The sequence below is a fragment of the uncultured Streptococcus sp. genome, assembly GCF_963456385.1.
Taxonomy (GTDB): Bacteria; Bacillota; Bacilli; order Lactobacillales; family Streptococcaceae; genus Streptococcus.
Genome location: NZ_CAUOLF010000008.1, coordinates 1 through 57,671, shown reverse-complemented (window position 1 = coordinate 57,671; position 57,671 = coordinate 1). Strand labels below are relative to the sequence as shown.

57 protein-coding genes and 1 pseudogene (1 of these 58 running past the window's edge) are annotated in these 57,671 nt (G+C 42.3%); 4 read left to right on the top strand and 54 right to left on the bottom strand.

The features are described 5' to 3' along the window. From RP262_RS04605 to RP262_RS04405, 41 genes and pseudogenes are all read right to left on the bottom strand, one after another. Window positions 1–406 carry the start of a cell wall metabolism sensor histidine kinase WalK gene (locus tag RP262_RS04605; RefSeq protein WP_227970346.1) on the bottom strand. It extends 986 nt beyond the left edge of the window, so only the first 406 of its 1,392 coding nucleotides appear in the window; the start codon lies at window positions 404–406; the stop codon falls past the left edge of the window. Next, window positions 396–1,070 (bottom strand): response regulator transcription factor, encoded by a 675-nt coding sequence (locus RP262_RS04600; RefSeq protein ID WP_002897753.1) that lies wholly within the window; start codon window positions 1,068–1,070, stop codon window positions 396–398. The genes RP262_RS04605 and RP262_RS04600 overlap by 11 nt, the downstream gene beginning before the upstream one ends. Before the next feature lie 104 nt (window positions 1,071–1,174). Further along, a complete protein-coding gene (locus tag RP262_RS04595) occupies window positions 1,175–1,624 on the bottom strand; it encodes a hypothetical protein (RefSeq protein WP_223310279.1) in 450 nt (149 codons plus the stop codon). A gap of 181 nt (window positions 1,625–1,805) precedes the next feature. Then, window positions 1,806–2,621 carry an SDR family oxidoreductase gene (locus tag RP262_RS04590; RefSeq protein WP_125341320.1) on the bottom strand — a complete coding sequence of 272 codons (816 nt, stop codon included), beginning with the start codon at window positions 2,619–2,621 and terminating at the stop codon, window positions 1,806–1,808. A 3-nt stretch (window positions 2,622–2,624) separates the two neighbouring features. After that, window positions 2,625–2,951 (bottom strand): multidrug efflux SMR transporter, encoded by a 327-nt coding sequence (locus tag RP262_RS04585; RefSeq protein ID WP_002900559.1) that lies wholly within the window; start codon window positions 2,949–2,951, stop codon window positions 2,625–2,627. A gap of 55 nt (window positions 2,952–3,006) precedes the next feature. Further along, complete coding sequence (locus tag RP262_RS04580) at window positions 3,007–3,291, bottom strand: helix-turn-helix domain-containing protein (protein WP_002900560.1); 285 nt, start codon at window positions 3,289–3,291, stop codon at window positions 3,007–3,009. Window positions 3,292–3,558: 267 nt separating this feature from the next. Continuing rightward, window positions 3,559–7,761: a GbpC/Spa domain-containing protein gene (locus RP262_RS04575; RefSeq protein WP_311154443.1), complete on the bottom strand. Its 4,203-nt coding sequence runs from the start codon at window positions 7,759–7,761 to the stop codon at window positions 3,559–3,561. Between the two features lie 148 nt (window positions 7,762–7,909). After that, window positions 7,910–10,453, bottom strand: a complete 2,544-nt coding sequence (locus RP262_RS04570) for a M1 family metallopeptidase (protein WP_311154442.1) — start codon at window positions 10,451–10,453, stop codon at window positions 7,910–7,912. A gap of 165 nt (window positions 10,454–10,618) precedes the next feature. Continuing rightward, the gene (locus RP262_RS04565) at window positions 10,619–10,945 is read right to left on the bottom strand and encodes a hypothetical protein (protein WP_002919194.1); all 327 of its coding nucleotides are present in this window, start codon (window positions 10,943–10,945) and stop codon (window positions 10,619–10,621) included. Between the two features lie 8 nt (window positions 10,946–10,953). After that, entirely contained in the window at window positions 10,954–11,250 is a 297-nt protein-coding gene (locus tag RP262_RS04560; protein WP_125377865.1) for a hypothetical protein, read from the bottom strand. Between the two features lie 10 nt (window positions 11,251–11,260). Next, window positions 11,261–12,604 carry a hypothetical protein gene (locus tag RP262_RS04555; RefSeq protein ID WP_311154441.1) on the bottom strand — a complete coding sequence of 448 codons (1,344 nt, stop codon included), beginning with the start codon at window positions 12,602–12,604 and terminating at the stop codon, window positions 11,261–11,263. After that, entirely contained in the window at window positions 12,595–13,224 is a 630-nt protein-coding gene (locus RP262_RS04550; protein WP_125410325.1) for a hypothetical protein, read from the bottom strand. The genes RP262_RS04555 and RP262_RS04550 overlap by 10 nt, the downstream gene beginning before the upstream one ends. 257 nt (window positions 13,225–13,481) lie before the next feature. After that, window positions 13,482–13,790, bottom strand: a pseudogene (locus RP262_RS04545) (hypothetical protein); the annotation flags it as partial. A 46-nt stretch (window positions 13,791–13,836) separates the two neighbouring features. After that, the gene (locus tag RP262_RS04540) at window positions 13,837–14,445 is read right to left on the bottom strand and encodes a hypothetical protein (RefSeq protein ID WP_124764861.1); all 609 of its coding nucleotides are present in this window, start codon (window positions 14,443–14,445) and stop codon (window positions 13,837–13,839) included. Between the two features lie 171 nt (window positions 14,446–14,616). Next, window positions 14,617–15,207, bottom strand: a complete 591-nt coding sequence (locus tag RP262_RS04535) for a hypothetical protein (protein WP_311154440.1) — start codon at window positions 15,205–15,207, stop codon at window positions 14,617–14,619. Between the two features lie 152 nt (window positions 15,208–15,359). Further along, window positions 15,360–15,989 carry a hypothetical protein gene (locus RP262_RS04530; protein ID WP_311154439.1) on the bottom strand — a complete coding sequence of 210 codons (630 nt, stop codon included), beginning with the start codon at window positions 15,987–15,989 and terminating at the stop codon, window positions 15,360–15,362. A gap of 157 nt (window positions 15,990–16,146) precedes the next feature. Next, window positions 16,147–16,800, bottom strand: a complete 654-nt coding sequence (gene phoU, locus RP262_RS04525) for a phosphate signaling complex protein PhoU (protein WP_002895767.1) — start codon at window positions 16,798–16,800, stop codon at window positions 16,147–16,149. A 14-nt stretch (window positions 16,801–16,814) separates the two neighbouring features. After that, on the bottom strand, window positions 16,815–17,573 hold the full coding sequence (gene pstB / locus RP262_RS04520) for a phosphate ABC transporter ATP-binding protein PstB (RefSeq protein ID WP_009660526.1): 759 nt from the start codon (window positions 17,571–17,573) through the stop codon (window positions 16,815–16,817). Between the two features lie 75 nt (window positions 17,574–17,648). Beyond that, entirely contained in the window at window positions 17,649–18,452 is an 804-nt protein-coding gene (gene pstB, locus RP262_RS04515) for a phosphate ABC transporter ATP-binding protein PstB (RefSeq protein ID WP_002895769.1), read from the bottom strand. Between the two features lie 10 nt (window positions 18,453–18,462). Further along, complete coding sequence (pstA, locus tag RP262_RS04510; RefSeq protein ID WP_002913666.1) at window positions 18,463–19,347, bottom strand: phosphate ABC transporter permease PstA; 885 nt, start codon at window positions 19,345–19,347, stop codon at window positions 18,463–18,465. Next, window positions 19,337–20,254: a phosphate ABC transporter permease subunit PstC gene (gene pstC / locus RP262_RS04505; RefSeq protein ID WP_002895771.1), complete on the bottom strand. Its 918-nt coding sequence runs from the start codon at window positions 20,252–20,254 to the stop codon at window positions 19,337–19,339. Before pstC ends, pstA begins: the two co-directional genes overlap by 11 nt. After that, window positions 20,251–21,132 carry a phosphate ABC transporter substrate-binding protein PstS family protein gene (locus RP262_RS04500; protein ID WP_002897767.1) on the bottom strand — a complete coding sequence of 294 codons (882 nt, stop codon included), beginning with the start codon at window positions 21,130–21,132 and terminating at the stop codon, window positions 20,251–20,253. Before RP262_RS04500 ends, pstC begins: the two co-directional genes overlap by 4 nt. A 131-nt stretch (window positions 21,133–21,263) precedes the next feature. After that, on the bottom strand, window positions 21,264–22,568 hold the full coding sequence (locus RP262_RS04495; protein WP_002913667.1) for an RsmF rRNA methyltransferase first C-terminal domain-containing protein: 1,305 nt from the start codon (window positions 22,566–22,568) through the stop codon (window positions 21,264–21,266). Next, entirely contained in the window at window positions 22,569–23,339 is a 771-nt protein-coding gene (locus RP262_RS04490; protein WP_311154438.1) for an inositol monophosphatase family protein, read from the bottom strand. Then, window positions 23,329–23,607 carry a UPF0223 family protein gene (locus tag RP262_RS04485; protein ID WP_002897770.1) on the bottom strand — a complete coding sequence of 93 codons (279 nt, stop codon included), beginning with the start codon at window positions 23,605–23,607 and terminating at the stop codon, window positions 23,329–23,331. Before RP262_RS04485 ends, RP262_RS04490 begins: the two co-directional genes overlap by 11 nt. A gap of 2 nt (window positions 23,608–23,609) precedes the next feature. After that, a complete protein-coding gene (locus RP262_RS04480) occupies window positions 23,610–24,011 on the bottom strand; it encodes a Spx/MgsR family RNA polymerase-binding regulatory protein (RefSeq protein ID WP_002906786.1) in 402 nt (133 codons plus the stop codon). Between the two features lie 111 nt (window positions 24,012–24,122). Further along, window positions 24,123–25,052: a bifunctional riboflavin kinase/FAD synthetase gene (locus tag RP262_RS04475; RefSeq protein WP_023916106.1), complete on the bottom strand. Its 930-nt coding sequence runs from the start codon at window positions 25,050–25,052 to the stop codon at window positions 24,123–24,125. 248 nt (window positions 25,053–25,300) lie between these two features. Then, on the bottom strand, window positions 25,301–26,179 hold the full coding sequence (gene truB, locus RP262_RS04470; RefSeq protein ID WP_002900581.1) for a tRNA pseudouridine(55) synthase TruB: 879 nt from the start codon (window positions 26,177–26,179) through the stop codon (window positions 25,301–25,303). A gap of 3 nt (window positions 26,180–26,182) precedes the next feature. Beyond that, complete coding sequence (locus tag RP262_RS04465; RefSeq protein WP_002900582.1) at window positions 26,183–26,989, bottom strand: alpha/beta fold hydrolase; 807 nt, start codon at window positions 26,987–26,989, stop codon at window positions 26,183–26,185. A gap of 391 nt (window positions 26,990–27,380) precedes the next feature. Next, window positions 27,381–28,178: a hypothetical protein gene (locus RP262_RS04460; protein WP_002900583.1), complete on the bottom strand. Its 798-nt coding sequence runs from the start codon at window positions 28,176–28,178 to the stop codon at window positions 27,381–27,383. Beyond that, window positions 28,159–28,620 carry a GNAT family N-acetyltransferase gene (locus RP262_RS04455; RefSeq protein WP_002900584.1) on the bottom strand — a complete coding sequence of 154 codons (462 nt, stop codon included), beginning with the start codon at window positions 28,618–28,620 and terminating at the stop codon, window positions 28,159–28,161. The genes RP262_RS04460 and RP262_RS04455 overlap by 20 nt, the downstream gene beginning before the upstream one ends. After that, window positions 28,617–29,003: a hypothetical protein gene (locus tag RP262_RS04450; RefSeq protein WP_002900585.1), complete on the bottom strand. Its 387-nt coding sequence runs from the start codon at window positions 29,001–29,003 to the stop codon at window positions 28,617–28,619. The genes RP262_RS04455 and RP262_RS04450 overlap by 4 nt, the downstream gene beginning before the upstream one ends. Before the next feature lie 5 nt (window positions 29,004–29,008). After that, window positions 29,009–30,277: a DUF2130 domain-containing protein gene (locus RP262_RS04445; RefSeq protein WP_002900586.1), complete on the bottom strand. Its 1,269-nt coding sequence runs from the start codon at window positions 30,275–30,277 to the stop codon at window positions 29,009–29,011. 30 nt (window positions 30,278–30,307) lie between these two features. Beyond that, the gene (locus tag RP262_RS04440) at window positions 30,308–30,730 is read right to left on the bottom strand and encodes a hypothetical protein (protein WP_002900587.1); all 423 of its coding nucleotides are present in this window, start codon (window positions 30,728–30,730) and stop codon (window positions 30,308–30,310) included. 95 nt (window positions 30,731–30,825) lie between these two features. Next, the gene (locus tag RP262_RS04435) at window positions 30,826–32,571 is read right to left on the bottom strand and encodes an ABC transporter ATP-binding protein (protein WP_311154437.1); all 1,746 of its coding nucleotides are present in this window, start codon (window positions 32,569–32,571) and stop codon (window positions 30,826–30,828) included. Further along, entirely contained in the window at window positions 32,564–34,330 is a 1,767-nt protein-coding gene (locus tag RP262_RS04430) for an ABC transporter ATP-binding protein (protein WP_311154436.1), read from the bottom strand. The genes RP262_RS04435 and RP262_RS04430 overlap by 8 nt, the downstream gene beginning before the upstream one ends. Window positions 34,331–34,348: 18 nt before the next feature. Then, the gene (locus RP262_RS04425) at window positions 34,349–34,960 is read right to left on the bottom strand and encodes a TetR/AcrR family transcriptional regulator (RefSeq protein WP_311154435.1); all 612 of its coding nucleotides are present in this window, start codon (window positions 34,958–34,960) and stop codon (window positions 34,349–34,351) included. Window positions 34,961–35,133: 173 nt separating this feature from the next. Next, window positions 35,134–35,550, bottom strand: a complete 417-nt coding sequence (locus RP262_RS04420) for a GNAT family N-acetyltransferase (protein ID WP_311154434.1) — start codon at window positions 35,548–35,550, stop codon at window positions 35,134–35,136. A 31-nt stretch (window positions 35,551–35,581) separates the two neighbouring features. Continuing rightward, on the bottom strand, window positions 35,582–36,247 hold the full coding sequence (locus tag RP262_RS04415) for an ABC transporter ATP-binding protein (protein ID WP_002909993.1): 666 nt from the start codon (window positions 36,245–36,247) through the stop codon (window positions 35,582–35,584). Beyond that, entirely contained in the window at window positions 36,248–37,309 is a 1,062-nt protein-coding gene (locus tag RP262_RS04410) for an ABC transporter permease (protein ID WP_311154433.1), read from the bottom strand. Window positions 37,310–37,376: 67 nt separating this feature from the next. Beyond that, complete coding sequence (locus RP262_RS04405) at window positions 37,377–37,985, bottom strand: TetR/AcrR family transcriptional regulator (RefSeq protein WP_311154432.1); 609 nt, start codon at window positions 37,983–37,985, stop codon at window positions 37,377–37,379. Window positions 37,986–38,093: 108 nt separating this feature from the next. Here RP262_RS04405 and RP262_RS04400 point away from each other — a divergent pair, with 108 nt between their 5' ends. Continuing rightward, complete coding sequence (locus RP262_RS04400) at window positions 38,094–38,819, top strand: hypothetical protein (protein WP_311154431.1); 726 nt, start codon at window positions 38,094–38,096, stop codon at window positions 38,817–38,819. A gap of 71 nt (window positions 38,820–38,890) precedes the next feature. On the opposite strand, the gene RP262_RS04395 is transcribed toward RP262_RS04400, so the two are convergent. Beyond that, the gene (locus RP262_RS04395) at window positions 38,891–39,928 is read right to left on the bottom strand and encodes a zinc-binding dehydrogenase (RefSeq protein WP_311154430.1); all 1,038 of its coding nucleotides are present in this window, start codon (window positions 39,926–39,928) and stop codon (window positions 38,891–38,893) included. 180 nt (window positions 39,929–40,108) lie between these two features. Further along, on the bottom strand, window positions 40,109–40,579 hold the full coding sequence (locus RP262_RS04390; RefSeq protein ID WP_101771242.1) for an SP_0198 family lipoprotein: 471 nt from the start codon (window positions 40,577–40,579) through the stop codon (window positions 40,109–40,111). A gap of 234 nt (window positions 40,580–40,813) precedes the next feature. Here RP262_RS04390 and RP262_RS04385 point away from each other — a divergent pair, with 234 nt between their 5' ends. Beyond that, a complete protein-coding gene (locus tag RP262_RS04385; RefSeq protein ID WP_311154429.1) occupies window positions 40,814–41,281 on the top strand; it encodes a GNAT family N-acetyltransferase in 468 nt (155 codons plus the stop codon). A 132-nt stretch (window positions 41,282–41,413) separates the two neighbouring features. Continuing rightward, window positions 41,414–42,559: a cobalamin-independent methionine synthase II family protein gene (locus RP262_RS04380; protein WP_311154428.1), complete on the top strand. Its 1,146-nt coding sequence runs from the start codon at window positions 41,414–41,416 to the stop codon at window positions 42,557–42,559. Window positions 42,560–42,682: 123 nt separating this feature from the next. On the opposite strand, the gene RP262_RS04375 is transcribed toward RP262_RS04380, so the two are convergent. The 10 genes from RP262_RS04375 to RP262_RS04330 all read right to left on the bottom strand — a co-directional run bounded on the left by RP262_RS04375 (window position 42,683) and on the right by RP262_RS04330 (window position 53,499). Continuing rightward, a complete protein-coding gene (locus tag RP262_RS04375; RefSeq protein ID WP_311154427.1) occupies window positions 42,683–43,510 on the bottom strand; it encodes an alpha/beta hydrolase in 828 nt (275 codons plus the stop codon). A gap of 144 nt (window positions 43,511–43,654) precedes the next feature. After that, window positions 43,655–44,047 (bottom strand): YbgA family protein, encoded by a 393-nt coding sequence (locus RP262_RS04370; protein WP_311154426.1) that lies wholly within the window; start codon window positions 44,045–44,047, stop codon window positions 43,655–43,657. Window positions 44,048–44,218: 171 nt separating this feature from the next. Beyond that, window positions 44,219–46,624 carry a phenylalanine--tRNA ligase subunit beta gene (pheT, locus tag RP262_RS04365; protein WP_311154425.1) on the bottom strand — a complete coding sequence of 802 codons (2,406 nt, stop codon included), beginning with the start codon at window positions 46,622–46,624 and terminating at the stop codon, window positions 44,219–44,221. Between the two features lie 188 nt (window positions 46,625–46,812). Further along, the gene (locus RP262_RS04360; protein ID WP_311154424.1) at window positions 46,813–47,322 is read right to left on the bottom strand and encodes a GNAT family N-acetyltransferase; all 510 of its coding nucleotides are present in this window, start codon (window positions 47,320–47,322) and stop codon (window positions 46,813–46,815) included. 45 nt (window positions 47,323–47,367) lie between these two features. After that, on the bottom strand, window positions 47,368–48,417 hold the full coding sequence (gene pheS / locus RP262_RS04355) for a phenylalanine--tRNA ligase subunit alpha (protein WP_002904274.1): 1,050 nt from the start codon (window positions 48,415–48,417) through the stop codon (window positions 47,368–47,370). Between the two features lie 322 nt (window positions 48,418–48,739). Further along, window positions 48,740–49,747 (bottom strand): tryptophan ABC transporter substrate-binding protein, encoded by a 1,008-nt coding sequence (gene trpX, locus RP262_RS04350; RefSeq protein WP_311154423.1) that lies wholly within the window; start codon window positions 49,745–49,747, stop codon window positions 48,740–48,742. A 425-nt stretch (window positions 49,748–50,172) separates the two neighbouring features. Then, entirely contained in the window at window positions 50,173–51,357 is a 1,185-nt protein-coding gene (locus tag RP262_RS04345; RefSeq protein ID WP_311154422.1) for an ABC transporter permease subunit, read from the bottom strand. Next, window positions 51,341–52,225 carry an ABC transporter ATP-binding protein gene (locus RP262_RS04340; RefSeq protein WP_125348493.1) on the bottom strand — a complete coding sequence of 295 codons (885 nt, stop codon included), beginning with the start codon at window positions 52,223–52,225 and terminating at the stop codon, window positions 51,341–51,343. Before RP262_RS04340 ends, RP262_RS04345 begins: the two co-directional genes overlap by 17 nt. Further along, the gene (locus RP262_RS04335; protein ID WP_125348494.1) at window positions 52,209–52,958 is read right to left on the bottom strand and encodes a beta-carotene 15,15'-monooxygenase; all 750 of its coding nucleotides are present in this window, start codon (window positions 52,956–52,958) and stop codon (window positions 52,209–52,211) included. Before RP262_RS04335 ends, RP262_RS04340 begins: the two co-directional genes overlap by 17 nt. Then, window positions 52,939–53,499 (bottom strand): RNA polymerase sigma factor, encoded by a 561-nt coding sequence (locus RP262_RS04330; RefSeq protein ID WP_002904268.1) that lies wholly within the window; start codon window positions 53,497–53,499, stop codon window positions 52,939–52,941. The genes RP262_RS04335 and RP262_RS04330 overlap by 20 nt, the downstream gene beginning before the upstream one ends. A gap of 158 nt (window positions 53,500–53,657) precedes the next feature. Here RP262_RS04330 and fbpA point away from each other — a divergent pair, with 158 nt between their 5' ends. Next, window positions 53,658–55,307, top strand: coding sequence for an Rqc2 family fibronectin-binding protein FbpA (gene fbpA / locus RP262_RS04325; protein ID WP_125348495.1), 1,650 nt, complete (start codon window positions 53,658–53,660; stop codon window positions 55,305–55,307). Between the two features lie 187 nt (window positions 55,308–55,494). Here fbpA and RP262_RS04320 read toward each other — a convergent pair. After that, window positions 55,495–57,671, bottom strand: a 2,177-nt coding sequence (locus RP262_RS04320) for an Ig-like domain-containing protein (RefSeq protein ID WP_399553054.1), incomplete at its 5' end; no start/stop codon positions are given.

Below are 57,671 nucleotides of genomic sequence, written 5' to 3'. Positions count from 1 at the left end.
TAAAGTCCAGAAAACCATCGCTCTTGCTGGTGGAAATATTTTTATAATCATCATCCAAAAGCAGGGCAAAAGTATTAGAGCTGACATTTGGCGTAGTTAGATTGTTAGGCTTAGGCTCTTCATCTGAATCACCATCTGGCTCTTTACTGCTTTTAGGACTTTTAGTATTGACCTTATTGCTTGGATCAGACTGCTGACCTGTCGTCCGATAGGCCAAATCTGCTACCGAACTAGGATCATTACTCAGGTTTTTCAGATTTTCATCAACAGACGTATAAAGGCTGGAGCGCATCACCTGAATAATAATCAAGGTCATGGCTGAGAAGATTAATGTAAACAACCCAAAATAGCGAATGAAATAAGAGAAATCATCCGCATAAAAGGTCTTCTTGATTTTATTCAGCATCTTTTAAAATGTAGCCGACACTACGAAGAGTATGTAGGTTTTTCGCAAATGCCGTTCCTTTCAGTTTTTTACGAATCTTGGAAACGTACACTTCAACAACGGAAACAGTGGTATCACTGTCAAAGCCCCACAGACGGTCAAAAATTTGAGTCTTAGGCAAGATTACATTTTGATTTTGCAGGAAATAAACCAAGAGGTCGAACTCTTTACCAAGCAACTCTACATCTTTACCCGCCTTCGTGGTTGAATTTGTAGATAGGTTGACAGTCACATCACCATAAGAAAGAGTATTCTCGTTGAATTTACCAGCGCGTTTCAAGAGCGCTTGGATCCGCATTTTCAGTTCTTCCAAATAGAAAGGTTTTGTCAGATAGTCGTCAGCGCCGAGCTCAAAGCCATGTCCTTTGTCATCCAAGCTTTCCTTAGCTGTCATGATGAGAACGGGGGTTGTGACTCCTTTTGCTCGGAGATCTTTCAGCACTTGGAAACCGTCCTTTTCAGGCAGCATGAGATCCAGTAAGATGAGGTCATAAACACCGCTTTCTGCTTCATATAGACCTTCTTCGCCATCAAAAACCTGCATTACATCTGCAAAATCATCTAAAAAATCAAAAACTGAGTTTGACAGTCCAAGGTCATCTTCTACCAATAGAATTTTAATCATTTTTCTTTCCTCCAATAAAACTTTCCAAGATTATGTCTTTTGGTTTTTGTTTTATTTGCTATTCTTATTATATCATGACTTGGGTCAAAATCAGTAAGTTTTTTCTACGACTGCGACGTTTTATTTTCTTTTGTTGACTTATTATTGTTCTTGTCCGATTGTTCGTTTGTGTTCGTTGAAGACTTTTTCTTGTTTTTCTTCCCGTTGTCATTGTCAGACTGCTGGCCGTCTTGAGGCGGCATTCCTTGGTCTTGACCGTTCTGTCCTGGACCACCATCCTGCGGCTGCATGCCATTACCTGGTCCACCATTTTGACCATTCTGACCAACTTGTGGCGGCATTCCATTTCCTGCATCCTGGCCATTCTGACCCTGCTCCGGTGCTCCAGGCATAGCAGCTGGCTGTTGAATAGCTGATTGCTGATTGTTTGTACCGTGAATAGCTGTCGCAAGGCCATAGCCACCCATAAGTCCGACTGCTAGAGCACCACCCGTCGCAACTGTCAGCCACCATTTGGTGCTTTTTTCTACAACAATCATTTTTTCCATATCCATTTAATACGATTCCTTCTTTCTTTTGTAAATTTTTCAATCTGTTTCTATCAAACAAGAAGCTAATGCAGCTTACAAGTCATCCCATACACATCCTTTCACTTGAATAGCATTATCATATAGATTTTTACTTAAACAGGACTGAATTTTTTCTTAAAAAAGGCTGAAAGATAGGGAAAATGGATTATGCAAAGTGCTTTTTCAATATACGGCTATATTTATCTAATAAAAGAAAATCAGCTAATCTTGAAGACAGAAGATTGAGTTTAGCAAACAAAGATGCCCCTCGCCCCATTAGGATGACTCTTCGATGAGACTTAATACCTTTTAGCAAAGCTAGGCAAACTTCGTCTGTAGTTGAAATCTTAATTCCCATTTCTTTCCAAACAGGATGGTAAGGCTTTTCTGAGGGTGTGTCCGCAGCATTGGGACAAAAATAGGTTAAATACACCTTTTTCTGCTCCTGCTTTAATTCGCGATTCATTGATTCAATAAAAGAAAAAATCCCTGCGCGACTAGCCACATCTACGCTATAGTAAGGGAAAGCGAGCCGCCCATCTGCAAAACCGCCAGAATGCACAATTGTAGCACCTTTTTCATTTGCTAATAAGGGCAGAAAAATCTTGCTAATCAGAATGGCGCCAGATAAATTGATCAATAGTGTCTGCTCTATGTCCTCAAGGGAATGCGCTGACAAAGACTTTCTTACATCAAAACCAGTTGCATTGATAACAATATCTATACATTCCGACCACTCTTGTATCTCTGATACTACATTTTTTAGAGACTCTTCACTTGTAATATCCACTGAGCTTATTGGAATAAAAGACGAAAATTCTTGCACAAACATCTTTAACTTCTCTATATCTCTTCCTAATAGATATAACCTAGCACCTGCTTGATGAAAAGCCCGCGTATAGACTCTTCCCAAACTACCACTTGCACCAATAATTACAACCTTTTTATTTTTAAAATAATTATCAAACATATAATTCTCCATTCTCTAGTGAGTCTTTTGTGATAAGTTCAATAAAACAAGTCCGACAATAACTAGACTTATCCCTAAAAGGCTTACAGCTGTCACTTTTTCGTGCCAAAGCAGAATAGATAATATCGTTGTCCCTACTAGACCTATTGCAGACCAAATAGCGTAAGCTAGATTTAACTGAATGCCCTTTAAAGATAGAGATAAAAAGAAAAAGCACAAGCCATAAAACATCAAAGCAAGGCAACCGAAAAATAGTTTCGAAAAACCTTGAGATAGTTTTAAAAGACTTGTGGCGGCAATTTCAAATAGAATTGCGAGAGATAAATAAAAATAGTAAAACATTGTTTTCCTCCTAATATTCTAAATAACTAAAAAGTTAGCAGGAAAATCAATAGAGCTATCCGAGAGATGAAACAAAGCAAGTCCAAAGTGTACAGGCATTTGTCAAAATCATTGATTTTATGCTCGAATCTTTGGAGATAGATAAAGCTTTTCGACCACATAGCTCATCTAATGAAATCTGGTAAAAATCGGCTAGACGAATAAGACTTGCACTATCTAGAATCGTCTTATCATTTTCCCAGTTCGAGATGGTCTGCCGAGTCGTTCCTAATGATTCTGCAATCTGAGCTTGGCTATAGCCTCTTTGCTCCCGTATAAACTTCAATTGTTTTCCTAACATTATCTTTTCCTCCTCATCATACTTATTTTTTAGTTGTTTGGCTAGATGAAATTCTTTAACATTAGTGATTATTGTAGGTAAAAATTCTTTGACATGGCTATTATAACACGATTTACGTTCATCTTAAAATACTTGCCTATCTAAAACACTTGATACATCTATCAAACATTTGCCCCAAAAATCCGCAGCAAAAAAGACTGGGACAAAATTGTCTCAGTCTAAATTTATCATGTTCAAAAGCTATGGATGCAGGAGCTGCTTATCTTTTTACGACTCTTTCTTAGATGAGCGGAAACCTGCTGCAGCTAGCAAGGCCGCAAAGCCAAAATAAGTGAGAAGAGAGCTCGAACTGCTTCCAGTTTTAGGCAATTGACCTTGACTGGTTTGGTAGCTGACGGATAGCTGCATGTTGCTTGGTTGCTTACTTGCAGATCTCTGATGCTGCCAATCCTGATTTGAAAGAGGCTCAAATTTTTGCGCTGTTTGAACAGTAATCTCTGCAGGAGGTGTCGAAACACTAACCTTATTGGATTCTATCCGGTATTGATTATTAATCAGCAAGCTGAAATGATTGGTATAGGTTCTGCCTGGATACAAGAGTCGACCAACGGCTGCCGGAGCTAGAGGCTCGGTCGCAATATTCAAATCAGCATTGTAGCGTTCAAGCAAACCTGGTGCAGCAACAAAAGTCAAAACTCTGCTGCTCGGATCATAAGAAACCTCGTAACCAGGACTTTTCGCTCTAGTAGCTTCTAGATCTAATTCAAAACCTTCTGGCAGGCGATCTTCCAATACGAAAGAGTGAATTGGCAAGCGATAAGCAGGCAAAGCATCCGTTACCAGATTAAGGACTGCAAAACTTCCCTGGCTAACCTCTTGTTGATGAATATTCTTCTTGGACTCATCCTCCAACTCTTCTCTGACTTTTAACTGGATAAAGAGCTGGTTATAGTGATAAGTTTGAGTTGGTGCTTGCGGACGGCTTGGTAAAGCTTGATAGCTAGGTTCAGCCGGCTGTTGGGGAAGCTCCTTATAGTTTGGTTTGTCAGGCTCCTCTATCAGAGGCAGGTCACTTTCTCTGACAGGTGCCTGGGGTTCAGGCTGAAGAACTGGTTCTTGAGGAAGCTGTGGTTCCTGCAGATAGCTTGGCTCCTGAGGCAGCTCCTCTAAAGCAATTTCTTCTTCATAAACAGGCGGTTTCGGAGCCTCACCCGTGCTTACTTCAGGATCTTTTTGAGGTTTCTCTGGTTCCTTCAAATAAGATGGGAGCTGTGGTTCCTGTGGCAGCGCTTCTTCAACCGGAGCTTGGGGAAGACTCAGCAAGGGCTGCTCCTTCTCATAGGTTGGCTCTTCAACTGCAGTCGGCTCTGTCAATAGAGAAGGGGAGCTAGGTTCTTCTGGCACTTCCTGATAAACTGGCTTTTGAGGTTGAAGCGGCTCAGGCAGATAAGTTGGCTCTTGCGGAAGAATTGCCAGATCTCTTTCTGGTAGGACTGCTGGCTCCTCAGGCCGATTTGGAAGAGGAAGAGGCTGAGTTTCTGTCGGCTGGCTAGGAAGTTCTTGATAGGCCGGCTGAGCTGGCTCTTCTGGCAAAGGTTGATAGACTGGCTGACTTGGAAGAGGCTGCAAGGCCTTGACTTCCTCATAAGCCGGTTCCTGAGGTTGAGCAACTTCTGTCGGAGCAACAGGCTTCATTGGAACACCTTTGGCTTTAATATCAGAGTTAAATACAAACCAAGCAGAACCTCGGTTTCGTGAACCAATATCAAAGGAAATGACATCGCCCTGTGCCTTACCTACGATAGCGCCATACCAGTTATAGGGACTGTTCGGCGAGTCCCATTTGTTATACTCAAAGCGAGAGCCTTCCCGCTCAAAGTTAATTGAAATATCAGCGTGAACACTAGTATCTGGGTGAACATTAATGGCAGAGCCTGTAATAGGAATATATTCACCATTAAAATTCTTGATATATTCAATCGCAACTTTGTTCGTATTTAAAGACGAGAAGCTGACAAGCGAGCCTGTCATATCAAGCCTTTCTCCTGCCTCATCGAAAAACTCAGCTTGAACATTGACCCGAGAATGGCCATGAAAATCCAAGGTCCAGACAGTCAAGGTCGGATCCTTAACTAAGAAAACTGGCAGCTTATCCTGACTCTTCGTTGATTCTTTCAGAGTATAAGTGTAGACAACTTTAGCGATTTTCTTGCCCTGAATACTGGAATTTTTGATATTAGTATAAGTAGCTACCAGAGGCACATCTTTTTGTAAAATGACTTTAGTCTGATGTTCTTTCCCTTTTAAAACACTGGTCAAAGCAGTTATTCCTTGTTGATCCATTCCCCAAGAACGAACCTCATCAGTCAGCTCATCATTGGTATAGGTTCTAATAGAGGGATCAAGCGTCAAGACAGCCTGGGGCTCAGATTTGAAAACAAAAGGCTGGCTTTCAACCTTACTGAGATAACCTTCTTCATTTTTCTTAGCTTCAGCTTCTTGCAACTCTCTCTCAAAAGTTACAAGAGCTGCATCATACTTAGTTTTGGCTGTATCATAGGCAGCTTTTGCCTTCTTATATTCTTCCAAGAGCTTATCAAAGTCAGCTTTCAAGCGGGCATTTTTTCCCTTAATGCTTGCATTTTCCTGCTCAATCACAGCGTTCTGCGCTGAAATAGCCGCAAGGTTTGCCTCATAGTCTTCTTTTAGTCTTTGATTTTCTGCTTCAATCTTTGCAAGATTTGCTTGGTATGTCGCTAAGTCTGCCTGATAAGCAGCTAGTTTATTCTTGTTTTCTGTCTCAATCCGAGCAGTCGCCTCCTGGTAGGTAAGCAAGGCTTTCTCATATGCTTCTCGACTTTTCTGATTGCTTTCGGTGATTCGAGCCACATCCTGCTCATATTGAGATAATTGATTTTTATAAAGCTCTTGTTTTTCCTGATTTTGATGACGAATCTGGGCGTTTTCAGCTTCAATGGCAGCATTACGGGCTGTTACTTCTGCTTTTTCAGTCTCAAAGGCAGTTTGCCGCTTCTTATTTTCAGCTTGAATACGTTCAAGTTCAGCTTGATAAGCAGTCAAAGCCACTTGATAATCTCTTTCTTTGGCCTCATTGGCCGCCTCGATTTGAGAGCGATTCTTTTGATAATCTGCTAATTTGCTCTCATAGTCTTCCTCTGCCGCTTGATTTTTTTGGCGAATCTCAGCCAATCGCTCTTGATAAGCAGCTAAATCAGCCTGATACTGCTCCTTTAAGGCTGCATTTTTCTTCTGAACAGCTAGATTTTGCGCTTCAATCTCTTTGTTCTGCTCTTGGATTTTAGCCAAGGCTGTCTCATAAGATTGTTGAGCTGCTTGATTGTCTCTTTGAATACGTTCTACTTCCTGTTGGTAAGCCGTCAATTCTGACTGATACTGCTGCTCTAGCTCAGCATTTTCTTTCTGAACCCGAGCCAATTCTTTCTCATAGTCAGCCAAGGCAGCTTGATAAACAGCTTCTTTTTCTGCCTTAACCTGAGTCAGTCTGGATACTTCAGCTTCATACTGCTTGACTGCTTCCTGATAGGCCTTTTCAGCTGCTTGATTTCGTTCTGCAATGGCTGCATTTTCAGCTTGGGCAGCTTTGTTGTGAGCTGAGACCTGAGCGAGCTTTTCTTCATAGCGACGCTTTGCTTCTGCATTCTTCTCCTGGGTAACTTTCAACTCTATAACATAGCTCTCCATAGCAGTTTGGTAGTCTGCTTTTTCTTGAGCATTTTCTTGTAAAATCCGTGAACGCACCTCTTGATAGGCTGCTAAAGCTGCTTGATAGGAGGCTTCTTTCTCTTGATTGGTTTTTACTATACGGCTCAATTCTGCTTGATAAGCAGCCTGTTTCTGTTCATATTCCGCCTGAAGCTGAGCATTTTCAGCTTGAATACGGCTGGACTCTTGTTCATAGGAAGCCAGCGCCTTGTCATATTGGTCTTTCAAGGCTTGATTGGCAGACTCTTTCTGACTGAGTTCTTTCTCATAAGTCTTCAGTTGCTCCTGATAAGCTGCTGTGGTTTCACGTATTTCCTTGACTTGGGTCGCATAATCTGCTAGCGCTGTCTCCCGTTTACTCGCAGCTTCTTCTGGATTTCTAGCTATTCCTAAATCAACAGGCGGCTCTTGCTTTAGCTGGATACCCGCTTTCTCAGCCTCTGCCAAAGCTTGGTCCAGGTCCGCATGGGAAACCCCCAAGGGAAGCTTGTCTTGACTTACTGGCTCCAACTGAGCAGGGGCAGCAGTTGGCTGGGACGCTTCGGTTGGCGAAAGTGCAGCTTCAGAAAGGGCAGACTCATCGGCTGCTGAAGGTACCTTTTCCTCTGCTTGAACTGATCCGGCAGCTACCATCAAAACCGCACCCAAAACAGCTCCGCACAAGCCCTTAGAAAGGCGGCTCTTGCGGAAGCCATAGACTATTTTCTTTTCCATAATAAACTCCATTTCTCCTTTAAACAGTTGCCTGTTTATTTTACATACTATTCTATTTTATCAAAGCAAAGGCATATTAGCAATGTTTAAATACTCAAAATGATAAATAAAAGCCTGAGATAGGATCATATCTCAGACTTTCTAGTTATTTTAATCAAATCTATCTGATTGCAGCTCGAATCGCTTTTTCCACTGCTTCTTTCTCACGCTTCACCAATTCAACACGCGCAGCGATTTCCTTGATTCCCATGCTGATGTTTCGGCTAATCGCCATATCATCCAACTGCGGTTCAAAGAAGGCTTTGTACTCTGCCAATCTCTTCTCTGTCTTGAAGACCACTGCTGGGCTAATGACAAAGCTATCAAAGCTCATATCGCCACCTAGCGCTGCCTTGATCCAGTCCCAATTCTTACGCGCCCAAGTCCACACTGCTTCTTGAGTAAAATCCCGGCTGAGGAAACGGGCATACCAAGCTGACAAATCCTGCGGTTTTACAGTAAATTTATCCTTCCAAGTCGCTAAAAGTTCATCCAAGGTTTCCTTGTTCTTCGTATAAGAAAGGGCTGTAGAAAGAGCATTTTTGAAGCTTCCATCATTTGAAGCAACATAGAGGTCCAGATAAAGCTTAGTCAGCTCCTTGCTTTCATGATGCTTGATTTGGTTGACCAGCACCTGCAGGCGAATAGCGGCAGGGAGTTTTTCCAAATTATCACGATAGTTGTCAAAAATCTGGCTAGCTTGAGCTTTAGCCGTTTCATCGTCAGCCTTAATCATATTACCCACAATCAGCTGACGAACCATCTCATCCTCATCGCTTTCACCGTCCTGTTTTTCAAAACCAAGACGGTCGAAATTACTTTGACTGAGAATTTTCAGCAGGGCTTTGTAATCTTCTTCAGTCTGACTACCTTCATCCACAAAGCGATTCAATCCTTCCAGCACTTGGGAAACAGCTGAAACCACCATATAAGAAGTTTCGTTTGCCAGCTTGCTGATGACTGGCAGCAGATCCGCATAGGAAATCTTACCAGACTCTGCCAGAAGTCGACGCTCCTGCACGATTTGAAGTTTACTGATATTGTCCAAAGAGCTGAGATTATTCAGAAGAGCATCCAGCAACTCACCTTGATAATCTGTAATATAGTGGGCTGTGTTTTCTGTATTGAGACGCAGGGCTCCGTCATTTTGCGCTGCCAAGGCTGCATAATTAGGAATTTCCAGTCTTTCTGTCGTCAGAGTATCAGGTAGTCCTTGCCAATTGCTATTGAGCGGTACTGGCCAGAGGCGACCTTTGTCTTCGTGCTCCCCAATGAAGAACTGCTTCTGCGTCAAAATCAAGCAGTCATTTTCGACCTTAGCAGTGACAACTGGATAACCCGGCTGCTCCAGCCAAGCATCCATAAAGGCAGCTACATCACGGCCAGAAGCTTGAGAAAGAGCGTCCCAGAGGTCACGACCGATGGTATTTCCATACTGATGCTTCTCAAAATAGGCACCTAGCCCCTTACGAAATGCATCATCTCCCAGCCAACGGCGCAGCATGTGCATGAGACGGCTGCCCTTGGCATAGACGATCGCCCCATCAAAAAGAGTATTAATTTCATCAGGGTGCTTGACCTCTACATGGACCGACTGGACGCCATCTGTCCCGTCACGCTTGAGGGCATAAGGAACTCCGCTGGTCTGGAAATCTTCAAAAATCTTCCAGCTAGGCTCAATCGCATCAACTGAGACATACTCCATCATATTGGCAAAGCTTTCATTGAGCCAAAGGTCGTCCCACCACTTCATGGTCACTAGATTTCCGAACCATTGGTGGGCTAATTCGTGTGCAACAACCAAGGCAACTGTCTGACGGCTTAGAGCTGTTGAATTTTCATCCACCAGCAAATAGATTTCCCGATAGGTCACCAAGCCCCAATTTTCCATAGCCCCAGCAGAAAAGTCTGGCAGAGCCACATGAAGGGATTGAGGAATAGGATACTTGACTCCGTAGTATTCTTCGTAAAATTCAATACAGCGAACTGCAATGTCCAAAGCAAACTCTAGATTGCTCTCTGGATGGGCCTTGGTCGCATAAACTCCTACCAAAGTTCCATTCTTGGTTTTAGCAGTAATTCCTTGCATATCACCTGCAGCAAAAGCCAAGAGATAGGAAGACATACGTGGAGTCGTTTCAAACTTCCAAACACCTGTTGCTTTGCGGTTTTCAACATCAATTTCCGGCATATTAGACAGGGCCAATTCACCCTCTGCTTGGTCAAATTTCAAAGCCAAATCAAAAGTTGCCTTAGCCTCTGGCTCATCCACACTCGGAAAGGCTTCGCGGGCAAAATGGCTCTCAAACTGCGTAGAAATAATCTCTTTTTTCACACCATCTACCGTGTAGTAAGATGGGTAAATCCCTGTCATATTGTCCGTAATCTTACCAGTATAAGTTATGGTCACCACTACAGACCCAGCTGCTTCCAGCTCAATATAAAGAGCTTCATTGTCCTTATCAAGAGTGAAAGGACGAGCTTGGCCAGCCACCTCTACAGCTTCAACTGTCAAATCTTTTTGATGTAGGGAAATCTTACTCGTCTTAGCTTCCCCAGTAATGGTCACCTTGCCTGAAAAAGTCTTGTCGGCACGATTCAGATCCAAAAAGAGATCATAGTGCTCAGGAACAAAAGTTTCAATAAAATGTTTAACTGCTTGCATCTGCTTCTCCTCATCTAACGAACAACGCAGCAAGATTACTCCGCCATACTTGTCCGCTTATAATCTGTTATTATTGTATCATATTTAAAAGATTTCGTTGCAGAATAAATGCAAACAAAAAGACAGGTAGTACCTGTCAATGTGGTTTATAAAATGGAAGAAAGGTCAAGAGTTCTTCTTTTCTTTCTCAAGTTCCTCTAATTTTTTGTTATAGATTCGATTTTCTTCGTGATAAGTTTTGTTTAGCCGTTCTTCATAACGCTGAATTTTTCTCTCAAAAATTTCCCTGTTTTCCTCTATTTGGCTTAATTCATATGAGGGGACGGTATCAGGACTATTGCGACAAAAAGATAATATCCATTCGCTCATTTGCTCTGAAACATTTTTAGCTTCTCGTCTCATGTCCTGATAATCCCATTCATACTCACTAACTTTCTTTCGAAAAGCTATGTGATCGTCATCAAGACGATTGATCTTTTTCTGAATATCCATAAAGCCTCCTATAAGATAGGGCTGGTCAAACTAGGCTTAGGAACAGCACCTAGTACCTCCTTGATGGAATCTGCTGCTCCACCGGTAAAGGCCCCGGATAAGTCGGCAGGTACTTGAGTGGATGCAAAAGTTTTCATAGCCTCAGCTTGACTATCCAACCAAGTTTGCAAAGCTTGACTTTCTTCAAGAAGGACAGCTCTTTTAGCTGAAATCAAACCTCGAATGGCAATACGTTCCTGAATCTTTAAATATTCTTTTTTTATACGTTCGGCTTCAGCTCGATCTTCTGTATTTGGTTCAATCATGTGTTTCCTCCTATTTTTTTGTGAAAATCTGTGCTCCTTTTTGATCAATCGCTACGATATTATCAGCTGCCTTGTTTAAATTGCCAGCAATACCAGTCATTGTAGTCATATAAGAGTTTGCTGACGCAAGAGTACTTGCTTCTGTTCCGTCATTCCAAGCTGTTGATATGCTCAACTCAGATAATAAGCCCTCTACCTCATCGGCAGAAAGATTGTGGGCTAGGGTATAAGCTGCATCTCTCAGTTCTCTGATATGATTTTCAACACTAGATTTAGCACTTTTTATCTTATCTTTAATTTCTTGCTCATATACTTCAGCCTGAAGCTGAGCTGTTTGCGCACTTGTACGAACAAGTTCCTCTCTCAAACTAATTGTTTTGTCGCCAGAACTAATTCTTAAAGAAGCATGCAATTCATCAATGTATTTCCTATTTATGGCGATTAAATCATGCTTAGAAGGCTCAGGAGCGAAGTCTCCGTAGTCCCTTAAATACTCAAGAACATAATTTTCAGGATTCTTTTTGGCATAGTCTAATCCAAAATTTGCGGTTGCTACATTTATTTCATACATTTTTGCTTTATGTTTTGCAATCTTTCTGACTTGCTTTTCGGTCATACCAGTGCAGAAAAGACCATTTTTTTCATACCACTCAAAATCTAGCCTATTACCTTTTATCTTTGGTAATCCAGCATTATGATTTTTTCCCTCTACAGTAAATACTTTTCCATACGGAATGATTCCTCCATGACCATCCCAACTTGTTAAATCTTTCCCTTGATCACTGTATGAATGTAAGCGTTTATTAATATATGCTAATTCTTCATCACTAATACCTCTATAATCGGCTGTATTTTTTGTCAACGAATTCCACGCACCCCAGTCCATAAAATTTGTAATCTTCTGGACTTTCATTTCCGCAGCTACTTTAGCAACTGCTGGTCCAGCTTGACTGAATCCCGACATATTACTAATATCAACTTCCTGTCCTGTTCCAGCCATTTTTTTAGCACTAGCTAATGATTGATTATAAAATTCTCGAACGTCCTTTGTCTGTTCTGTTAATTGATTTCTTGCTATTACCGCATTGAATACTGATTCTGTAACATGGTTATTATTTTCGTTATTAGGTGATTGAGTACCAGCAACAACAATAGTAGTTTGAGTGTAATCTGGCTTACCTTCCTTATCAAGAGGCGCAACAGCAATGGCTTGGGTTGTTTCGTTGACTTCGTTAATCAGTTTATATTTCTTTCCGCTCTCATCAAGTGAGAACTCATTCCCATTTTTTTCTTCTTTTATTATATTAAGAACTTCAACTTGTAATTCCTGTATGCTCTCGTCTGTTAAGGCCATTCTAAAAAGTCTCCTTTCCTAATTTCTGTATTATAGACAACTTCTGCATCAGGACTACCGTTCTCGCTTTTTTTAACATCTACGAGCTGATGTTCTTGAACTAAAGCTTCTATATTCTCATCAATTTTTGGTTTAGTCGATAATTTGGCTTCCACAGGTAATTTTTTACTCTCGGAAATATCAATAAAATCGTCACCAACCTTTAATTCTATGATTTCTTCATCCCAGCCATTAAAATCAAGCCTAACATCCCAAAAACTACCATAATGACTGTAGGATTTCTCACCAATTTTTTTTCCCAAGTAGGCTTTATTGCCTTGTAAATCATAAATCACAGGAACAATATTTGCACGAAACATGCTCTGCCCATCCCCACCTTGAACAAAAATTGGCGAAAACTCAATTTTACTGACACCAGAGTAATGCTCTTTAATGTAAGTTGCCAGTTGTTCTTCCAACAAACGAAATCCTCGTTTGTAAAGTTTTACTCCTTTATCGTCTAAAACATCACTAACATTATATGGAGAGTTTTTGTGTTCAATCCATTTTGTCATACAATATACTCCTCCTGAAATTAAAACTACAAGAACTGCAATGATCGCAAATTTATTTTTCTTCATTGTTTACCTACCTCACACCTTTATGAAAACGCTTTTATTTTTTAATTATAGTATATCATAATATTTCTAGTCATACCATTATTTCTGGTCTCATTCATTTTTTATAAAAGCGCTCTCAATTATCTGTTTATAATATCTGGAGTCTTTTACATAAAAAAGTTTTATTTCAAATCCTATAAATAACTTTGCTTTCATTCTTTACGTCTTTCTTAAGATCTAACTACATTCTTCAAGCCTCTTGATCAGACAAAGCCACATCATCCTTCCTCTTTGCTTAGTTTAACATTGTAAATAATCTGTGCTTCTGGGCTTCCTTTTTCATCCTTGACAACATCTTTTAACTGACCATCTTCTACTAACATTTGAATATTTATATCTATACTTTTTGCATCTGTTAATTTAGCTTCTTCAGGGAGTTCTTTAGCATTTGAGACATCAATACTATTATCTTCTGAATCTAACAACTCAATTACTTCATTACCACTCCAATCAAAATCAAGAACAAGATCCGCTTCAATCCCAAAACTATTTGGGACATATTTTTTTATTTGTGTACCCAAAGTAGCTCCTAGTTCTTTTTTAATCATCCCTTGCAATTCTTGAATTTCCTTATCATTCAGTGTCATTCGGAAGTACCCCCTTTTTTAGTTCTAGATTATAAATAACTTCTGCATTTGGGCTTCCAACATCTGATTTTTCAACACCTTTTAGCCTCCCTTCTTTTATTAAGGTTTCAAAATTAAAATCAATATCCTTTATTTTCTTCCCTTTTATTTCTTCTGGTAATGATTGTCCGTAAGTCACATCTTTAAATTCTCCTGAGTCTGTGCTTAGTTCGATATAAGGATTCCCTGAATAATCAAAACTCAGACGTAAATAACCTATAGTACCATAAGCAGGATGTTGAAAGTTTTTATATAATCCTCCAAATTTCGCTTTATTTCCGTGAGAGTCATAAACAATTGGAACAACTTCCGCATTCAACATAGAAGAACCATCATCTCCCGTAACATAAATTGGAGAAAATTCAATTTTACTAACTCCTGAATAGTGTTCTTTGATGTAAGTTCCAATTTGCTCTTCCAGAAGTTGAAATCCATGCTGATAAAGCTTGGCTGTTTTGGGTCCAAAGTTCGGTTTTGTAAGTTTATTGTACATATAGATTCCTCCTGAAATTACAACGAATAGAATTATTAAAGCAGTAATAATCTTTTTTTTCACAAGACTACCTCCATTATAATGATTTTTCAGAGAGCGGTTTCAAAGTTCTTCTCTAATAGTATAGCATAATACATTTATATTATAATATAAAATCTTTTTCCTTGTTCTTGCAAAAATTTGTTCTCAACCATCTAAGAAAATGAATATATTTCTTGATTAGTTCACGTCACATCATTCTTCCTCTTTACTTAGTTTAACATTATAAATAATCTGAGCTTCTGGGCTTCCTTTTTCATCCTTAACAACATCCTTTAACTGACTGTCTTCAACCAATAAAGAAATATTTTCATCTGTACTTCTAGCCTTCGTGAGCTTTGCTTCGTCTGGCAAATGTTTTGCATTTGAAACATCAATGTTATTCCCGTTTGAGTCCTTTAAATCTATAGCTTCATTTCCACCTCCATCAAAATTAAGAATTATATGAGTATCCAAACCATAGCTATTAGGTGTGTAGTTCTTTATTGTTGTTCCTAATGTTGCTTTATTCCCATATTTATCATAAATCGTCGGACGTACATAGGCATTTGAGAAAGTTGACCCTTCCTCAGTAACGTAGATTGGGGAAAACGCAATCTTTTCAACCCCTGAGTAATGTTCTTTTATATAAGTTCCTAGTTGCTCTTCCAGAAGTCGAAAGCCTTGCTGATAGAGCTTGGTTGTTTTGGGGCTAAGGTTAGGTTTTGTCAGTTTGTTATACATATGGATGCCTCCTGAACCTAACATAACCAAAACAGCAATCATTATAAGGATTTTTTTCTTCATCAGTCTCTCCATTATGTTCTGTAAAAAATTTGTAATTAGAACGCATATATAAGGATTATAACAACAAAGTAAGATTCATCATGTTTATGACTTAACTTTGTACAAATTATTAGCCTTGCTAAGCGTTACTTAATATAAACAATGCCATTCTATCAACGCCATTTGAAATGATCTCCTTTTCTAATTTGAGTATTAAATTTCACTTCAGCATGAGGACTTCCGTTTTGGTTCTTTTCTATATTCTTTATTTGTCCAGCTTCGATTAAGGCTGATATATTATTATCAATTCGTTTGCTTGTTGATAATTTTGCTTTTTCAGGCAATATCTCATTATTAGAGATATTGACATAGTCATCATCCACCTTTATTTCAATAACTTCATTGTCAAGTCCATCAAAGCTAAGTTGAATACTGCCACTACTTGTAAAACGGCCAAAATCTTCTTCTCCAACAGAACGTCCTAAATAAGCCTTATTACCATGATTGTCATAAATGACAGGCACAATTGTTGCACGAAACATGCTCTGCCCATCCCCACCTTGAACAAAAATTGGTGAAAACTCAATTTTACTAACTCCTGAATAGTGTTCTTTGATGTAAGTCGCCAGTTGTTCTTCTAACAAACGAAATCCGCGTTTGTAAAGTTTTACTCCTTTATCGTCTAAAACATCACTAACATTATAGGGTGAGTTTTGGTGTTCAATCCACTTTCTCACACCAAAGATTCCACCTGGAATGAGAAGCATCAGAACTGCCAAGGTGAAAATGATTTTTTTCTTCATAAACATTCTCCATTATGTACTCATATAAAAATATATAAACTTTAACTCTACTCTCGTAGTATAACATAGTTACTTGTAAGTTAAAACACAAAATAGAATGCTAACCATACTTGAGATTATACAAAAAAGACACGAAGCAAATCGTATCTTTTTATAATTACAACTCAATAATTTTACCTGTTTCAAAGTAAACAACCCATTCACAGATATTCTTGGCATAGTCGCCGATTCGTTCCAGATAAGAAATAACTTGGAAGTAGTCGCGGCCAGTCACAATCAGCTCTGGATTTTGTTTGATTTCCTCAGTAGCAAGATCGCGAATATCATCAAAGTATTGGTTGATTTTCTCATCCATAGCTGCTACAGCATAAGCTTGGTCTACATTTCCATTAAGGTAGACGTTCAGAGTTTCTTCGACGAAATTCTTAACATCACGCCCCATCTTGCTGATGGCATCTTCTACGGACTCGATGCGGACTTCTCCCTTCATCCGAACAGTAGCTTTGGCAATAGATACGGCGTGGTCGCCCATGCGTTCCAAGTCACTGCTAGCCTTCAACACGGTGATAACGGTCCGTAAATCCTGAGACACAGGCTGCTGCAGGGCAATGATTTCTAGAGATTTCTTCTCCAGTTTGACCTCGTATTCATTGACTTCGGCATCGTCTTCAATGACCTGACGAGCCAGTTCACGGTCATGCGTGACAAAGGCACGAACCGTCCGGTTAATCTGCGATAGGACTTCGTTTCCCATCGCGTAGAATTGATTATGAAGTTTTTCTAAATCTTCTTCAAATTGTACTCTAAGCATAAGATTCCTTTCTGTTATCCGAATTTACCAGTAATGTAGTCTTCGGTCTCTTTATGGGCTGGATTGAGGAACATCTTCTTGGTTTCATTAAATTCAATCAAGTCTCCACCAAGGAAGAAGCCTGTTTTTTCAGAAATCCGAGACGCCTGCTGCATGGAGCGAGTGACCAAAAGCATGGTATATTTGTCTTTTAGACTGTAGAGGGTTTCCTCGATTTTCCCAGCTGAGATTGGATCCAAGGCTGATGTCGGCTCGTCCAAGAGAATGATTTTAGGACTAGTAGCTAGCACGCGAGCCACACAAACCCGTTGCTGCTGACCACCAGAAAGACCGATAGCGGAATCATGCAGACGGTCCTTGACCTCGTCCCAGATAGAAGCACCAATAAGGGAGCGCTCTACTGCTTCGTCCAAAACTGCCTTGTCCTTGACACCATTAATCCGAAGTCCATAAACTACATTTTCATAGATGGTCATAGGGAAAGGATTGGGCTGCTGGAAAACCATGCCGATTTCCTTGCGAAGCTCTACCGTATCTGTCCTCGGACCATAGATATTGTGACTGTTATAAATGACCGTTCCTGTAGTCGTTACTTCTGGATTCAGGTCGCCCATTCGGTTGATGGCCTTAAGCAAGGTTGACTTACCTGAGCCTGACGGTCCAATCAAAGCTGTAATCTCATTTGGCATGAAATCAAGTGAAACGCTATTAAGGGCTTTCTTTTTATTATAATAAACCGACAAGTCCTTGACTTGCAAAATAGGTTCTGTCATACGTTTTTCCTTCATTTTATTTTACATTCAACCAAAGACTAAGCTTGTTGAATCGTGATGAATACGGACAGCTGCTTAACCAAAATGACCTGAAACATAGTCATTAGTGGACTGAAGCTTGGCATTTTGGAAAATATTGGCCGTCTTATCGTACTCAATCAAATCGCCCAGATAGAAGAATCCAGTGTAGTCACTAGCACGGGCAGCCTGCTGCATATTGTGGGTCACAATGATAATGGTATAGTTATTCTTAAGTTCAAACATGGTTTCTTCCAGCTGCATGGTCGCAATCGGATCCAAGGCTGACGCTGGCTCATCCATGAGCAGAATGTTTGGCTTGACCGAGATAGCACGGGCAATGCAGAGCCGCTGCTGCTGACCGCCAGAGAGAGTCAGGGCTGACTTATGCAAGTCATCTTTGACTTGATCCCAAAGAGCTGCTTGTTTGAGCGAAGTCTCTACAATCTCATCCAAAACCTTTCTATCTCTGACACCCGCCCGTTCATGAGCAAAGGTAATATTTCGATAGATGGACTTGGCAAAAGGATTTGGTCTCTGGAAAACCATGCCGATATGCTTGCGCATTTCATAAACATTGATTTCAGGGCGATTGACATCAATCCCCTCATAGAGAATCTCTCCAGTCACATTGGCAATATCAATGGTATCGTTCATGCGGTTGAGGCTGCGAAGATAGGTTGATTTACCTGATCCAGAGGGGCCAATCAAAGCAGTGATTTTGTTTTTTTCAAACTGCATATCAATGCCCTTGATGGATTCCTTTTTACCGTAGTAAACATGCAAATCCTTGGTCGACAGGGCTACCTTTTCTTCAGGAAAAGTAATGATATGTTTTTCATTCCAATTATATTCTGTCATTTCTTCTCCTTTAAGCAGAGGTTAATTTCTTATGCAGATAGCTGCCCAGTTTGCGGGCTCCCAGATTGAAAATCAAAATGAAGATCAGGAGAACTGCTGCTGAACCAGCAGAAACAGCTGTGCCATCAGGAATAGTTCCTTCACTGTTGACCTTCCAGATATGGACAGCCAAGGTTTCAGCCTGACGGAAGATAGAGATAGGGCTGGTAACGCTGAAAATATTCCAGTTGGACCAGTCAAGAGCCGGCGCTGACTGACCTGCTGTATAAATCAAGGCTGCTGCCTCACCAAAGATACGACCGGAAGCTAGTACAATCCCTGTCACAATACTAGGCAAAGCTTCTGGGATGACCACATGCAGGACCGTTTCCCATCGGGAAATTCCCAAGGCCAAACCAGCTTCACGCTGGGTATGATGGACATGGCGCAGACTGTCTTCGACATTGCGAGTCATCTGTGGCAGATTAAAGACAGTCAGAGCCAAGGCACCAGAAATGATTGAGAAGCCATACTCAAACTGGACAACAAAAATCAAATAACCAAAGAGCCCAACTACTACCGAAGGCAGGGAAGACAGAATTTCAATACAGGTGCGGACAAAGTTGGTCACTGGTCCTTTCTTAGCATATTCTGACAGATAAACCCCAGCCCCCATAGAAAGAGGCACAGAGATAATCAGAGTAATCACTAGCAGAAAGAAGGAATTATATAGCTGAATCCCAATACCGCCTCCTGCTTGGTAAGAAGAGGATTTCCCTGTCAAAAAAGACCAGGAAACATGCGGAAGACCTCTAACTAAGATATAGAGGATAAGAGAGGCAAGGATGGCAACAATGATACTCGCTATTGTGTAGAGAATACCAGTCGCCAATTTATCTAATTTCTTAGCGTGCATAGTTTTTCTTACCTCTTTCTTTTGTAATTAGTTTAATCACACTGTTAAAGGCTAAGCTCATCATCAAGAGCACCAGAGCCAAAGACCAGAGAACGTTATTGTCCACTGTTCCCATAACGGTATTTCCGATTCCCATGGTCAGGACAGAGGTCAGTGTAGCTGCTGGTGTTGTCAAAGAGGTTGGAATCACCGCAGAGTTCCCAACGACCATTTGGATAGCTAGGGCTTCACCAAAGGCACGTGCCATTCCAAAGACCACAGCTGTAAAGATACCTGAGCGAGCAGCCTTGAGTGTTACCCGCCAAATGGTCTGCCAGCGCGTTGCGCCCATAGCCAGACTAGCTTCACGATAGTGACGTGGCACAGCACGCAGACTGTCCGTCGTCATAAAGGTTACTGTCGGCAAAATCATAACAAAGAGCACAAAAATACCAGACAAAATCCCAAAACCAGTACCGCCAAAGACTGTACGGACAAAAGGAACCACGATTTGCAGACCGATAAATCCATAAACAACAGACGGAATACCAACTAAAAGCTCAATAGCCGGTTGCAATATCTTTGCTCCTTTTGGAGAAACCTCTGTCATAAAGACAGCAGCTCCAATCGCAAAGGGAGTTGCTATCAGGGCTGACAGAATGGTAACGATAAAGGAGCCTAAAATCATTGGCAGGGCACCAAATTCCTTACCAGAAGGATTCCAGACACCACCAAAAAGAAAATCAAAAACATTAACGCCGTTGACAAAGAAAGTAGATAGACCTTTCTGAGCAACGAAGATTAGAATCATAGCCACAATCACCACAATCAGTGACAGACAGGCAAAAGTCAGATAGCGGCCAAACTTCTCCAAGCGAGAATTTTTAGAAGGCGATAACAACTTTTTGGTTAATTCCTCATTTTTCATTTTGAATCTCCTTCTATTGCTGTGACATTCCCATCAGCGTCCTTGCTGACTTTCATATCGTTGATTGAGATATAGCCCATGCTGGTAACTACCCCTTTTTGAACATCATCTGACAGCATATAGTCCAGAAACTCAGCTGCCAGACCAGTCGGCTTGCCCAGTGTATACATATGCTCATAAGACCAGAGCGACCAATTATTGGTAGCAACATTCTCTGCTGTTGGTTCGTAGTTGTTGAGTTTCAAGGTTTTTACAGACTCATCAACATAAGCAAAGGCAAGGTAAGAAATCGCACCAGGAGTTTGCGAAACGATATTTTTCACCATACCGTTGGAATCCTGCTCTTGACTCTGCACAGCTGATTTCCCATCCATGATGACACTGTCAAAGGTTGCTCGGGAACCAGAGCTAGCAGCACGATTGATAATCGAAATCTCCAAGTCCTTACCGCCCAGCTCTTTCCAGTTGGTGATTTCACCAGTGAAAATTTTCTGCAGCTGCTCGGACGTTAGATTATCCACGTCAACTTCTTTATTGACAATCACAGCAATACCAGCCACAGCGACCTTATGGTCCACCAAGTCAGACGCTTTGATTCCTTCCTTCTCTTCAGCGAAAACATCCGAGTTCCCGATTTCAACAGCTCCTGACTGCACTTGAGACAGACCTGTACCAGATCCACCACCCTGAACATTGACTGTTTTACCGATGTTGTTAGAGCCAAAGTCATCAGCTGCCGCTTCAACTAAAGGCTGCAAAGCAGTTGACCCTACTGCTGTCATAGATTCACCACGGTCAATCCATGATGAACAAGCTGATAAGGTGAGTCCTAAGCCCAGAGCTGTCAGCGCTAAAGCAAATTTTTTCAATTTGTTCAAAAGATTTCTCCTTTAATAAAATCAAGAGGATGGGAAGTATCTTTAGTATTTCTTACTTAGCAGAAAGAAGCTTTTTTTCAATACATTCACATCTTCAACTATATCATATAATACCAGCTTTTCCTAATATTTTATCTAAATCTCAGGCCTTTTGGGAAATAATTTTTCAGGGTTTTTCCAGTGACTTTTGCAAAGCCCAGGCCGTTTCCGCCAAGGACTAGTTGGTACCAGCCGTTTGGCTTCGTTTCTGCCAGTTCAATCGTCTCGCCAGCCACATATTTCTTGAAGTCCTGATTATTTATTTCAACTCGATTTAGAACTTCGCTGGGCTTCATAGCCAAGCCTAGGGCAAAGCTAGGCTCAAAGCGATTCTTCTTAAACCTTCCTAGATGCAAACCGTTACGAGCAATCTTTAGCTTGGACAGGTCTGGCAGGCCAGAAGGCAACAAATAAAGATTGTCCCCAAAGGTCTGCAAGTCTCCGGTCAAGACTTTTTTTAAATGCTTGCTCTCAAAGTCCTGCCATAGCTTTCTTTGCTCGCTCGTCAAACGATTCTTACCTGATTTAATCTTCTTGCTACAATTCTCACCAGTAAAGCGAAAGTGAGCTGCAAACTGACCTTCACCTTTGAAGCGATGCGGATACATCCGAGCTGTCTCAGGAAAGCCAATCCCTTCAGTCATCCCGTTTATCTTAGGAATATCAATCAATTCAAGAGGAAATTCTTCCAATAACCAAGCAACAATGTCTTCATTTTCCTCAGGAGCCCAAGTACAGGTCGAATAAACCAGACGACCATCCTTAGCAAGCATGCTCATAGCAGCTGTTAAAATCTCTCGCTGGAGCTGGGCGCATTGGGCTGGATAATCCGGAGTCCAATACTGGGTAGCATCCGGCTGCTTACGAAACATGCCCTCGCCCGAGCAAGGTGCATCTAAAACAATCAAGTCAAAATATCCGCTGAAAACCTGAGCCAGACGGTCAGCAGATTCATTGGTAACAAGCACATTTCTAGCACCAAAGCGCTCAATGTTCTCCACTAAGATTTTAGAGCGTTTACTATTGATTTCATTGGAGACCAGCAGGCCCGTATTATCTAAAAAAGATAAAAGATGAGTTGACTTGCCACCTGGTGCTGCCGCTAAATCTAGGACCTTCATACCCTTAGATGGCGCTGCTATCTGAGCCACCATCTGAGCTGCTGGCTCCTGCGAATAAACCAGACCAGTCACATGCTCAGCAGACTTGCCAGACACCTTGCCATAAAAGCCCCAGTCTGTCTGAGGAATGGCATCTGAGAAATTCTGTTGGCCTTCTTTCAGAGGATTGCTGCGAAAGGCCGAAATCGGCTCCTCGTCAAAAGTCGCAAAAAAGTCCGCCACTTCTGCGCCTAAAATCTGCTCATATTTTTCTTTAAAACCTTTAGGAAAGTCCATCTACTGCTTCCCCTTTTCTAAATAAGGCTTCAGAGCCGATAGTTTGCACTTAGGCGCCATCATGACAGGCTGCCGAGTCTGGAAATTTAGCTGACTGCCATCTAAGGTCTGGACGATAAAGCCTAGCTTTTCCGCCATAATCGAAGCCGCCGCATAATCCCAAGGCCAGTTGTAGGAAAAATAAACCAAGAGGCCGCCAGACAGTACCTTGCTAAAGCTAATCCCAGCACTGCCATAAACCCGAACCCCTAAACATTCCCGAGCCAAGTTTGCCAAGCCCCAATCATTGGCTTGCAGCATACCGGCATTAGAAGCCATGAGAAAATCTTGAAAAGGCCGGTCCTCAAAAGCAGGAAGTTTTTGGTCGTTACAATAGACAGCAAAGTCTCCGCCACCATGATAGAGCTGGTCTCTAGTCACATCATAGATCAAGCCAAAACGACCAATGCCCTCTTCAAAATAGGCAATCATAACAGCAAAATCAGCCTTCTGAGTGATAAAGTTGGTGGTTCCGTCAATCGGATCGATCACCCAGACATTGCCATCAGTAATATTATGTCGGAGTCCATTTTCCTCTGCTAAAATAGCATCCTGCGGATAGCGGGCTAGAATCTTAGCCACCAAATCATCCTGAACCCTCCGGTCCATCTGGGTGACCAAGTCAGTGGCACTGGTCTTTTGACTCACATCCAAATCATCATAGAGATGTTCCCTCAAAAAAGCACCAGCTTGGTAGATGATTTCTTTAGCAAAATGAAATTTATTTTCCAAGAGAAATGCTTCCTTTACCTTTACTTTTTGCCTCTTGAACAGCACGATAAAGCGAATAACCGCTGACGTTTTCAAACTCACGGCCGATTCGCTTCTCTTGGCCCTTGCTAGGAACAACTTGCTTGAAAGCCGCATAGGACTTCAAGAGCTTTTCCGCTTGGACTTTCTGCTCATAAGCTGCTTCTACATCATTAAAAAAAGAGAGCACCGAAGCAAGCTCTTCAGTGCTCCACGATAAATCTAGTGGGTAACTATAATTTTTGTTCATCTTTACTGAATATCTGCCCGCATGGTTGCGGATCTTAACTCTTCCTTACGATAACTACGAGGCAGAAAAGCACGAATTTCATCCTCGTTAAAGCCGATTTGCATCCGTTTGCCGTCTAAAATAATTGGGCGTCGCAAAAGACTGGGATTTTCCTCAATCAACTGAATCAAGGTTGAAATGGACAAATCCTCCACATCCAAATCTAATTTCTGAAAAATTTTTGAGCGAGTTGAAATAATGTCGTCTGTACCGTTCTCTGTCAGAGAAAGAATGTGTTGCAATTCGGGAGCTGACAGAGGGCTCGTCATGATATTATGTTCCTGAAAGGGCACTTCATGATTTAGCAGCCAAGCACGCGCCTTACGGCAAGAAGTACAACTCGGCGATAAAAATAATGTAATCATGCGTTTCTCTTCTAATTCTGTATAATAACTACCTCTATTATACTAAATTTTATTTGGCTTGACTATATTTTTTTGAAAATTACTGCCGAATGTCATGAAAATATAAATTTTTCAACTATTTCGATAACCAGTCCAACTTCTAGCGATCCGTTCATCACTCTGCAGCTGAGCAATCAAGCTGTCAATACCATCAAACTTGACCATCTCGCGAATCTTATCCAGCCAGAAAATCCGAATGCTATCGCCATAGATATCCTGAGAAAAATCAAAGATATTGACCTCAAAACGGAGTTCATCACCGTCAAAAGTTACATTTTTCCCAACACTAGCCATACCACGATAGCGCTGACCATTGTGCTCAACATCCGCGACATAAACGCCATCTCCTGGAAGCAGGACTCGATCCAAAGGAGCTAGATTGGCTGTTGGATAGCCAATCGTCCGTCCTCTGGCATTACCATGAACCACAATACCACGAGTAGAAAGAGGGTATCCTAGCAATTCTTGAGTTTTCAGCATATCTCCGACAGTAATCGTCTCCCGAATCCGAGTGGAAGAAATTTTCCGATTATCCAGATTAACCGAAGGAACGATAACAATCTTACCGTTAAAATAATCTCTCAGCTCATGTGACTCTTTGCGGTCTGAGCCAAAATGATAGTCAAAACCAGCTACCACAGCCTTGGCGCGCAAACGAGACACGTACTTCTCAAAAAAGTCTCGGGCTGTATTCCCCGCAAAATGGCTAGTAAAATCAATCAGGTAAAGATAGTCAACACCTAGACTTTCCAGCTGCGCTATCCGGTCTTCAGGACTAGCCAGATGCAGCATGAGTTCAGGCTGATAGCGGACAAAGGCCAGCTTAGGAGACTCTGGGAAGGTTAGTACTGCAATCTTGAGACCTTGCTCCGTTGCAATCTCTCTCGCTTTCTCAAAGAGTGCCTGATGCCCCTTATGCAGTCCATCGAAATAGCCTAGAACAAGGACCGTATCTTCTGTCTGATCAATCCCTTTTTCATCTATAATTCTCTTGGTTATCATCATTCCTCTATTTTACTACGCATTTGCTATTTTTACAATATCCGTTCCGTGCTAAACTGCAAAATAATCAAAAAGATTTTTACCATTCTAAGACAGGATGTTTTTCAAAATCTGAAAAAGCAAAACAAAAGGACAGCAGTTGTGCAGTTGCTGTCCTTTTGTGAGGTTTAATGAAATCATTATAACATGCAAGCGCACATTTCATATTACAAAAGAGTAACAATCTTTTGACAATTCTACTGCGGATATTAAAGGAAGACTTTGCGGGGCTTGTAGGCAGCTTCCCGCTTTTCCAAAATGGCTACTAACTTCTCCTTATAAAAGCCAGCTAGCTCAGCTTCTTCTGACATCAAGCTGATAAAACGGCCGTTCCTCACGTCCTCAACTTGCTCGTCAGAAAGCTCAACCTTCACTAAATCTCCGATTCCTAATTCGAGTGGTTGGAGGAAGGACAAATCATCTACTGCTACTCGCTCTGCTATTTCATCCAAGGTCAAGGCATCATCTAAGCTCATACCTGCTGAGGAAGTCCGTGTCAGCTGGGACATGTGACTGGCAAAGCCAAGCTTGGCTCCCAAATCAACAGACAGGGTTCGGACATAGGTCCCCTTGCTGCACTTGACTCGAAAACAAAAGCGTGCTTGTTCACCTTCATAGGAAACCGGACTGGTACGCTCAAAACTATAGATGGTCACCTGCCGCTCTGGCCGCTCCACTTCTTGACCCGCCCTTGCATACTCATAAAGCTTGCGACCATTGACCTTGACTGCAGAATACATGGGCGGAATCTGGCGAATCTCACCAGTCATTGACTCCATCGCTTCATCAATGAGAGCTTCTTCTAAAAGCTCTGTCACTGGCGTCCGCTCTAGGAGGTCTCCACTGGCATCCTCTGTCGTTGTTGAGCAGCCTAGTGTAATCTCCCCCTCGTAGACCTTGCCTTCCTCCTGCATAAACTCGACCAAACGCGTCGCCTTGCCCACAGCAATCGGAAGCACCCCGACCACATCTGGATCCAAGGTTCCCCCATGACCAATTTTCTTGGTTTTTAAAATCTTTCGCAGCTTAAATACCGCATCATGCGAGGTCATACCCGCTTCTTTTCTTAAGTTGATAATTCCGTTCATTGGTTAACTTTCTAAAAATAGTAAAACTCTCTTTTGGAAATCCTTATGCCCTTCATAGAGTGCGTGACCACAGTCTGGCAAAATAGTGAGCTGGCTATCTTTGATATGGTGATGCAATTCGAGCGAAGCTTCTACACCTAGAACGTCATCTTCTTCTGCTCCGATAACTAGCGTAGAACAGTTGATCTTTTGCAGAACTACCAGACTATCATGTCTTAAGCAAGATGTGGCCTGAATAGCAATCCGATGTTTATCTTTAATGCGACCAAAGATTCCCATTATTCGATAAAGGTATTTAAACTTTCCAAAGGATTTAGGTGTATAAGAGTGACTTGCAATATCCAACATTAGTTCCTTATAGGATCCAGTCTGACTCAACTCAAGCCAGCGAGTAATCCGCTCCCTACCAAGATTGTTCAGTTTCGCAGTAGTAACTGTCAAAATTAATTTTTCAACTCTTTCTGGGAAATCTGCTGCCAACCATTGGGCAATCATACCACCTTGAGAAATTCCTAGGACAGCTACCGTTTTCAAACCTAAAACATCCATTGCTTCAGCTATATCAGTCGCCATATCTCGTGTTGTATAATTTTCTGGCAACTCATTGATTCTGCTAAAAACATACACTTGGTAAGCTGTTGCGAATTTCCTATAAGATAGAGCAAGCATTTGCGCCATTCCCTTAACAGTCGCCAAACCATCTCCTAGGCCTGGAATGATGAGCAGAGGCTTCTTCCCTTTTCCAAAGGTCACATAATCCATGCTCTTATCGTTAAAATGCAGGACATGATTTTTTGCGAGATAGACCATATTCAGAATCCTCTCAAAAGCTTACTTATAAGAATGGACCAAAACCAGTTGTTAGTTTTTCAAAGCCATGATTTTCGTAAAACTGATAGGCTCCCTGTCTAGCATCCGCAAGCCAACTGTTTAAGGTCAATACCTCGGTCACATTCTGACAGGACGATTAAGTAGCTGTTCGGCAGTTCGATTTACTTCATGACCACCTTCAAGTCCTAGTCAATCTCCCATCTCTGTCTTGACAAGCAAGGTCGGACAGGAAATCCTTGTCTGCTCTTGCATCATATTCTTGACAGGTCTGAGCCTGAATCAGCAGTCACTTTCTATTCTTGATTTTCTCCAAAAATTTCATCAGTTTATATGGATGTTAATGATTGACTTCAAAAACTTAACGAAACCGTCACACTTCTATCCGACTTTCAAAAATCTGATAAAGCTGTTCAAGGCGGCAGTCCTCAGTAGTCGTTATTTCTTCCTCCGATAGGAGAACATTTTCCAATATTGGAAAAAAACCTTGAGCCAGTTCCCGACTGTTCAGCCAATCTGTCATCTGCTGGTTAAAGGCAGGATTGTCCGAAAAAATATAGTCAAAGTGGGCATAATCCTTGGTGTAATAGTAGTAAATCTCCTCCAGAGCTAGTAGTGCCTTGATGGGATCAGCTTCCTCCAGCCAAAGACTCCTATCTAACAGATGGCTGGTTTCGAGGCCAGCCAGATCAAACATAACCAAATAAACCGCCACACCATCAGCTTGACTGGGTCTAAAATTAATCGTATCAAGGATAAACTGACGTGAGAAGCGCCGCATAAAATTTAACTCCTGTGGCTTCCAACTGTCACTTTCAAAGTGACACCGATCCAGATTAAGAGAATCATCGACTCTGATTTCAATGTAGTGAGCAATCATCTCTAAAATCCGAGGCAGAAAATGCCTGATTTGGTAGTCGTCATCACTCTTATTAACCACCGCGTTGAGGTATTCATAGATTAACACCTCACTCAGTTCCCTGACAGGAATGGTTTGCAAAGCTCTGAGATTCTCCTCGGAGATGCAGACGGGGCAGGTACAAAGGGTCAGAGGAAAGTGTAAATCGCAATTAAACAGGGTGTAGGCCTCTTCTAAAAGGGCTTGCATAGCAGGGCTGAGGTCGGGCTCCTTCGGTATTTCCGGTCTAGTCTTAGCTTTTTTCTTTCCCATACTCATCCTCCTCTACATTAGCTAAGCTAGTCTGGCGAAAGCCATGTTTTTGGTAAAAAGCATGCGCAACCAACCGTTCATCATTAACGCCGTTGTTTAAGGCCATAGCTTTTGCACCATCTTGACTAGCTATCTTCTTGACCTTGTCCATCAGAGATGTCGCAATTCCTTGCCACCTGGCATTTCGACTGACCGCCAGAGCTAAGATCTGATAGTAGAAAGCTGTGGACACGAAAAAGTAAAGCTTGGCATAGCCAATAAAGCCAAGAATCTGAGATTCTTTCTCAGCAACTAAACAACCGTAAGCTGGATTAACAAGAATATCCCTGAGTCTGCTTTGCAATTCATCTTTTTCTGCTGAATAGCCCAATACTTTATACAGGGGCGGCAGAACTTTTGTGTCTTCTTTCTGATATTCTTGAACAGTCAATTGATCTATCATTTTTCTATTTTTCTTTCAAAATACTGCTTATAAATAGTTACCGCTATCTGACGTTTTTTCTTAATAACTAAGTCAGTCGCCTCTTCATCGTCCATAAATCCAATCCCTGAAAAAACTAACAAACCCAGTCCAAGATAAGGTAAATCCTTAACAGATAAGGACATCCCTTGAAAAAAGACTAAATAGCAAAGTACTAAAAAATAAACTACATTAGCTAACAGTACTTGTTTGCCTCGTTCAATCCAAATTTCTTTACGTAATTCGGAAGAAGCAGCTTGCCATTGCTGATTAAAAGTTTCCTTCCCTTCTTGTGGCAGTCTTTCTATAATTCGATCAATCTCAGCAAATTTGGTTGATTGTATCCAACGGGTTGTTAAGTCCATTTTTCTCACTCCTTCAAAGCTTCAAACTTAGCTTTCATGGTAGGATTTTTGCGCGTCATTTTTTTGACAGAGACGTCGTCCAGTTTGTTATTTGCTAAGCGCAGCTGGTTTTCAGAGGTCGTCAGGAACTTCTTGATTTCTTCCATCCGGCGGATGGCCTTATCAATCTCCTCGATAGCCTTGCCAAAGTTGGTCGAAGCGGACTGATAGTTCTTGGCGAAAGCTACTTTAAAGGCATCCAAATCTTCCTCAAAATGCGTAATATCAATATTCTGCTCCCGCACCAAGGCCAGTTCCTGCTTATACTGGAGCGAGTTGAGCGCAGCATTACGCAGGAGGGTAATCATGGGCAGAAAGAACTGAGGCCGGATAACATACATCTTCTCATAGGCATAAGATACATCGACAATACCCGAATTGTAGAGCTCGCTGTCAGCCTCAAGAAGTGTCACCAGAATAGCATACTCACAGCCTTTCTCCCGCCGATCCTTATCCAACTCTTTGAAGAAATGCTCATTTTTCTTCTTGGTCGCTGTCTCATCGCCTTCATTTTTCATCTCAAACATGATGGAGAGAATTTCCACGCCATTTTCATCCACCTCACGGTAAATGTAGTCACCCTTGCTGCCTGTTCTGGCATCATTGTCCTTGCCAAACTCAGCTCGTGGGAACATCCCCATACGGTTCTTGTTAAACTCGTACTCGCAGTGCTGTTCCAAACTCTCACCAATCATCTTAGTGGACTGCTTGGCTTTAAAATCCTTATAGAACTCTATGGTCTCATCTTTCTGCCGCAGCTCTACCTCATAGCGCTCTTTAAGCGAGGTCTGAGCCAAAGCTGCTTCCTTTTCTTGCAAGACTAGCTGGTTCTTAACCTCGTCTCGCTCTTTTTCCAGCGCAGATAAGGTCTTTTGCAGTTGATTTTCATGCTCCAAGCGCAGAGTAGTCAACTGACTTTCCAATTGCTGAACTTCCTTTTCCTTCTCCTGCAATTGAAGACTAGCTGCTTGCTCTGCCTCTTTCTTAGCCAACTCCTGCTGGGTCTCAAACTGAGCAATTTGACTTTGAAGATTGCTAATCTCCTGCTCTTTCTGCGATAGCAGGGCTTGTTGGGTATTCTGGAATTTTTGCTCTGCTAAAGCCAGCTCCTGCTCAATCCGAGCATGAATCTCCTTGTCAAACTCTGCAGTTCGAACCTGCGACAAAAGCTCACTGTACTGGCTCTCATTAACAGTAAAAACCTCCCCGCAGTTGGGACATTTGATTTCGTTCATAGGGTACCTCTTTCTCTGTAGTTAAACTCTTTATTCTTTTTCTTTTCCGACCCGACAGTTCATGCAGCCTTCATACATTATTTGGAGCTGACAAGGAAAAATCTTATTTCCCATTGATAATTCTCCCTGCCAAAGACACTTTTTATCACTGTAATATTCGTGAATAATTGTAATAATAAATTGCGGATATTCTTTTAGAAAATGTTCTAATGGATAGTAAACACCAGTGAATGCCCGATTTTCTTGACTGTCCAAAATGTAGATTTGACAATAATCAAGCTCAACATTTTCAAAGCAAATGCCAGCATCATAATACTTTTCGCCCTCCTGACTATAATCAATCATATAATCAAACTGAACATGCAAATGATTGCTTTCCAGCCAAATCTTCCGAGTGCTCAAATCATGCAAACTAAAGGCCCGGCCAGGAGGCCGCTTCTCTGCTCTTTCCATCTTTCTCCTATTTCTGCTCGTTAATCTTTATGATTATTATACCATCCTTTCTCGAAATTAAAAACAGCAAGCCGTTGGCCTGCTGTTTCAGATTATCACTCCTCCATATCAATCCGCCAGCTGGCGGCTGTTTTTCTTTCTTGGATAAATTTACTGTAGATACCTTGTTTGGCCAGTAAGTCTTGGTGTTTACCTTGCTCGACAATGCGGCCTTGATCCAGCACCAAAATCTGGTCTGCATGCTCAACCGTCTTGAGTCGGTGGGCAATCATGATAATGGTCTTATCGCGAGTCAGAGCCTGAATAGCCTGCATGAGGGCTTCTTCGTTTTCTGGGTCAACATTGGCTGTCGCTTCATCCAGAATGATAATAGGCGCATCCTTGATAATTGCCCGAGCAATGGAAATGCGCTGGCGCTCACCTCCAGAAAGACTGGCACCTCCTTCACCAATCTTAGTGTCATAGCCATCAGGCAGCGAGAGTATAAAGTCATGACAGGCGGCTTTCTTAGCAGCCTCTATTACTTCTTCTTGACTGGCCTCCGGCTTGCCAAAACGAATGTTATTGGCAATGGTATCCTCAAAGAGATAGACGCTTTGGAAGACAAAGCTGAAATTACGAATCAGGCTGTCATAGCTGTAATCCCTGACATCATGCCCGTCCAAACTGATACTTCCCTGATCCACATCCCAGAAGCGGGCGATGAGGTTACAGAGCGTTGTCTTGCCTGATCCAGAAGGTCCGACCAGAGCAGTTGTTGTTTTTTCGGGAATGGTGAGGGAAACCTGGTCAATGATTTTCTTATTTCCATAAGAGAAGCTAACATCTCTCAGCTCAATCCTGCTGCTCTTAGGCTCAATATCCTGACCGCTGATGTCCATCGGCTGGATAGCCAAAACTTGATTGACCATATCAACCGACAAATCAACAATGCGCAGGAGAGAAGAGAAAGAGCCAACGCCGTCTAGATTTTCATAAATCATAAAACCACTGACAATCATCATAATGGTTACCAACAGCTCCATACTGCCATTGAGATAAAAGTAGATAGAGAAAAGCCCCATAAAGAGACCGGTCAGCTTGGTCACCATACCCTGGAGGGCGATGTAAGGTGAGGTCACGAGTGTCATTTTGGTATCTAGCTGACTCTTGCCTTCAATAGCCTTGGACAGCTTCTTGGCAGAACGGTTGACCAGATTGTAGTTCTTAACTTCAGCAATCCCTTGGCTATACTCCAAAACAACGGCTACTAGGTCCGTATCCGCCTGATACTTGTCATCAGAAACCTTGCCAACTTGCCAACGCATAAGGGTATTTGGCAGGAGAAAGAGGACAAGACCCACCAAGAGAACCAGACCAACCCGCCAGTCATAGAGAAAGACCAAAATAGTGATGAGACCAGTCGTCAGAAAGCCCTGCACAGTCATCATAACAACTCGCGTAGCCACATCAGACAGGCCTTCCAGCGTATTGGTCGTAACACTGGTAATCTTGCCTAGGCTATTTTGATTAAAGTAACCCATGGGCAGATAGCGCATGTGCTCGGCAATTTCAATCCGCTTCTGAGCACAGGTATGATAGCCCGCTTCCGTCTGTAGCATGGTAATTTTCAGAGTAATCCAGACGTTTAGCACTGTGGATACCAGCATGATCCCCAGAGCCAGCCAGAAATTCTGCATAGAGAGGTTCTTATCAATCAGTCCCATAAGGACTAGGCCGATTGCTGGGATACGCAGAGCAATAATAAAGGACTTGACGATGCCCAGATAAATGGATTGATAAAATTTCTTACGGTCCTCTGCCGTACAGAAATCAAAGAATTTCTTCAGTATATTAAGCATGAGTCAGCCCTCCTTTCATCTCACCACTATCCCTAGTAGCAATATGGGCCCGCCACATGGAATCATAAAGCGCACTAGCTGCAAGCAACTCTTCATGCCGACCCCTAGCTTCAATCCGACCATCATTGACCAGAACTATCTGGTCTGCACTCATAATCGTAGACAATCGGTGGGCAATGACAATCAAGGTTCGCCCCTCAATCAGACGAGCTAGACTGGACTGAATCCGTGCTTCATTTTCCGGATCTGTATAAGCAGTCGCTTCATCCAAGATAAGAATCGGCGCATCCTTAAGCATGGCACGGGCGATGGCAATCCGCTGACGCTCCCCACCAGATAGATGACCGCCGCCAGAGCCTACCTGAGTCTCAAATCCGTTTTCTAAGTTCATGATAAAGTCATAACAGCCACAACGACGGGCAATTTCGATGACCTCTTCATCAGAAGCTGCTGGATTACCCATCCGGATATTGTCCATAATGGTCTCATCAAAGAGATAGTTATCCTGAGTCACGTAAGCAATCTGCCGACTGTAATATTCTAGCGGAAGCTGTCGAATGTCCAAGCCACCATAGGTAATCTGACCAGAACTGACATCCCAGAAAGAAGCTAGAAGCTTGGCAATTGTAGACTTACCTGAGCCTGATGGGCCGACTAAAGCATTGATACTGCCAGCCTTAATATCTAGCGAAATACCATGCAGTACTTCCTCTTCATCTGTATAGCCAAAACTGACATCCGTCATGACCAGATCTCTTCCTTTTGGAAGTTCTCGCAGCTCCTGAGGCCTTTTCAAATCAGGCTTTTCCAGAATATCAATGACTTGGCCAAAAATAGTCCCGATTTTCCGTAAATCGTCCATGTAACTAGCCACTAAAATTAGAGGAGTCAGAAGACTGAGCGAAAGAATAATCATCAGAATGAAATTGCCGGCAGTCAAGCTGCCTTGCAGATAGAAATAACAGCCAGCCGGCAGCAGAAAGAGCAAGCCTGATGGCAGGAAAGCGGTCACAATGCCCATCTCCAGATTAAATTTGCGCATCCACTCAATAAAGCAATCTGCTCCTTCTCTAGCAGCCGTCACAAACTTATCGTAAGAAAACTTTTCTTTGCCAAACACCTTGATGACCTCAATCCCATTGATGTATTCCACCGCTGTATCATTGAGCTTTTTGGTCTTGAGCAGAGTATTTTGATAGTCTGCTTCGCTATTGGCAACCATCCGCATATAGGCCAGCGCCACGATGGGAATAGTCAGGAGAGACAGCAAGGTTAGCCGCCAATCAATAACCAGCATAGCAATGAGAACAATAATCGGACCAAAAATCCCAGCAGTAAACTCTGGAATCAGGTGGGCCAAGGTCGTTTCGGTCGCATCCACCCGCTCAACGATAATGTTTTTATAGCTGCCTGATGACTGACTAAGCACTGTACCTAAAGGCAGCCTAGCTAGCTTATCTGTCAGGCGGTGCCGCATTTCCGCTAGAATCTTAAAAGTAGCCGTATGTGACAGCATGGTGGAAATACCGTGAAATCCCCAGTAGCCAATCCAGGCCAGACCTGCCCATGCCGACTGTAGCAGGTAGAAATTCCAGTTTTTATTGCCAGCCAAGAGCTGATTAATCATACCACCAATAAAGAAATAAGGCAGAAATCCTGAAAGTACAGAGACAAAGGCAAAAATCAGACTGAGTCCAAAATATATCTTATGAAGGGAAACAAAGTCCCAGATCCAAGCAAGAACAGATTTTTTCTTCATAGAATTTCCTTCTTTCTATCAAAAACCTAGCAAACTTCCCCAGTCAAACAAGTCCATGATGGAATGGCAAAATTCCAGCGCCTGCCCTTGGGGCCAGTCTTGAGCCAAGGGCTCAAATACAGCTGTGTAATAAGCTGTCATGCACGATCGGAGAAACTCATGTTTGACCAGATGATTGATCTTCCCCTCTTTGTAAGCCAGCTCCAAATAGCGATAAGTCTCGTCTGCAGCCAAATGAGGCAGACGCATCCTGAAGTCCGCTTGCGAAGAACCCTGAGATTTAAAGAGCAAGAGCTGCATAATATCCTTATGCTCATAGAGAATCCGCATCAGGGACTGGAGATCTTCCAAGCGATGGGCCCAAATGTCAGACAGGTGTCCCTCTTCTAGGAAAGCATAGTCACGTCGCTTCTGCTCTTGTCCATACTGGTCTAAGGCTGTCAAAGTAGGCTCAAGCAGGGCAGTAAAGAGACTGTCCTTGCTCTCATAGCGCTTATAAAGTGCCCCAGTCGTCAAGCCAGCAGCGCGACAAATTCTCCGCAGTGAAGCATCCTGATAGCCATAAGCTAAGAACTCACTCCTTGCGCTTTCTAAGATTTTTTCGTTTAACTCATCTGTTTCTTTTTTCATGCTTTCAATTCGATAACACTGTTATCACCTTTCTTCTTTTATTATAAATTCTGACAATTTAACTGTCAAGGAAAAACAAAAGAGACCGAGAAATATTTTCATCGGTCTAGTTCTATTCCTTTTTTTCTTGTAAACATGACAAAAGGAGCTTGCGAACAAGCTCCTCTAGAATTTTAATTTTTATTAGGTGCATAAATCATGCCAGTACAGTCGAAATCTTCCTGTCGGCGAAAGCCGAGCTCTCGATAAAAAGCTAGATTTTTATCTGACTGCTCCGTTGCCAACTGGATTTGGTAAACATCCTTAAAACTTTCCAACGTCTGCTGGAGAAGGCCTCGGCCAATCCCCTGACGCTGGTAGTGTGGATACACCAGCAAATCCTGAATAAAGACAATGGTAAACCCATCTCCGACCACTCGGATCAAACCAACCAACTTGTCTTCGTCATAGGCCGCCATCACAAACAAGGACTGATGGAAGGCTTGCTCTAACTGCTGAGGTCGATTAGTGTAATTGCTCCAACCTACCGAAGCGTAGAGGTCTAGCACTGCCGCAAAATCTAGCTGAGGATTTATTTTATAATGAATCATGGCTATCTCCTTGTTTTTTCTCTGTTTCGCTTTATCGAACTTGAGTCAGCACTCCGTCTTGCATCTCATAAACCTTATCAACCTCGTCCAGCAGGCGAGTATCATGAGTAATCATGACCACGCTCTTATGGAATTTCTGGGTCACCTCTTTGAGTAGATGGACCACGCGTTTAGCCCGCTCTGTATCCAGACTAGCTGTCGGCTCATCAGCCAAGATAATATCAGGGCTATTGTAAAGTGCCCTAGCGATAGCAGCTCTCTGCCGTTCCCCGCCGGACAATTCTTTCGGATACTGCTTGAGTGTTCCTTTAAGATCCAGCAACTCAATCAGACTGTCTAGATCCGTCCTTTCCTTTTTAGATAAGCGGTCAATCAGCTGGAACTGGTCTTCGATTTTCAAAAAAGGAATGAGATTGGAAGCCTGCAAAATAAAGCCGAAATCATTGAAACGCAGGGCTGCCCGTTCCTTTTCCTTGAGCTGGGAAGTATCTTTCCCATGCAGGAGAATCTGTCCTTTTGAGGGAGTTTGCAAATGACCCAGCAAGGTCAGAAAGGTTGTTTTACCCGATCCTGACGGCCCAATAATAGCTACAAACTGCCCCGCTTCCAGTTGGAAATCAGTTGGTTTCAGGGCTTGAACCAGCGTATGTCCCTGGCCATATTCTTTTGTAACCCCTTTTAGTTCTATGATTGACATTTACTCACCTCCAATCGCTGTGATAGGGTCAATTTTCAGAACCCGGTGAATGGACAAGAGCCCGCCAGCCAGTGACATGAAAACAATCAGGACAATCAATCCAGCATAAGCTCGCCAGTCACTGTAAAAAGGCATAGAAGCCGGCAAGACTAGCTGAGTTCCCAAGAGAGCCAAGACAGCTAAGCTGATTCCCAGAGTGGATAGGATGAAAATCTGCCAAAAAATAGAAGCAATAATCTTCCCACTGGCAATCCCTTGGGCGCGCATAATACCGTAAAGATGGGTCTTTTGGATGGTAATGATGTACATAAAAATTCCCAATACCAAAAATGTAATCAGAACCATGGCCCCAATCATAAAGGAAAAAGTCAGTACTTGAGGCTGATAACCAGGGATATTTTCTATAAAATCACTCATAGAGAGCTGACTAAGTCCTGCTTCTTCAATCTTCTGACCATCCTTGACCACAAGTGCGCTGATATTCTTAACCTGACTTGAGCCGTACTTTAATTCCCTGAAATCATCTAGATCCATAAAAATTACAGGTTGCGTAAAGAAGCTATTATCCTCTGTGAAACCAACAACCTGATAGAGGCGCTCACTTCCATTAAGCTGAAGCTGGTCGCCTAGTTTCACACCTTTTTGCTGCAGACGCTTATCCGCAATAACTTCATAAGCAGTCTCAGCAGGACGTCCCTCAATAATGTCAGGCGCTAGAAAACTATCCCAAGAGAGACCAAAAACCTGAGCATTGAGTTTATCAGTCCCATCTTCATAATTGGCCACTGCTGACGTTTGTCCCAAAGCAGCGATTGAGTCCCCTTGAAGCAGGCGGCTGTATTCCTCGTCCTTGAGAGTCGAAGCTATTAGATTCTTATTGGCGTACTCTGACAAGACGATTGACTCAGCCTGCCATTGGTCCAAAGCCAAGCGATTGAGCCTAGCCAAACCAACGGAAAGACTGGATAAAAAGAAAACCATATAGGTAATGAGAAAGACCACAGCAACCACTAAACGATAACGCCCTCGGCTGTAGACAATCTCTTTAAAAGCTAAAAACACGGCTATCCTCCTTTGAGATATACGAGACTATTATATCATAAAGCAGCAAACCGGAAAAACAATCCTGTCAATCCCCCTGCATATGCTCTCTGACAAAACCTGCTAAACCAACAGCGGTCACTCTAGTATGAAAATCACTCATTTGCTGAGCCTTATAGCGAGGATGAGCCAGCCAGTAAGTCAGGGTTCCCATAAAGGAAGCAGCCTGATGATTCAGGAGCAAGTCCGCTTCTACCTCCTCTAAATGTGGATTCCCCAAGGAAATACTCTGCGAGAAAATCTCCCTCAAAGCTTCCTGCAACCGCTGCGAACTAGTTGGACTGCCATTTGGACCCAAAAGAATAGCCAAGTCTTCCAAGTAAGGCTCAAAAAAATGAAAAAGATTTTGTTTCTCATGGATATAGTCTTCCACTTTAAAATTTTTTTCTAACTTGAACAAGCAGGCAGATTCTAGAGCCTCTTGATAATAGGCCTGCAAATCATCTAGCAAGCGGTCTTCTATCTTCTCCAGCAGATCATATTTATCCAAATAATGCCGATAAAAGGTACTGCGATTCACCTCTGATAAGTCAATCAGCTGGCGAATACTGATAGTCTCAAAAGTCTGCTCTTTCATCAGCTGCAGCAAGCTAGTCTCTATCCGCTTTTCTGTCTTTTTTCTTTTTTTCTCATACATGCTATTCACCTCAAAATGCAACAGTCCATCTAAAATTGATGCTTGTATGTCATCCAGCTCCCACTATATAATAAATATAAGCAGAAGACAAGAACAAGAGGATTAAAAATGAAGATTATGATCAATCAAAAAGAAGTCAGTCAAGAAAGAATTGAGCAATGGCGGAAGCAGAGAATCCATAAAGCAGCTAAAATACTTAATCTACAGCTGCCTAATACTGACAACACGGAGATTTTAGACCAAGCCCTACTGGAAGCAAAAATGAAGCTGACATACGAAGAGCTAATCCAGCACATCGGAACCAAACTCAAATGGAGCCAATGTTTGATGAAATGGGCGGCCAAATGGTCCAAGAAACCACGAAAAAGAGCTATCATCACGATTTTTGCAAGTGGACTGACTGCTGCTTCTTTCAGTAAAAGGCTAGAAAAATTGATGTTAGAAAAGACAAATGTTCATAAACGAGTCAATCTTGGTGCCTGTCCAGACCATTATGCTTTGCAGCCGCACGGGAACAAACTTGAAGTCATTGAGACTGCAGGAAACAGCCCACTGCCAACACAGTTTTTCCTTGACCTTGGTGGTGAAGCTGAAATAGAGGAGCCTCGTGATGCATCTTATCCCTTCCAAACTGTCGGTGCCGCGAGTCTAGCGGATGGTTGCAATATCGGTGGTATTCGCCATCAGTTTCGCGACACAGAAAAAGGCCTAGAAGCCCGATTCTGTGTTGAATTCCCCAGCCTTTGTCCAGACAGCCTTATCAAAGAACACCAGCTCCACCTGGCCGCCGAATGGTCAAGATGGATAACTTGGTGCAGAGAGCATAAAGAATGAATTTCCTTTCAAACAAAAACAGCCTACTGCCATCTTAAAGAGACCGCAGCAAGGCTGTTTTTCTTCTACATTTAATCAAAGACAATCATAGACTTAATGGTCTTGCGTTCATCCATGTCTTTATAAGCTTGATCAATATCTGCCAGTTTGTAGCTTGAAGTAAAGACGCGACCTGGATTAATATCACCATCAAGAACTGCCTTGAGCAAGATTTGCTTGTCGTAAGTCGTGACAGAGGCTGATCCGCCTGCCACTGTAATATTTTGAGCAAAGGTAGAACCGAGCGCTCGGTTATTGTAATGAGGAACACCGACGAAACCTAAACGTCCACCATTGTGAAGAACCCCAAGGGCTTGATCTACGGCTGCTTCAGTTCCGACACATTCCAGAGCTGCATCTGCCCCGCCACCTAGAATCTCACGAACCTTGGCAATTCCCTCTTCGCAACGTTCTGCAACAACAGCTGTCGCACCTGACTCTAAGGCCATCTTTTGTCGATCTTCGTGTCGGCTCATGAGAACGATTTGGGAAGCACCACGCATTTTAGCAGCAATCACAGCGCATTGTCCCACAGCTCCATCACCAATCACGACCACCTTATCACCAGGCTTAACATCTGCCACTCGCGCAGCATGATAGCCAGTCGGCATGACATCAGCCAATGTCAAGAGTGATTTGAGCATGCCTTCTGTATAATCAGAGGGCTGGCCCGGAATTTTGATAAGAGCCCAGTTAGCAAATTCGAAGCGCATATATTCTGCCTGCACCCCATTTGACCAGTTATTCCCAATATGAGAATCACAGGTGCCATCAAATCCTGCCCGACAAGCATCACATTGACCGCATCCATGAGTAAATGGAGCAATAACAAAATCGCCAGGTTTAACAGTCGTTACTGCATCCCCGATTTCTTCGACAATTCCAATCGCTTCATGCCCACTATTTTGATGGCCGGCTTCAATATCTGGACTGCGGTAGCGCCATAGGTCAGAGCCACAGACACAGGTCCGAACAATCCGAATAATAGCATCATCTGCCTCAATGATTTGCGGACGATCAATCTCAGTCAGTCCAACTTGACCTGCTTTTGTATAAACTGCCAATTTCATCGTTTCTTCTCCTTTGATATCTTTATAATAACTATTATACAACTTAGAGCACCCTTCAAGTCAAATTTTTGACATCATTTAAGATAAAATTCTTATAAAAAAGGAAACTCCTTTCTCAGAGTTTCCTAGTTTGATTCCCTCACTGCTCCTCCTGTTGTCCTGAGCAGAATGAGAAGCGCTTTACTGCTTGGTAAAGGTCAGAGTGTCTGGATCATCGTCCAATTCGTCCACAATCAGCTGATTGCCATTTTGGCGGTAACTTTTGACATCATCACCGACAATCAGTCTTTGATTAGCACTATCTACTTGTACCTGCTTGATTTCCTTACTGCCATCGACCTCGGTCTCAGTCCAGGTACCAGTCGTACCATTGATTTCTAGGACATGCTGGTCACCATCATGGTCGGTTGCTTGGTAGCGCCCGTCTAGATTCGTAGCCTGCCCTGCATTTGATGACGAAGAAGGCTGATTAGAGGAAGATGCGGCTGATGACTGCGAAGTCTGATTTTGCGCAGATTGTGATGTCTGGCCTTGTGTATTCTGTGATGAACTAGTATTGCCTCCTTGGTTGGTATTGCCTGAGCAGGCAGCTAATAGGACTGCTGCTGTCAGAGATAGAATTCCGATAAAGCCTTTTTTTGTAATAGTCATATCGCTTTCTCCTTTTTCTACATTTGTAGTTTATACTTATATTCTACACTTGTCTGTTTCATTTGTCAAGAAAAAATAGTTTTAATTATAAGGAAAATACACCTTGCCGAAATGAATCGCTTTGACTGGATTTTTATATTCAGACGCCATTTGTTCTGCTAGTCTTTCCGAGCTCTCTTGACAAAATAGTTCCCTGTCGTATAATGATTCTATAAAAGATAAAAGGAGAAAATTATGCCAATCAGAAAAGCCCAAGTCAGCGATATTCCTGTACTACAAGGACTCCTCCAGCAAATTCTGCTTGTCCACCATCAAGCTCGGCCGGACATTTTCAAGGCCAAAGGAAGCAAGTTTAGCAATGAAGAACTAGAGAAGTTTCTTGACCAAGATTCCACCACTATTTTTGTCTTTGAGAATGAAACTGGAGACGTCCTGGGCCATCTCTTCTGCTCCATCAAGCAGCCTGTCAGTCCTGTACTCAATCCCATCAAGACACTTTTTATTGAGGACTTATGTGTGGATGAGAAAGCAAGAGGGCAAAAGGTTGGCGAGCAGCTTTACCGCTTTGCGGAAGACTATGCTCGGAAAATCGGCTGCTATAATCTGACTCTCAATGTTTGGAACGACAATGTTGGAGCCCTGCGTTTCTATGAGCGATTAGGGCTTCAGGCTCAGGAAACAGTGATGGAGAAGATTCTTTGATCTTGAAAGACAAATTTCAGGAAGCGCTAGCAATAGTTTTCGGCTATACTCTACCAGTATAATTAACTATTTTATTTGCTGAGGAATTTTCGATACAATAGACCGTAATCCCTAATGAAAGTGAGAAATCTTATGACAAAATCAAAATTTCAACTGGTTGGATCTCTTCTGCGCCCAGAAAATCTGCGCCAGTATAAAACAGAAATTGAGCACCGCGATGATATTCAATATCCCTTCTACGACAGCTTCCCAGGCTACCATGAGACGGAGACAGCAGACATCAAGGAGATTATCGCTGAGCAAAAGGCTAAGGGTATTGACATCCTGACGGATGGAGAATACTCCAAGTCTATGTGGCATCTGGACTTTGTCTGGGGACTTAAGGGAATCGAGCGCTACATTGCTGACCACGGCTATACCTTCAAGGACCACGACGGCGGGCAATACGAGACCCGCAAGGATATTGGTATCCGTATCACAGCACCACTATCTGGTAAAAACCATCACTTTATCGAGATTTATAAGCTAGTCAAGGAAGAGGCTGCTGGTGAAGATACTAAGCTGACTGTCTGGGGGCCTGCCCACGCTTATACTGAGTTAGCTGTCTTTGACCGCTTGGCTGGACCAGGACAAGTTTATGAGACCAATGAAGATTTGAAAAAAGGCTTGATTCAAGCCTATAAGGAATTTTTGGACGACTATAAGGCTGCTGGCGGACAGATTATCCAGTTTGACGACTGCCTCTGGGAGCTTTTTGATGAGTCCAATCCTGCTAGCTTTTTTGCGGAGGGCAATGCTAGTCTGGCTGACCTGGCAGACGAGTTTGTCGCCATCAACAATGAAGTCGTAGACTACGCTCATGAGCTTGGACTGACTGTCTGGACCCACAACTGCCGTGGTAACTACGAAAGCCGCTCTGCTGCCGAGGGTACCTACGAAGCTGTCGCGGAAAAATTCCTGCGCGACCAACACTATGATCGCTACTTCCTAGAGTGGGACAGCGATGTAGCTGGTGATGTATCAGCTCTAGCAGCTTTGAAAGACAAGGATGCTGAAGTTGTTTTAGGACTGCTCTCCAGTAAGACGACAGGCTTGGATGATGAAAAGCGTGTCCTAGACCTCCTCGAGAAAGCAGCAACCGTTCTACCGAAAGAGCGTCTCCTGCTCTCCCACCAATGCGGCTTCGCCTCTTGTGACTCTGGAAACGAACTCACCATTGAGCAACAATGGGCCAAAATAAAACAAGGCCAAGAAATCGCCCAGAAATTCTGGGGATAATAAGCAAAAAAGCGGTATGACCGCTTTTTTCTATGATTTTAAAATCAATTTGGGGCTGAATTAGATTTCTTTGATGAACTCCAGTTTCATCTACATCCGTTCAATATATTAAATCATGTAGTATCAGGAAAGTTCAATTCGCTTGAGCCAATTTTCAACCAAGGCCGTAAAGAGAGCCTCTTGATCTATCTGTGCATTGTGGCCAGCAAGATCCATTACAGCATGAGTTGCCCTTGGATAATAGCGAGACAGCTGGGCTAACTGCTGGAAGCCCACGACTTGATCCTGCTTTCCTGCTATAAAAAGGCTGGGCTTGTCATAGCCCTTTTCCTGTAGCTCTTGATCCACTTCAAACGAAAAAGAATAGTTTTCTTGCAGCTTTTGGACAAAGGGAGCATTCATCATCTGAAGCCCTGCTAGGATTTCTTTCTCAAAGCGTTGATAAGTTTCTTTAGTCTGTAAAATCGCTAAATCAACGAAATCTTCGCTTTTGCCTGCTATATCAAAACCTACCTCTCTAATTAGCAGGCTGTCTTTTGGAAGAATTCTTTCTTGCGGATTGGGTACAACTACTGGACAAATAAGTAGCAAACCATCAATCTCCGACCTTTTCTTAGCCAAAATTCCACGAGCAAGATAACCACCATAAGACTCTCCAGCTAAGAGAAAGCTGTGTCCGCCGATTACAGTTTCTATAAAGTTCAGGAGCATCTCTAAAATCGCATCCGTACTTGCAAAAGCAGGATTAGCATCAGACCTACCCATGCCAGGCAAATCTAAATAAATTCTTTTATAGCCAGCATGTTTCTCAAAAATAGGTTCCAAACATCCTTCCATCAATTCAGATGAACAGCCCAAACCATGAATTGCCAAGACTGGTTTTCCTTGACCAATCACTTTATAATATAATTTATTTCCCTGATAAGTAAAAAACATTTTTTCTCCAATCATACCTTAAAGACACGTTTTGCTCGAGGTGAAGCCCTTATCAAAAACAGTCAAAATAATATTGTTAGTAAGCCCAACAAATTATTCTTATCATCTACAACCCTCAAAGCTACTAAAGTAGTAATCTTTCCCCTTGATTTCAGAGCTTCATACCTCATCCCCAAATAACAAAGTGGAATTCTGCAGATAAGGATTAGGATACTTGACTAGCAGATCCCTTACAGCTCTTACCAAGTCTTTCTGCTCAGCCTTATTGGATTGGTAACGAAGCAAAAGATGCATAAAATCTTCTTTTTCAGTCGTACTGGCTTTTTTCTTAAAATAGCCCCAGATATGCTGAAAGGCATTGCTGACCTGACCGCGATTTTCAGGCAAGGCTACCGCCTGGTCAATCAAGTCTTGAACATGTGCTGCTTCCACCGAGTCACTTTTTAGATATTGGCGGATTTCCAGATAGATCTTACTGGAATGACTGAGAACCAGATATTTATTTCTAGCCCAAAGAGTCTGACATTGGGAGATTTGGTTTGAATTTTCCATGATTAATTTTCCTACTGATTTTCAATTTCGAATACTTCTCGTTTCGTCTACATCTTTGCTCGCATCCCAGTAATAAGTTTGCCGAGATAGAAAGCAAATCAACTATGATTAGAATAAGATTTCGAAGGGCATTAATCAAAATCCCCAATCACATGACTGGGGAATAGTTCATTAACGTACCTCTGCGCCGAGTTTTTCGGTCAGGGATTTTTCGATTTTTTCCATGTATTTAGCCACTTCTTCGTCAGTCAGGCTGGCTTCTGGATTTTGGAAAGTCAGGCTGTAGGCCATAGATTTGAGGCCAACCCCCAGCTTGTCACCAGAGAAGATATCAAAGAGCTTAATATCTGTCAAACGCTTAACACTAGCTGCTTGGATTGCATCAAGGACCTCTTGGTGAGTGATTTCAGCTTTGAGCAAGAGGGCCACGTCACGGCTGACAGCTGGGAATTTAGTGATTTCTGTAAATGGCTGTGCTGGCTGGAGCTGCTCTTCGATAGCAGACAGATTGAGCTCAGCCACATAAGTTTCAGGAATATCGTAAGCCTTGGCTGTCGCAGGATGGACTTGGCCGACAAAGCCGACAGGCTGTCCATTGATAGAGATCAAAGCAGTCCGACCAGGATGCAGGCTCTTAATCTGGCTGTTAGCCTCGTATTCAGCAGTCAAGCCCAACTTATCAAAGAGTGCTTCTACCACTCCTTTGGCATAGAAAAAATCAACTGCTACTGGCTTGGTCTGGAAATCTTTTTCATTAACCAGACCTGTCAAAGCAAAGGCAAAGCTATTGATTTCATTTGGCAGTTCTTCCTTAGGATTGCCGGTCTGCTCAAAGACTTTTCCAATCTCATAGAGGGCCAGATTCTTATTTTTACGAGCCACATTGTAGGCTAGGGAGTCCAAAATGCCAGAAACCATGTTCTGACGAAGAACAGAGCGCTCCACTGTCATCGGCCACATGAGCTCAGTCAGGTTACTAGGATTGAGAGTGAACTCAATCGCCTTTTCTGGCGTCGTCAAAGCATAGGTGATGATTTCTGTCAGTCCAGCTCCCTCTGCCAAGGTCCGTACTTGACGGCGCAGTTGCTGCGTTGCAGTCAATTCACCAGCAGTCCCGTCATCTTTTGGCAGGCTAGCTGGTAATTTGTCATAGCCGTAAATGCGGGCAATTTCTTCATAGAGATCCGCTTCAATTGAAATATCCCAGCGACGGCGAGGGACACTGACAGTGAACTGTTCAGCATTTCCTGACAAGCCAAAGCCAAGTCTGCGGAAGACATCCACAATATCTGTATAAAGTAAATCTGTTCCCAAAACTCGGTTGACATCCGCGAGACTGGACACCACTTCTACATCACTAGTGTCTAAGCTACCAGCAGATACGATACCAGCCTGAACAGTTGCACCTGCCAAGTCCGCAATCATACTTGCTGCCGCATCCAAAGCTTCATTGACAGTTGCTACATTGATGCCTTTTTCAAAGCGGGAAGATGATTCCGAGCGCAAGTTAAGTCTCCCGCTGGTTTTGCGAATTGATTTACCATCAAAGACTGCTGCCTCCAGAACAACACGAGTGGACTTACCAGAAATTTCAGTCGCTGCTCCGCCCATGACACCAGCCAAAGCCACTGGCTTATCTGCCACAGTAATGACTAGGTCGCTGACTTCCAGCTCCCGCTCTTCGCCGTCAAGTGTCACCAGTTTTTCACCAGCACGCGCTTCCCGCACAACAATCTGGTCACCCTCAAAAGTATCCAAATCAAAGGCATGCATAGGCTGACCAAAGTAGAGCAAGATGTAGTTGGTCACATCCACTACATTGTTAATCGGACGGATTCCTTCGTTCATGAGGAGATTTTGCAGCCACTGAGGACTTGGGGCAATGGTGACATTTTCCAAGATACGAGCCGCGTAATAAGGGGCTTTCTCTGTCTCAAGGGCTACTGAAAGACTGTCAGCCGCCTGCTTTTCATTTTCCACTAGCGGAAAATCTTTGAAATGTACTGACTTGTCATAGATTGCAGCCACTTCATGAGCCACCCCACGCATAGACAGAGCATCTGCCCGGTTTGGCGTGATAGAAAGCTCGATAATCTCATCGTCCAAGTCCAGATAAGAGAAGACTTCCTCACCCGGCACTGCTTCTTCAGGCAGGATTTGAATGCCGTCCGCAAATTCCTTTGGCACAACAGAATCAGAAATACCTAGCTCACCCAGAGAGCAGATCATACCCAGTGACTCCAATCCACGGATTTTTCCTTTTTTAATCTTATAATTGTCCGCAATGCGAGCACCTGGCAAAGCTACCATGACCTTGATGCCTTCACAGACATTCGGAGCACCACAGACAATCTGACGGTTCTCCTCTTCTCCGACATTGACTTGACAAACATGCAGGTGGGTATCAGGAACATCCTCACACGATACCACCTCGCCAACGACAATTTTTGACAGGCCAGCAGCTGGTGAAGTCACACCTTCTACTTCAATTCCTGTTGTTGACATTTTCTCAGCCAGCTCAGCGCTCGCCACATCAATGTCTACTAACTCTTTTAACCACTTATAACTTACTAGCATATTTAAGATACCAAGGGCGTCAAAAACGACTGAAAAACAGGAGATTAACTAAGCATTCGACGAATGATCGCAAATCTATCTTTTTTCGAGTTTTTAGCCCGGGTTCAATTCCTTTCTCTATTCTATCTCTGAGAAACTTGACCAACCAAATTTTAGGTTCTATTCATTTCCTCACTATATTTTGTCTTTTATTTCAATTTCTTGCGCAGTAGCCAGTCGGTATCTACTGTCTCGCCAGTGATATAGTCGTGCTGGCTGAATTTTTCAAAGCCGTATTTGAAGTAAAAATCTTGAGCTCTAAAATTCTTTTCCCAGACGCCCAGCCAGACCCAGTCAAAGCCTCGTTTCTCGGCTTCTTCTATGGCAAATTCAAACATTTCCTTGCCCAAGCCTTGACTATGATAAGCTTTCAAGACATAGATTCGCTGAACCTCAAAGGCCTGTGGCAGTTCTTGCTCCGTTTGAGCCTGTCCCCAATTAAGTTTGAGAAAACCAGCAATTTCACCGTTTCTGACAACAAAATAAGTCTCTGACTCAGGATCTTCCAGTTCCTTTTCGATAGTCGCAAGCGACAGCTCATTGTCAAAATAATGAGCCATATCAGCTTCCTTGATAAATGGACCAAAGGTTTCTTGATATGTTGCGACCTCCAACTCCCGCAGGAGGCTCGCTTCTTCTTTTTTGACTCTGACTAGCATACTGCACTCCTTTCTCAGAAAAGCTGCATCTATGAATACAGGTTTCTACTTAAACTGCTGAGAAAAACGAATATCTCCTTGGTAGAATCCACGAATATCATTGATACCGTAGCGGAGCATAGCTACCCGTTCTTGACCAAGACCAAAGGCAAATCCAGAGTATTTCTCTGCATCAATGCCGCTCATTTCCAGTACTCGTGGATGCACCATACCAGCTCCCATAATCTCAATCCAGCCAGTCTTCTTGCAGACATTACAGCCGGCTCCGCCACACTTGAAGCAGGAAACATCCACTTCAACAGACGGCTCTGTGAATGGGAAGTAAGACGGACGCAGACGGATACTACGATCTTGGCCGAACATCTTCTGGACAATTAGCTGCAGCGTTCCTTGCAGGTTTGCCATGGAAATATTTTCACCAACGACCAAGCCTTCAATCTGATGGAACTGGTGGGAGTGAGTCGCATCATCGGTATCCCGACGGAAAACGCGCCCTGGTGAGATCATCTTGAGTGGCCCTTTAGAAAAGTCATGAGCGTCCATAGCTCGCGCCTGTACCGGACTAGTGTGGGTTCTGAGCAGGATCTCCTCTGTAATGTAGAAAGTGTCCTGCATATCCCGTGCTGGGTGGTCCTTAGGCAGATTCATCCGCTCAAAGTTGTAATAGTCCTTTTCCACTTCAAAGCCATCCACGACCTGATAGCCCATCCCGATGAAGATATCTTCAATTTCTTCACTAGTTTGGCTAAGAATATGACGGTTCCCAACCGGAATCTGACGGCCAGGCAAGGTCACATCCAAGGATTCCTCAGCCAGTTTCAGAGCGACTAATTGCTCTTCCATCTCTTGTGCAGTCTTTTCAAAGGCCGCTGTCAGAATATCACGCGCTTCATTGACATGCTTCCCGATAATCGGCCGCATTTCAGCTGAAATATCTTTCATCCCTTTCAGGACTTCAGTCAGCGAACCCTTCTTACCTAAGACAGCTACACGCAAGTCCTGCAGTTCTTTTTGATTCTCAGCCTTGAGCTGCTTAAGAGAAGCTAAAGTCTCTTCACGCAGGCTTTTTAGTTGTTCTTCAATCGTTTTCGTCATTTTCCCTCCAAAATAAAAAGCGCGCCAATCTCCATAAGCGGAGCGTTGACACGCGGTACCATCCGTTTTTTATCTGGCAAGCCAGACCTTACTTATCAATCCTAGAGCAAGTGAATTCACCTAGCTTTCATCTAGAGAGCTTTCAGTCGATGGCTCCCCTCCCTGTTAAACTTCCCCTAGGTTACTGATCTTGCGGATTGCTATTTAGTTATATTTCATTCTAACAGATTTCTAAACATTTCGCAAGCTCAGTTAAAGAATTTACAAGAAGAGACCATCAAGAAAAAGAAGCCTGTCAAACAACAGACTTCCTTCCTTCTTTCTATTTAATCACTTGTCCTGCTTCTTTCAGAACATCTTCTGGTACAGTAATGCCAAGTTCTTTGGCATTTTTAGTATTGATTACAGATTTACCTGTGTCGAAAATATCTACTGCAGTGTCAGCAGGTTTAGCACCTTTAAGGACTTTAGCAGCCATTTTCCCAGTCGCAACACCTAGGTCATACTGGTCTACAACAACAGAGGCAAGGCCTCCTTCTTCTACCATGGCTGTCGCACTTGGATAAATTGGTTTCTTAGCTTCTTTATTGCTGGACACAACTGTCGCAAAAGCTGAAGCAATGGTATTGTCAATTGGAATCCATATAGCATCAACCTTGCCAGTCATGACATTCATGGTTGAAGCAATTTCATTGGTTGAAGGAACAGAGTATTCCTCTACCTTGTAGCCTGCCTCTTCAGCCAATTTTTTGAACTCTTCCACCTGAGCTTTGGAGTTGTCTTCGCTGCTAGAGTAGAGCGCACCGATAGTTTTTACATCTGGAGTCAATTTTTTAATCAGCTCTAGTTGTTGCTTAGCTGGATTACGGTCAGAGACACCCGTGATATTGCCCCCCGGCTTGTCCAGATTTTTCACTAGGTTTGCTCCAACTGGATCTGTGATAGCTCCCATGACAATAGGCTTGTCCTTAGTAGCTGCAGCCAGTCCTTGGGCAGATGGAGTCGCAATCCCAATCAGCACATCATTGTCATTGGAGACCAGCTGCTTGCTCATAGTAGAAACCTTACTCTGATCGCCCTCAGCATTCATAAAGTCAATCTTAATCTTGTCGCCTTTATAGCCTTCCTCAGCCAGACCATCCTGGATCCCTTTGTAAATCAAATCCAGCGAAGGGTGGCTAACATACTGTAGCACGCCAACCTTGACTGTTTGACTGTCGTCACCAGTCTTAGGGGCGTTGGTCTTTCCGCTCAAGCTAGAATAGACAATCCCACCGATTGCCAAAACGGCCAGAAGGCCTAAGATAGTGATTAATCGTTTGTTTTTCATGTTCTTTCTCCATTTCTATGTTTTATATTTTTTCTGTTTAATCCCTAGGGACGCCATCGTTTAAACATAGGCAATTCTCCTTGTTTTTTTATAATAAGCAACAAAAAACCTCACACAGGTATTCTGTGTGAGGGCGAAAATCGCGGTGCCACCTCAATTATGGAAAATAGCTAATATTCCCCATGTCTCTATCTTGTCATCAAACAAGCTGCACTGTAAGGTGTGCCCACCGAATTCTTATTGTTTCAAATTCATTTTATCAATTAGCCCAATTTCATAAAGATTTGCTGCTCATTTCCACCAACCACAAGCTCGCTAAAAACAAATTCATCTACTACTTTTCTAATTTCCTATATTTTAAGTTTTTCCTGAAAGGATGTCAAGACCTTTTTGAAAATTTTTATAAAATGTTCAGATTTGACTACTCAAGCAAATTTCCAATTTTTAGCATGGAAATAAGATATTATCTTCAATGCAAAAGCCAAACCGATTAGAAAACTAAAAACGAAGAGACTATTTATGATAAAATCTTGAAAAAAATATTCCTTATTCGAAGCAAACAGTCCTAATAGTTTTCCCACTGACTGCTGATTGATTGGAAAAAGATAAAGTAGTTTTTGAGCAAGTCCTTCTCGAAAAATCTGAGCTAAAAAATAAGGCAACAAATAAAGACTAATAGAAAATGACAAGACAGACAAAGGAGAGTTCAGCAGAGAGGACATCAATAATGTTACTCCCGCTGTAAAAAGAAGCCCTGTAAATTGTAAGCACAAAAACCAAAAGTAAACTTGTAGATGATTCCACTCCAATGGAAAACTGAATAACCTCAAATCTAAGTTAGTCTGAATACTAGAACTCCATCCACTAGTATCATACATACTAGAAAATACAAAATAAGTGACCATTTGGAAAACTATAAATAGTACAATAGTCAAGAGAAAAGCCACTCCAATCTTGGCTTTTATTAGTCTATCGCGTCCATATTTAGTTGTCAGCAATACTTGATTCATATTTTTTGCCTTATCGTCTGAAAAAATCAGAGAACAAACTAAAATGACTAGAAAAGAAACTAAAATGGAAACATTTCCCTGAACTTTATATAAATCAAGCCAAGGAGCATAATTACCAATTTTTAGAGGTTTACCAAACTCTTTAAAACCAAGGTCTTTAATGCTGCGTACTTCTATGTCTTCAATCGTCAGCATTTTTCCTTTTTTCACACGCTCCATCTGTTTTTCATAAAGATGACGAGCATCTTTGACGAATACGTTGCTTATCTGTTCTGTAAAGAGATAAAATGGGTGAAAAAGCCAAGGTTCTCCTTTTTCTTTCCAACTTCCATCATCAGAAAGTTCTCTCTCTTGAAATTTTTTGAGATCGTCTGCTATAATCCCTCGAATTTTATCATCTGTAAACTCCCCTCTATAACTCTGTTCAATATCTTTGGAATAGCCATGTGCAACATTATCTCTCGCTGCAAATTGATACTGAGAATAATGATAGCCTATGAAAAAAATACCAGCAAGTAGAAATAAACTTGCAACTAAACTTCCCAAAATCGTTTTGTTCTTTAAAATTTTTTGAAATTCAAATCTAGTAAGTGTCTTCATCCTGCATCTCCTCTCTAAAATAATAGAGATACAAATCTTCTAAAGTTGGGCTAACCAAGGAAGCCTTCGAGATTGGAGCTTGTTCAGAAACAATTCTCATCACGATATGTTGACCATCCTGGCGGCGATTGCTCACAAGAAAGGTCTCTTCTAATTTATTAGCCTTACATTCTGTTACTTCACATTCCCAAACCTTGTCAGATATTTCAGAAACTAATTGATTAACCGTTCCTCTATCTCGTAAACGCCCATTTTTTAAAATCAAAATTTCGTCAGCGATACTTTCGACATCTGATACAATATGGGTCGATAAAAGAATGATTTTTTCCTTTGATAAACTACTTAATAACTTTCGGAATTTAACCCGTTCTTTAGGATCTAGTCCAACTGTTGGCTCATCTAACACAAGGACTTGAGGATCGTTTAAGAGAGCTTGTGCAATTCCTAATCTCTGCTTCATTCCACCAGAAAGTTTTCTAATTTTTTTATTTTTGATAGCAGATAAGCCAACCAACTCTAATAATTCATCGCTTGTTGTAGAAGCATTTTTTCGACTCAACCCTTTTAAAGAGGCAATATAGAGTAGAAAATTTCTAGCAGTAAAGTCTCGATAATATCGAAAATCCTGAGGTAAAAAACCTAAAATATCTCTAAAATTTTCTGCTTGATTAACTATATTCTTTCCGTTAAAGAAAACAGCTCCCTGAGTAGGCTTCATGAGACCACAAATAATCCGAAAAAGCGTCGTCTTTCCTGAGCCATTCGAACCTAAAAGTCCGTAAAGTCCTGGTTTTAATGAAATGGAAACATAATCTAATACCAACTTGTTTCCATATTCTTTTTTAATGTTTTTAAGAGTGAGTTCCATTCCACATTCCTCCTGCTGTCAATTTTTTTAATTGTTTAAAGAACAAAAGTGCGAGAATCAAAAGAGACATTAAATAAGTTAGGAACCAATATATAACAGCCATACGATAAGGATTGAATAGATTCAAAGCTACAAATAGAATTGAAAGAGCCATACCCAAAACGAACCATGCACTACGATGATTGCCAGAATTTCTCCAACGAGAGAGAGAATAAAACAAAACAATACAAACAATATTATAGGGGACTAACAAATACAGTAACATACTAAAAAAAGAAAATCTGAAGAGTAAGTTTGTTAATATAGAAAAACTCAGAACAATCAGAAAATCAATGAAGCCAAAAATAAAGAGTTTCACTAATACATGCTGGCGTAAATCGTACTTGAAAGTTTGCTCTAATTCCCACATTCCAGATGTAAAACTTTTAAATAATTCTTCCATAAAGAAAAGTAGAGAGATTATTAGCAATCCTGTCAAATTTTTTATTAGAGTATAAACGAGACCGAGCGGATTGTTTAATATAACTAATAAACTGATTCCTAATACTGCGAACTGAATCAACCAAGTTTTTAAACTAATAAACCGAATAGTAAAAAGAGCGAATTCCAGATAAGAAATCCTCTTTTTCTGACTTTTCAGATGAGCAACACCGAGTAAAAGAATCTCTTTTTTTCTAGATTCATCAACTTCTAATTGATAATTTTTTAAACGTTCAATAACTTTTTTCGTCATAAGTAAATGCCTCTTTATCTAAGAACTTTGATAGTTTTACAAGCCCTTGATGAATTCGGGACTGTGCAGTTGGAACACCTACACCTGTAATCTTTGCTATATCCTTAACCTTTAAATCATGGTAATATCTCAAAATAATAGCCTCTCTTTGCGGATTTGACAACTGATTTAAGGCGTGTTGAATTACCTTATTTTCTTCGTTAACTACTAAATTTCTCATACCATCACTTTCGTGAGAAGATAAAACACTTTCGTTGAATTCAACTTTTTCTATTTCTTTCTTTTTATAATAGTTATTGCAATGATGAACAGCAATTGTGAAGAGATAATTGTAAAATTTCCCTGTAAAACGATAGTTTTTGATATTTTCTATCACTTTAAGAAAAATATCTTGCGTCAAATCTGCTGCTAACTGGACATTACCATAACATCTGCGTACACAGTAAAAATAGATAGAGTGATAATACTTCTCAATCACCCTTTCCCACGCATTTTGGTCTCCATTTTTTATCTTTTGAATTAAAATATAATCTTCAAACATTCTAGCTCCATCTATATTTAAATTCCTTCTCACTACTATATTAACAATTTTTATATAAAAATCATTTAATTTATTTAAAAATTTTTTTCAAAAAATTTAGAAGCTTTTGGCTTGGTTTTTTGTTATAATCTTCTTTAGCAACTTTCAAGGAGAAAAACATGTCTTTCGACGGATTTTTTTTACACCACATGACAGAGGAGCTGCGCCGCGAACTGCTGGGCGGCCGCATCCAGAAAATTAATCAGCCCTTTGAACAGGAGCTGGTTTTACAGATTCGCAGCAACCGCCAAAGCCACAAGCTGCTCCTATCAGCCCACTCGGTATTTGGGCGCGTCCAGCTGACAGATACCACGTTTGAAAATCCAGCTGTTCCCAATACCTTTATCATGGTGATGCGCAAATACCTGCAGGGCGCTGTTATTGAAGCAATCCAGCAAGTCGAGAATGACAGGATTTTGGAAATCAGCGTCTCCAATAAGAACGAAATCGGTGACAGCGTGGCTGTGACTCTGGTCATCGAAATCATGGGCAAGCACAGCAACATCATTCTCTTGGACAAGGCTAGCGGTAAGATTATTGAAGCCATCAAACATGTCGGATTTTCTCAAAATAGCTATCGAACGATCCTGCCGGGCTCAACCTATGTTGCACCACCTCAGACTGGCAGTCTCAATCCTTTCACTGTGGGTGATGAAAAGCTCTTTGAAATCTTACATACTGAAGACTTAGAGCCCAAACGCTTGCAGCAAATTTTTCAGGGATTGGGGCGGGATACAGCTACTGAACTCAGTGGCCGTCTGGCAGCTGACAAGCTCAAAACTTTCCGAGCATTTTTTTCTAGTCCGACTCAGCCTAGCCTGACCGAAAAATCCTTCTCTGCTCTGCTATTTTCCGACAGTAAGACCCAAATGTCCACGCTATCCGAGCTTTTGGACACTTTCTATAAGGACAAGGCTGAGCGAGATCGAGTCAACCAGCAGGCTAGCGAACTGATTCGTCGAGTAGAAAATGAGTTGGAAAAGAACCGAAAAAAACTGGTCAAGCAAGAGGAAGAACTTCTAGCAACGGAGAATGCAGAGGAATTCCGTCAAAAAGGGGAGCTCTTAACTACCTTTCTCCATCAGGTACCTAACGATCAGGACCAGGTTGAGTTGGATAATTACTATACAGGTGAGAAGATTATTATCTCGCTTGATAAGGCCCTAACCCCCAACCAAAATGCCCAGCGCTATTTCAAACGTTACCAGAAGCTCAAGGAAGCCGTCAAACATCTGACCAGCTTGATTGAGGAGACTCGGGCTACGATTCTCTACCTAGAGAGCGTGGAAACTGCCCTTGCTCAGGCCAGCCTGACTGAAATTGCAGAAATTCGGGAGGAACTAATCCAGACTGGCTTTATCCGCCGACGCCAAAGAGAGAAAATCCAGAAAAGACAGAAACCGGAGAAATATTTGGCAACAGATGGCCAAACTATTATCCTAGTTGGACGAAATAATCTACAAAATGACGAGCTGACGTTTAAGATGGCCAAGAAGGACGAGCTTTGGTTTCACGCCAAGGATATTCCAGGTAGTCATGTGGTGATTACTGGCAACCTCCAACCTAGCGATGAAGTCAAGACAGACGCTGCCGAGTTAGCAGCCTATTTTTCCAAAGCCAGACTCTCCAATCTGGTCCAAGTAGATATGATTGAGACTAGAAAGCTCAACAAACCAACCGGTGGAAAGCCAGGATTTGTCACCTATACGGGCCAGAAAACCTTGCGCGTCACACCAGATGAAGAGAAAATTAAAAGCATGAAGATATAAAGTTACCCTCTTTAACTATCAAACTGACTTAGGAGCAGGACGGTCATTAGCTAGCTGAAGCTTTCTATTCTTTCTATTAATTCCAACAATTTTTTGTTAAAAAAAACAGGTAGAACATAAGTTCTACCTATTTTTGAGCTTTTCCGAAATTCTTCTAGTTTATTAACGGAATTTCTTCAAGCCTATGTTAGTCTTCAGACTTTTTCTTTCTATTCTCTAAGCCAAGCAGTCCCAAACCTGATACTCCCGCAAGCAAGCTTGCTGCTAAGTATGAGGTTTCTTCTGTACCAGTCTTAGGAAGGGATTTTGCACCCGCACTCTTAGAAAGTGATGGCGGTGCAGGTGTAATCGTCCGCTCTGGCTGAACAGGATTTTCTGTCACAGTTGGAACGTAAACCGCTGAAATAGTTTGACCATTGCGGTCTTTGCGAATCACTGTCACACCATCAGCTTGACCGACAAAGCCCGTTTCTGGTACAAAGGTTACAGTGCCATCTGGCGCAATCGTGTAGGTACCTTGGCCTGGAACAACCTTTTCAGTACTTCCATCCTCGAAAGTTGGCGGAACAGTTGGATCCACATCGCCTTCAAAGATTGGTTTACCAGTCTGCGGCTGGCCTTTGAGACCGGTGCTGCCGGTATCTTCTGTGGCAGTGCTTCCCAAAACAGTTGGGGTATAGGTAGCCGTCACGGCATTGCCATAAATATCTGAACGCTTCACGACGACTCCACTGGCAGTTCCGACAAAATCAGCTTCCGGCACAAAGGTCACTGCTCCCAGCATATTGAAACGATAAGTTCCCTCACCTGGGACAACCTTTTCCGTGCTACCGTCCGCAAAGGTAGGTGCTACTGCCTGATCAATCGCCCCTTCAAAAGTTGGAGTGCCCGTTTGAGCTTGGCCCTTGCGGCCGCTAGATACACTATCCTTGCTAGTTGATGGTGCAACCACGGTCGGAATATAGCGAGCCGTCACTGAGGTGCCATTCTTATCGCGACGGACAAGAGTTACACCAGTACCCTGACCAAGGAAATCAGAATCTGGAGTGAAAGTGACTGTTCCATCTGGTGCGATAGTATAAGTTCCCTGACCCGGAATATTCTTTTCCTTGCTTCCGTCTTCGAAACTTGGTGCAATCGTCTCATCAATTGAAACCAGTGGATCACCTGCTTCGAAGACAGGTTTTCCAGTTTGAACATGGCCTTTGATATTTGTAGAGGAAGCATCTTTACCAGTTGGAGTTACCTTAACAAACTCTGGACTGTAAGTTGCAGTGACTGGAGTACCATTCTTGTCCACTCTCTTAACGGTAACTGAATCTGGTTTACCTACAAATTGCTTGTCTGGAGTGAAGGTCACTGAGCCATCTGGGGCAATCGTGTAAGTTCCTTGACCTGGAATCACTTTTTCCTTGTTGCCGTCTGCGAAGCTTGCCCCTACGGTTTCATCAATTGGAACTAGTGGGTCACCACCCGCAAAAATTGGGGTGCCAGTTTGTGGAACACCTTGAGGACCTGTGCTCGTTGCACTAGTACCAGTTGGAGTTACTTCTTTCACTACTGCTTGATATTTGACGGTTACTGGAGTTCCATTCGCATCAGTCCGAGTCAATTCGAGTTCCGGTGTTTCTCCCTTGAATTGTTTGTCTGGAGTGAAAGTAACCTTGCCGTCTGCATCCACTTCGAATTTTCCAACATTCGGCACTTCTTTGACAGAAGAACCATTGTCAAATAACGGAGTCGAACCAGCAGGGAATGGAACTGAATCGTGACCAGGGGTGAAGGTCACTTTACCTTCTTGAACTTGGCCTTGCAAGCCTTCTGTCTTAGTGCCAGTACCAGTCGGAGTTACCTTAGTATACTCTGGACTGTATGTCGCTATCACTGGTGTACCGTTCTTATCCACTCGCTTCACAGTGATTGGATCTGGTTTACCCACAAATTGCTTGTCTGGCGTGAAAGTCACTGCACCATCTGGAGCAATCGTGTAGGTTCCTTGACCTGGAATGGTCTTCTTCTTGCTTCCATCTTCAAAGGTCGGCTCAACGGTTTCATCAATTGGAACTAATGGATCACCACCTTGGAAAGTTGGTGTACCAGTTTGTGGAACACCTTGAGGACCAGTGCTAGTCGCATTGGTGCCAGTTGGAATCACTTCTTTCACTACTGCTTGATATTTGACGGTGATAGGAGTACCGTTGGCATCCACACGAGTTAATTCGAGTTCCGGTGTTTCACCCTTGAATTGTTTGTCTGGAGTAAAGGTCACCTTACCATCTGCATCCACTTCGAACTTACCAACATTTGGTACTTCTTTGACAGAAGAACCATTGTCAAATAACGGAGTCGAACCAGCAGGGAATG

Excerpts from the sequence above, each read along its gene's own strand:
- RP262_RS04530 (WP_311154439.1), bottom strand. The coding sequence starts at position 15,989 with ATGAAGAAAAAAATCATTTTCACCTTGGCAGTTCTGATGCTTCTCATT.
- RP262_RS04580 (WP_002900560.1), bottom strand. The coding sequence starts at position 3,291 with ATGTTAGGAAAACAATTGAAGTTTATACGGGAGCAAAGAGGCTATAGC.
- RP262_RS04380 (WP_311154428.1), top strand. The coding sequence starts at position 41,414 with ATGACAAAATCAAAATTTCAACTGGTTGGATCTCTTCTGCGCCCAGAA.
- phoU (WP_002895767.1), bottom strand. The coding sequence starts at position 16,800 with ATGCTTAGAGTACAATTTGAAGAAGATTTAGAAAAACTTCATAATCAA.
- RP262_RS04595 (WP_223310279.1), bottom strand. The coding sequence starts at position 1,624 with ATGGATATGGAAAAAATGATTGTTGTAGAAAAAAGCACCAAATGGTGG.
- RP262_RS04385 (WP_311154429.1), top strand. The coding sequence starts at position 40,814 with ATGCCAATCAGAAAAGCCCAAGTCAGCGATATTCCTGTACTACAAGGA.
- RP262_RS04440 (WP_002900587.1), bottom strand. The coding sequence starts at position 30,730 with ATGGAAAGAGCAGAGAAGCGGCCTCCTGGCCGGGCCTTTAGTTTGCAT.
- RP262_RS04455 (WP_002900584.1), bottom strand. The coding sequence starts at position 28,620 with ATGATAGATCAATTGACTGTTCAAGAATATCAGAAAGAAGACACAAAA.
- RP262_RS04585 (WP_002900559.1), bottom strand. The coding sequence starts at position 2,951 with ATGTTTTACTATTTTTATTTATCTCTCGCAATTCTATTTGAAATTGCC.
- RP262_RS04420 (WP_311154434.1), bottom strand. The coding sequence starts at position 35,550 with ATGATTCATTATAAAATAAATCCTCAGCTAGATTTTGCGGCAGTGCTA.
- truB (WP_002900581.1), bottom strand. The coding sequence starts at position 26,179 with ATGAACGGAATTATCAACTTAAGAAAAGAAGCGGGTATGACCTCGCAT.
- RP262_RS04345 (WP_311154422.1), bottom strand. The coding sequence starts at position 51,357 with ATGAAGACACTTACTAGATTTGAATTTCAAAAAATTTTAAAGAACAAA.
- RP262_RS04555 (WP_311154441.1), bottom strand. The coding sequence starts at position 12,604 with ATGGCCTTAACAGACGAGAGCATACAGGAATTACAAGTTGAAGTTCTT.
- fbpA (WP_125348495.1), top strand. The coding sequence starts at position 53,658 with ATGTCTTTCGACGGATTTTTTTTACACCACATGACAGAGGAGCTGCGC.
- RP262_RS04335 (WP_125348494.1), bottom strand. The coding sequence starts at position 52,958 with ATGACGAAAAAAGTTATTGAACGTTTAAAAAATTATCAATTAGAAGTT.
- RP262_RS04430 (WP_311154436.1), bottom strand. The coding sequence starts at position 34,330 with ATGAAGAAAAAATCTGTTCTTGCTTGGATCTGGGACTTTGTTTCCCTT.
- pheT (WP_311154425.1), bottom strand. The coding sequence starts at position 46,624 with ATGCTAGTAAGTTATAAGTGGTTAAAAGAGTTAGTAGACATTGATGTG.
- RP262_RS04340 (WP_125348493.1), bottom strand. The coding sequence starts at position 52,225 with ATGGAACTCACTCTTAAAAACATTAAAAAAGAATATGGAAACAAGTTG.
- RP262_RS04495 (WP_002913667.1), bottom strand. The coding sequence starts at position 22,568 with ATGGACTTTCCTAAAGGTTTTAAAGAAAAATATGAGCAGATTTTAGGC.
- RP262_RS04415 (WP_002909993.1), bottom strand. The coding sequence starts at position 36,247 with ATGTCAATCATAGAACTAAAAGGGGTTACAAAAGAATATGGCCAGGGA.
- RP262_RS04480 (WP_002906786.1), bottom strand. The coding sequence starts at position 24,011 with ATGATTACATTATTTTTATCGCCGAGTTGTACTTCTTGCCGTAAGGCG.
- RP262_RS04475 (WP_023916106.1), bottom strand. The coding sequence starts at position 25,052 with ATGATAACCAAGAGAATTATAGATGAAAAAGGGATTGATCAGACAGAA.
- RP262_RS04565 (WP_002919194.1), bottom strand. The coding sequence starts at position 10,945 with ATGGATATTCAGAAAAAGATCAATCGTCTTGATGACGATCACATAGCT.
- pheS (WP_002904274.1), bottom strand. The coding sequence starts at position 48,417 with ATGACGAAAACGATTGAAGAACAACTAAAAAGCCTGCGTGAAGAGACT.
- RP262_RS04395 (WP_311154430.1), bottom strand. The coding sequence starts at position 39,928 with ATGAAATTGGCAGTTTATACAAAAGCAGGTCAAGTTGGACTGACTGAG.
- RP262_RS04425 (WP_311154435.1), bottom strand. The coding sequence starts at position 34,960 with ATGAAAAAAGAAACAGATGAGTTAAACGAAAAAATCTTAGAAAGCGCA.
- RP262_RS04375 (WP_311154427.1), bottom strand. The coding sequence starts at position 43,510 with ATGATTGGAGAAAAAATGTTTTTTACTTATCAGGGAAATAAATTATAT.
- RP262_RS04445 (WP_002900586.1), bottom strand. The coding sequence starts at position 30,277 with ATGAACGAAATCAAATGTCCCAACTGCGGGGAGGTTTTTACTGTTAAT.
- trpX (WP_311154423.1), bottom strand. The coding sequence starts at position 49,747 with ATGAAAAACAAACGATTAATCACTATCTTAGGCCTTCTGGCCGTTTTG.
- pstB (WP_002895769.1), bottom strand. The coding sequence starts at position 18,452 with ATGACAGAATATAATTGGAATGAAAAACATATCATTACTTTTCCTGAA.
- RP262_RS04360 (WP_311154424.1), bottom strand. The coding sequence starts at position 47,322 with ATGCTAGTCAGAGTCAAAAAAGAAGAAGCGAGCCTCCTGCGGGAGTTG.
- RP262_RS04435 (WP_311154437.1), bottom strand. The coding sequence starts at position 32,571 with ATGCTTAATATACTGAAGAAATTCTTTGATTTCTGTACGGCAGAGGAC.
- RP262_RS04550 (WP_125410325.1), bottom strand. The coding sequence starts at position 13,224 with ATGAAGAAAAATAAATTTGCGATCATTGCAGTTCTTGTAGTTTTAATT.
- RP262_RS04330 (WP_002904268.1), bottom strand. The coding sequence starts at position 53,499 with ATGTTTGAAGATTATATTTTAATTCAAAAGATAAAAAATGGAGACCAA.
- RP262_RS04450 (WP_002900585.1), bottom strand. The coding sequence starts at position 29,003 with ATGGACTTAACAACCCGTTGGATACAATCAACCAAATTTGCTGAGATT.
- pstB (WP_009660526.1), bottom strand. The coding sequence starts at position 17,573 with ATGACAGAACCTATTTTGCAAGTCAAGGACTTGTCGGTTTATTATAAT.
- RP262_RS04600 (WP_002897753.1), bottom strand. The coding sequence starts at position 1,070 with ATGATTAAAATTCTATTGGTAGAAGATGACCTTGGACTGTCAAACTCA.
- RP262_RS04535 (WP_311154440.1), bottom strand. The coding sequence starts at position 15,207 with ATGAAGAAAAAAATCCTTATAATGATTGCTGTTTTGGTTATGTTAGGT.
- RP262_RS04400 (WP_311154431.1), top strand. The coding sequence starts at position 38,094 with ATGAAGATTATGATCAATCAAAAAGAAGTCAGTCAAGAAAGAATTGAG.
- RP262_RS04570 (WP_311154442.1), bottom strand. The coding sequence starts at position 10,453 with ATGCAAGCAGTTAAACATTTTATTGAAACTTTTGTTCCTGAGCACTAT.
- RP262_RS04485 (WP_002897770.1), bottom strand. The coding sequence starts at position 23,607 with ATGAACAAAAATTATAGTTACCCACTAGATTTATCGTGGAGCACTGAA.
- RP262_RS04465 (WP_002900582.1), bottom strand. The coding sequence starts at position 26,989 with ATGGTCTATCTCGCAAAAAATCATGTCCTGCATTTTAACGATAAGAGC.
- RP262_RS04390 (WP_101771242.1), bottom strand. The coding sequence starts at position 40,579 with ATGACTATTACAAAAAAAGGCTTTATCGGAATTCTATCTCTGACAGCA.
- RP262_RS04575 (WP_311154443.1), bottom strand. The coding sequence starts at position 7,761 with ATGGAGTTTATTATGGAAAAGAAAATAGTCTATGGCTTCCGCAAGAGC.
- RP262_RS04370 (WP_311154426.1), bottom strand. The coding sequence starts at position 44,047 with ATGGAAAATTCAAACCAAATCTCCCAATGTCAGACTCTTTGGGCTAGA.
- RP262_RS04405 (WP_311154432.1), bottom strand. The coding sequence starts at position 37,985 with ATGTATGAGAAAAAAAGAAAAAAGACAGAAAAGCGGATAGAGACTAGC.
- RP262_RS04460 (WP_002900583.1), bottom strand. The coding sequence starts at position 28,178 with ATGGGAAAGAAAAAAGCTAAGACTAGACCGGAAATACCGAAGGAGCCC.
- pstC (WP_002895771.1), bottom strand. The coding sequence starts at position 20,254 with ATGAAAAATGAGGAATTAACCAAAAAGTTGTTATCGCCTTCTAAAAAT.
- RP262_RS04590 (WP_125341320.1), bottom strand. The coding sequence starts at position 2,621 with ATGGAGAATTATATGTTTGATAATTATTTTAAAAATAAAAAGGTTGTA.
- RP262_RS04560 (WP_125377865.1), bottom strand. The coding sequence starts at position 11,250 with ATGATTGAACCAAATACAGAAGATCGAGCTGAAGCCGAACGTATAAAA.
- pstA (WP_002913666.1), bottom strand. The coding sequence starts at position 19,347 with ATGCACGCTAAGAAATTAGATAAATTGGCGACTGGTATTCTCTACACA.